Source organism: Streptomyces avidinii (genome assembly GCF_045161815.1).
GTDB classification, from domain to species: Bacteria; Actinomycetota; Actinomycetes; order Streptomycetales; family Streptomycetaceae; genus Streptomyces; species Streptomyces avidinii.
The window spans coordinates 3,442,712-3,499,399 of the sequence record NZ_CP108863.1 but is presented as its reverse complement, the minus strand read 5'-3'; the positions used below and the strand labels follow the sequence as shown (position 1 = coordinate 3,499,399).

General features: G+C 70.3%; 53 protein-coding genes (2 of these 53 only partly in view). 35 read left to right on the top strand and 18 right to left on the bottom strand.

The genetic code is table 11. The features are described 5' to 3' along the window. Positions 1 to 291, bottom strand: partial view of a class II fructose-bisphosphatase gene (gene glpX, locus OG373_RS15200; protein WP_030712049.1) — the beginning only. It extends 741 nt beyond the left edge of the window; only the first 291 of its 1,032 coding nucleotides appear in the window; its start codon is at positions 289 to 291; its stop codon lies beyond the left edge, outside the window. A 307-nt stretch (positions 292 to 598) separates the two neighbouring features. On the opposite strand from glpX, the gene OG373_RS15195 reads away from it, so the two are divergent. Further along, positions 599 to 1,117, top strand: coding sequence for a DUF4245 domain-containing protein (locus OG373_RS15195; protein ID WP_189972356.1), 519 nt, complete (start codon positions 599 to 601; stop codon positions 1,115 to 1,117). Between the two features lie 139 nt (positions 1,118 to 1,256). On the opposite strand, the gene OG373_RS15190 is transcribed toward OG373_RS15195, so the two are convergent. The 4 genes from OG373_RS15190 to OG373_RS15175 all read right to left on the bottom strand — a co-directional run bounded on the left by OG373_RS15190 (position 1,257) and on the right by OG373_RS15175 (position 4,942). After that, positions 1,257 to 1,850, bottom strand: coding sequence for a malonic semialdehyde reductase (locus tag OG373_RS15190; RefSeq protein WP_397729291.1), 594 nt, complete (start codon positions 1,848 to 1,850; stop codon positions 1,257 to 1,259). A 170-nt stretch (positions 1,851 to 2,020) separates the two neighbouring features. Beyond that, positions 2,021 to 2,239 carry an exodeoxyribonuclease VII small subunit gene (locus OG373_RS15185; protein WP_030385819.1) on the bottom strand — a complete coding sequence of 73 codons (219 nt, stop codon included), beginning with the start codon at positions 2,237 to 2,239 and terminating at the stop codon, positions 2,021 to 2,023. 54 nt (positions 2,240 to 2,293) lie between these two features. Beyond that, on the bottom strand, positions 2,294 to 3,526 hold the full coding sequence (gene xseA, locus OG373_RS15180; RefSeq protein ID WP_397729290.1) for an exodeoxyribonuclease VII large subunit: 1,233 nt from the start codon (positions 3,524 to 3,526) through the stop codon (positions 2,294 to 2,296). A gap of 33 nt (positions 3,527 to 3,559) precedes the next feature. Beyond that, positions 3,560 to 4,942: an APC family permease gene (locus OG373_RS15175; protein ID WP_405438819.1), complete on the bottom strand. Its 1,383-nt coding sequence runs from the start codon at positions 4,940 to 4,942 to the stop codon at positions 3,560 to 3,562. 98 nt (positions 4,943 to 5,040) lie between these two features. Here OG373_RS15175 and OG373_RS15170 point away from each other — a divergent pair, with 98 nt between their 5' ends. Both OG373_RS15170 and ppgK read left to right on the top strand, forming a co-directional pair. Beyond that, positions 5,041 to 6,045, top strand: coding sequence for a 4-hydroxy-3-methylbut-2-enyl diphosphate reductase (locus OG373_RS15170; RefSeq protein WP_373040864.1), 1,005 nt, complete (start codon positions 5,041 to 5,043; stop codon positions 6,043 to 6,045). A gap of 21 nt (positions 6,046 to 6,066) precedes the next feature. Continuing rightward, complete coding sequence (ppgK, locus tag OG373_RS15165; protein WP_405438817.1) at positions 6,067 to 6,831, top strand: polyphosphate--glucose phosphotransferase; 765 nt, start codon at positions 6,067 to 6,069, stop codon at positions 6,829 to 6,831. A 9-nt stretch (positions 6,832 to 6,840) separates the two neighbouring features. Here ppgK and OG373_RS15160 read toward each other — a convergent pair whose 3' ends face one another. After that, the gene (locus OG373_RS15160) at positions 6,841 to 7,365 is read right to left on the bottom strand and encodes a DUF6542 domain-containing protein (RefSeq protein ID WP_397729287.1); all 525 of its coding nucleotides are present in this window, start codon (positions 7,363 to 7,365) and stop codon (positions 6,841 to 6,843) included. A 135-nt stretch (positions 7,366 to 7,500) separates the two neighbouring features. On the opposite strand from OG373_RS15160, the gene ychF reads away from it, so the two are divergent. Next, complete coding sequence (ychF, locus tag OG373_RS15155) at positions 7,501 to 8,589, top strand: redox-regulated ATPase YchF (RefSeq protein WP_405438815.1); 1,089 nt, start codon at positions 7,501 to 7,503, stop codon at positions 8,587 to 8,589. Positions 8,590 to 8,700: 111 nt separating this feature from the next. Here ychF and OG373_RS15150 read toward each other — a convergent pair whose 3' ends face one another. Continuing rightward, positions 8,701 to 9,282 carry a Uma2 family endonuclease gene (locus OG373_RS15150; protein ID WP_405438814.1) on the bottom strand — a complete coding sequence of 194 codons (582 nt, stop codon included), beginning with the start codon at positions 9,280 to 9,282 and terminating at the stop codon, positions 8,701 to 8,703. Positions 9,283 to 9,420: 138 nt separating this feature from the next. Between OG373_RS15150 and OG373_RS15145 the strand changes: the two genes are divergently transcribed. The 6 genes from OG373_RS15145 to OG373_RS15120 all read left to right on the top strand — a co-directional run bounded on the left by OG373_RS15145 (position 9,421) and on the right by OG373_RS15120 (position 14,339). After that, positions 9,421 to 10,053: a hypothetical protein gene (locus OG373_RS15145; protein WP_405438812.1), complete on the top strand. Its 633-nt coding sequence runs from the start codon at positions 9,421 to 9,423 to the stop codon at positions 10,051 to 10,053. A gap of 310 nt (positions 10,054 to 10,363) precedes the next feature. Continuing rightward, a complete protein-coding gene (locus OG373_RS15140; RefSeq protein WP_405438810.1) occupies positions 10,364 to 10,645 on the top strand; it encodes a type II toxin-antitoxin system Phd/YefM family antitoxin in 282 nt (93 codons plus the stop codon). Next, positions 10,642 to 10,896 carry a Txe/YoeB family addiction module toxin gene (locus tag OG373_RS15135; RefSeq protein WP_382542228.1) on the top strand — a complete coding sequence of 85 codons (255 nt, stop codon included), beginning with the start codon at positions 10,642 to 10,644 and terminating at the stop codon, positions 10,894 to 10,896. The genes OG373_RS15140 and OG373_RS15135 overlap by 4 nt, the downstream gene beginning before the upstream one ends. Before the next feature lie 110 nt (positions 10,897 to 11,006). Beyond that, entirely contained in the window at positions 11,007 to 12,188 is a 1,182-nt protein-coding gene (locus tag OG373_RS15130) for a DUF262 domain-containing protein (RefSeq protein ID WP_405438808.1), read from the top strand. Next, complete coding sequence (locus tag OG373_RS15125) at positions 12,185 to 13,306, top strand: DUF3696 domain-containing protein (protein WP_405438806.1); 1,122 nt, start codon at positions 12,185 to 12,187, stop codon at positions 13,304 to 13,306. Before OG373_RS15130 ends, OG373_RS15125 begins: the two co-directional genes overlap by 4 nt. Next, entirely contained in the window at positions 13,287 to 14,339 is a 1,053-nt protein-coding gene (locus OG373_RS15120; RefSeq protein WP_405438805.1) for a hypothetical protein, read from the top strand. The genes OG373_RS15125 and OG373_RS15120 overlap by 20 nt, the downstream gene beginning before the upstream one ends. A gap of 124 nt (positions 14,340 to 14,463) precedes the next feature. Here OG373_RS15120 and OG373_RS15115 read toward each other — a convergent pair whose 3' ends face one another. Next, a complete protein-coding gene (locus OG373_RS15115; RefSeq protein WP_405438804.1) occupies positions 14,464 to 14,853 on the bottom strand; it encodes a CPCC family cysteine-rich protein in 390 nt (129 codons plus the stop codon). A 112-nt stretch (positions 14,854 to 14,965) separates the two neighbouring features. Between OG373_RS15115 and OG373_RS15110 the strand changes: the two genes are divergently transcribed. The 3 genes from OG373_RS15110 to OG373_RS15100 are packed head-to-tail and all read left to right on the top strand — an operon-like array spanning position 14,966 to position 18,159. Continuing rightward, the gene (locus OG373_RS15110; protein WP_405438802.1) at positions 14,966 to 17,158 is read left to right on the top strand and encodes a DEAD/DEAH box helicase; all 2,193 of its coding nucleotides are present in this window, start codon (positions 14,966 to 14,968) and stop codon (positions 17,156 to 17,158) included. 51 nt (positions 17,159 to 17,209) lie between these two features. Then, positions 17,210 to 17,590: a PadR family transcriptional regulator gene (locus OG373_RS15105; RefSeq protein WP_405438800.1), complete on the top strand. Its 381-nt coding sequence runs from the start codon at positions 17,210 to 17,212 to the stop codon at positions 17,588 to 17,590. After that, positions 17,587 to 18,159: a hypothetical protein gene (locus tag OG373_RS15100; RefSeq protein ID WP_405438798.1), complete on the top strand. Its 573-nt coding sequence runs from the start codon at positions 17,587 to 17,589 to the stop codon at positions 18,157 to 18,159. The genes OG373_RS15105 and OG373_RS15100 overlap by 4 nt, the downstream gene beginning before the upstream one ends. Here the strand turns inward: OG373_RS15100 and OG373_RS15095 are convergent. Continuing rightward, complete coding sequence (locus OG373_RS15095; RefSeq protein WP_405438797.1) at positions 18,131 to 19,174, bottom strand: SMP-30/gluconolactonase/LRE family protein; 1,044 nt, start codon at positions 19,172 to 19,174, stop codon at positions 18,131 to 18,133. The genes OG373_RS15100 and OG373_RS15095 overlap by 29 nt on opposite strands. Before the next feature lie 79 nt (positions 19,175 to 19,253). On the opposite strand from OG373_RS15095, the gene OG373_RS15090 reads away from it, so the two are divergent. The 4 genes from OG373_RS15090 to OG373_RS15075 all read left to right on the top strand — a co-directional run bounded on the left by OG373_RS15090 (position 19,254) and on the right by OG373_RS15075 (position 23,226). After that, positions 19,254 to 19,691, top strand: a complete 438-nt coding sequence (locus OG373_RS15090; protein WP_030385831.1) for a MarR family winged helix-turn-helix transcriptional regulator — start codon at positions 19,254 to 19,256, stop codon at positions 19,689 to 19,691. 137 nt (positions 19,692 to 19,828) lie between these two features. Continuing rightward, positions 19,829 to 21,142: an alpha/beta hydrolase gene (locus tag OG373_RS15085; protein WP_405438795.1), complete on the top strand. Its 1,314-nt coding sequence runs from the start codon at positions 19,829 to 19,831 to the stop codon at positions 21,140 to 21,142. A gap of 282 nt (positions 21,143 to 21,424) precedes the next feature. After that, positions 21,425 to 22,438, top strand: coding sequence for an alpha/beta hydrolase (locus OG373_RS15080; protein ID WP_397729268.1), 1,014 nt, complete (start codon positions 21,425 to 21,427; stop codon positions 22,436 to 22,438). Then, positions 22,435 to 23,226, top strand: a complete 792-nt coding sequence (locus OG373_RS15075; RefSeq protein ID WP_405438793.1) for a trypsin-like serine peptidase — start codon at positions 22,435 to 22,437, stop codon at positions 23,224 to 23,226. The genes OG373_RS15080 and OG373_RS15075 overlap by 4 nt, the downstream gene beginning before the upstream one ends. Positions 23,227 to 23,233: 7 nt before the next feature. Here OG373_RS15075 and OG373_RS15070 read toward each other — a convergent pair whose 3' ends face one another. From OG373_RS15070 to OG373_RS15060, 3 genes are all read right to left on the bottom strand, one after another. Further along, positions 23,234 to 24,181, bottom strand: a complete 948-nt coding sequence (locus OG373_RS15070) for an EamA family transporter (RefSeq protein ID WP_405438791.1) — start codon at positions 24,179 to 24,181, stop codon at positions 23,234 to 23,236. Between the two features lie 45 nt (positions 24,182 to 24,226). Further along, positions 24,227 to 25,045: an isocitrate lyase/phosphoenolpyruvate mutase family protein gene (locus OG373_RS15065; protein ID WP_405438789.1), complete on the bottom strand. Its 819-nt coding sequence runs from the start codon at positions 25,043 to 25,045 to the stop codon at positions 24,227 to 24,229. 268 nt (positions 25,046 to 25,313) lie between these two features. After that, positions 25,314 to 26,426: a threonine synthase gene (locus OG373_RS15060; RefSeq protein ID WP_397729264.1), complete on the bottom strand. Its 1,113-nt coding sequence runs from the start codon at positions 26,424 to 26,426 to the stop codon at positions 25,314 to 25,316. A 196-nt stretch (positions 26,427 to 26,622) separates the two neighbouring features. Here OG373_RS15060 and OG373_RS15055 point away from each other — a divergent pair, with 196 nt between their 5' ends. From OG373_RS15055 to OG373_RS15025, 7 genes are all read left to right on the top strand, one after another. Further along, a complete protein-coding gene (locus tag OG373_RS15055; RefSeq protein WP_405438787.1) occupies positions 26,623 to 28,194 on the top strand; it encodes a S8 family peptidase in 1,572 nt (523 codons plus the stop codon). Positions 28,195 to 28,338: 144 nt separating this feature from the next. Then, complete coding sequence (locus OG373_RS15050; RefSeq protein ID WP_405438785.1) at positions 28,339 to 29,508, top strand: DUF4190 domain-containing protein; 1,170 nt, start codon at positions 28,339 to 28,341, stop codon at positions 29,506 to 29,508. A gap of 137 nt (positions 29,509 to 29,645) precedes the next feature. Then, the gene (locus OG373_RS15045) at positions 29,646 to 30,398 is read left to right on the top strand and encodes a GntR family transcriptional regulator (RefSeq protein WP_397729261.1); all 753 of its coding nucleotides are present in this window, start codon (positions 29,646 to 29,648) and stop codon (positions 30,396 to 30,398) included. A 503-nt stretch (positions 30,399 to 30,901) separates the two neighbouring features. Further along, positions 30,902 to 31,087 carry an SPOR domain-containing protein gene (locus tag OG373_RS15040; protein WP_397729260.1) on the top strand — a complete coding sequence of 62 codons (186 nt, stop codon included), beginning with the start codon at positions 30,902 to 30,904 and terminating at the stop codon, positions 31,085 to 31,087. A gap of 39 nt (positions 31,088 to 31,126) precedes the next feature. Further along, positions 31,127 to 31,555, top strand: coding sequence for a (deoxy)nucleoside triphosphate pyrophosphohydrolase (locus tag OG373_RS15035; protein ID WP_405438783.1), 429 nt, complete (start codon positions 31,127 to 31,129; stop codon positions 31,553 to 31,555). A 169-nt stretch (positions 31,556 to 31,724) separates the two neighbouring features. Continuing rightward, a complete protein-coding gene (locus OG373_RS15030) occupies positions 31,725 to 32,153 on the top strand; it encodes an ATP-binding protein (RefSeq protein WP_397729258.1) in 429 nt (142 codons plus the stop codon). 209 nt (positions 32,154 to 32,362) lie between these two features. Continuing rightward, positions 32,363 to 34,972: a SpoIIE family protein phosphatase gene (locus OG373_RS15025; RefSeq protein ID WP_397729400.1), complete on the top strand. Its 2,610-nt coding sequence runs from the start codon at positions 32,363 to 32,365 to the stop codon at positions 34,970 to 34,972. A 70-nt stretch (positions 34,973 to 35,042) separates the two neighbouring features. Here OG373_RS15025 and OG373_RS15020 read toward each other — a convergent pair whose 3' ends face one another. Continuing rightward, positions 35,043 to 35,762, bottom strand: a complete 720-nt coding sequence (locus OG373_RS15020) for a PspA/IM30 family protein (RefSeq protein WP_405438781.1) — start codon at positions 35,760 to 35,762, stop codon at positions 35,043 to 35,045. 38 nt (positions 35,763 to 35,800) lie between these two features. Further along, positions 35,801 to 37,951, bottom strand: a complete 2,151-nt coding sequence (locus tag OG373_RS15015; protein WP_405438779.1) for a TPM domain-containing protein — start codon at positions 37,949 to 37,951, stop codon at positions 35,801 to 35,803. A gap of 84 nt (positions 37,952 to 38,035) precedes the next feature. Between OG373_RS15015 and OG373_RS15010 the strand changes: the two genes are divergently transcribed. Then, positions 38,036 to 38,275, top strand: a complete 240-nt coding sequence (locus tag OG373_RS15010) for a hypothetical protein (RefSeq protein ID WP_397729256.1) — start codon at positions 38,036 to 38,038, stop codon at positions 38,273 to 38,275. 42 nt (positions 38,276 to 38,317) lie between these two features. Here OG373_RS15010 and OG373_RS15005 read toward each other — a convergent pair whose 3' ends face one another. From OG373_RS15005 to OG373_RS14990, 4 genes are all read right to left on the bottom strand, one after another. Further along, positions 38,318 to 39,088, bottom strand: coding sequence for a succinate dehydrogenase/fumarate reductase iron-sulfur subunit (locus OG373_RS15005; protein ID WP_405438777.1), 771 nt, complete (start codon positions 39,086 to 39,088; stop codon positions 38,318 to 38,320). Further along, the gene (locus OG373_RS15000; protein ID WP_405438775.1) at positions 39,085 to 41,022 is read right to left on the bottom strand and encodes a fumarate reductase/succinate dehydrogenase flavoprotein subunit; all 1,938 of its coding nucleotides are present in this window, start codon (positions 41,020 to 41,022) and stop codon (positions 39,085 to 39,087) included. The genes OG373_RS15005 and OG373_RS15000 overlap by 4 nt, the downstream gene beginning before the upstream one ends. A gap of 1 nt (position 41,023) precedes the next feature. Continuing rightward, positions 41,024 to 41,848, bottom strand: coding sequence for a hypothetical protein (locus tag OG373_RS14995; RefSeq protein WP_405438773.1), 825 nt, complete (start codon positions 41,846 to 41,848; stop codon positions 41,024 to 41,026). Positions 41,849 to 41,989: 141 nt separating this feature from the next. Next, positions 41,990 to 42,214 carry a hypothetical protein gene (locus tag OG373_RS14990; RefSeq protein WP_398670099.1) on the bottom strand — a complete coding sequence of 75 codons (225 nt, stop codon included), beginning with the start codon at positions 42,212 to 42,214 and terminating at the stop codon, positions 41,990 to 41,992. A gap of 347 nt (positions 42,215 to 42,561) precedes the next feature. Here OG373_RS14990 and OG373_RS14985 point away from each other — a divergent pair, with 347 nt between their 5' ends. The 10 genes from OG373_RS14985 to OG373_RS14940 form a co-directional block, all read left to right on the top strand. Then, a complete protein-coding gene (locus tag OG373_RS14985; protein ID WP_405438771.1) occupies positions 42,562 to 44,877 on the top strand; it encodes an ABC transporter family substrate-binding protein in 2,316 nt (771 codons plus the stop codon). A 345-nt stretch (positions 44,878 to 45,222) separates the two neighbouring features. Further along, positions 45,223 to 47,127: a translational GTPase TypA gene (typA, locus tag OG373_RS14980; protein WP_405438770.1), complete on the top strand. Its 1,905-nt coding sequence runs from the start codon at positions 45,223 to 45,225 to the stop codon at positions 47,125 to 47,127. Positions 47,128 to 47,598: 471 nt separating this feature from the next. Further along, positions 47,599 to 49,254 (top strand): ABC transporter substrate-binding protein, encoded by a 1,656-nt coding sequence (locus OG373_RS14975; RefSeq protein WP_397729249.1) that lies wholly within the window; start codon positions 47,599 to 47,601, stop codon positions 49,252 to 49,254. 230 nt (positions 49,255 to 49,484) lie between these two features. Beyond that, positions 49,485 to 50,378, top strand: coding sequence for an ABC transporter permease (locus tag OG373_RS14970; RefSeq protein ID WP_397729248.1), 894 nt, complete (start codon positions 49,485 to 49,487; stop codon positions 50,376 to 50,378). A gap of 23 nt (positions 50,379 to 50,401) precedes the next feature. Next, the gene (locus OG373_RS14965; RefSeq protein WP_397729247.1) at positions 50,402 to 51,325 is read left to right on the top strand and encodes an ABC transporter permease; all 924 of its coding nucleotides are present in this window, start codon (positions 50,402 to 50,404) and stop codon (positions 51,323 to 51,325) included. Between the two features lie 9 nt (positions 51,326 to 51,334). Then, positions 51,335 to 52,426 (top strand): ABC transporter ATP-binding protein, encoded by a 1,092-nt coding sequence (locus tag OG373_RS14960; protein WP_405438768.1) that lies wholly within the window; start codon positions 51,335 to 51,337, stop codon positions 52,424 to 52,426. Then, a complete protein-coding gene (locus OG373_RS14955) occupies positions 52,419 to 53,471 on the top strand; it encodes an ABC transporter ATP-binding protein (RefSeq protein ID WP_405438766.1) in 1,053 nt (350 codons plus the stop codon). The genes OG373_RS14960 and OG373_RS14955 overlap by 8 nt, the downstream gene beginning before the upstream one ends. A 197-nt stretch (positions 53,472 to 53,668) precedes the next feature. Next, positions 53,669 to 54,595, top strand: coding sequence for a GNAT family N-acetyltransferase (locus OG373_RS14950; RefSeq protein ID WP_405438764.1), 927 nt, complete (start codon positions 53,669 to 53,671; stop codon positions 54,593 to 54,595). A 107-nt stretch (positions 54,596 to 54,702) separates the two neighbouring features. Further along, on the top strand, positions 54,703 to 56,334 hold the full coding sequence (locus OG373_RS14945; RefSeq protein ID WP_405438763.1) for an ABC transporter substrate-binding protein: 1,632 nt from the start codon (positions 54,703 to 54,705) through the stop codon (positions 56,332 to 56,334). Between the two features lie 31 nt (positions 56,335 to 56,365). Next, positions 56,366 to 56,688: the 5' portion of an ABC transporter permease gene (locus tag OG373_RS14940; protein ID WP_397729241.1), read on the top strand. Its footprint extends 601 nt past the window's final position; only the first 323 of its 924 coding nucleotides appear in the window; its start codon is at positions 56,366 to 56,368; the stop codon falls past the right edge of the window.

The following is a 56,688-nucleotide window of genomic DNA, read 5'->3' as shown; positions in this document are numbered from 1 at the left end:
GTCGACCTCGGCGCCCGTGCCGTCGCCGACGCGCTCGCCGTTGAACAGCATGGGGGCCTCGTCCTTCTCCCCCTCGCCGATGACGACGACGCCGTTCATCGAGACGGTGGAGATCAGGGTGCGCATCGCGTTCACCGCGGCACCGTCCGCGCCGATCTTGTCGCCGCGTCCGACCCACCGGCCCGCGGCCATGGCGGCGGCCTCGGTGACCCGTACGAGTTCCAGTGCGAGGTTGCGGTCAGGGGCCTCCGGGGAGACTTCGAGCTGGGGCGGCAGGTTGTGCTCGGTCATCGGAGCGCACCTTTCTGTACGGCGACGGCCGGGTAGTGAGGGTGCTGGAACTCTATCGGTACGTCGACATATTGAGCAGGGCGGGTCACGTATGAGCGGCATATCGGTCAGCCGATTGTCCTGAGCGGACGTCTTGCGGCACTGCGGGGCTCCCCGGGGCGGTCCGGGAGCGTCCGGGAGTCCCCGGGACGCTCCGGGGGTGTCCTGGGCGGCCCGGGAGTCTCCAGGGTCCGCCGACACGCGCCGCACCGCGACCCCGGCGGTGATCGCCGTCCCGCGATGCGGGACGATGGGGCGCGTGGCAGGTATGAAAGGCAAGCAGACGGTCTGGGACATGGTCCGGTCGCTGGGGGTGATCGGCATCGTCGTCGCCGGGATCTACCTCTTCGTCCCGCATGACGAGAAGGCCGATCCGACGCGCACGGTCGACTACCGGGTGGAAACCCTGACGGCCCGGCGCGCGGCCCCGTATCCGGTGGCGGCCCCCGTGGGGCTCCAGGAGCAGTGGCGGGCGACCTCGGTGACGTACGAGCGCAAGAACGCCAACGCCTGGCACCTGGGCTTCCTCGACCCGGAGCAGCAGTACGCGGCGGTGGAGCAGTCCACGGACACCTCGGCCAAGTACCTCGCCAAGGTCACCCAGCACGCGACGGCCACCGGGCAGACGCAGCAGGTCGGCGACCTGACCTGGGAGCGCTGGGACGGCGAGAAGTACGACGCCCTCGTGCGGCAGGAGCAGGGCTACGTCACGGTGGTGACCGGGACGGCCTCCTTCGAGCAGCTCGGCGCGCTCGCGGCGACGCTGGAGTTCAAGCAGGGCAAGTAGAGGCTGCCTCGACCCGCACGTCCTGGTGCCGGGTCGGGAAGCGGTCTCGGCGCGCCAGAACGCGGAAAGGGCCGTGGCCCCCGGATCCCGGGGGCCACGGCCCTTCTCACGTGCTGCGGCCGACGGGCCGCGGCTTTGCTCAGACGGTCGTGATGACCTCGTCGAAGGCCAGACGCGGGGAGCGGTCGAACCACGCGCCCTCGGTGGCCGGCCTGCCGATGTTGATGACCATGATCGGGGTGTGGTCGTCGTCCAGGAATTCCTTCTGGATGCCGGCGAAGTCGGCGCCGGTCATCGGGCCCGCGGCCAGGCCGGCGGCGCGGATGCCGATGATGAAGTACGCGGCCTGCAGCGCGGAGTTCAGCAGGGCGGACCGCTCGCGGACCGGGCGCTCGGAGAAGAACGCGTCCTTGGCCTGCGGGAAGTGCGGAAGCAGCTGCGGGAGCTCCTCGTGGAACTCGTTGTCCGCCGAGAGGATCGCGACCAGCGGGGCGGTGGCGGTCTTGGCGTCGTTGCCCTTGGCCATGTGCTTCACGAGGCGCTCGCGGGCCTCGGGGGAGCGGACCAGGGTGATGCGCAGCGGGGTCTGGTTGAAGGCGGTGGGGCCGAACTTCACCAGGTCGTATATCGCCTGGACCTGCTCCTCGGTGACCGGCTCGTCGGAGAACGCGTTGGCCGTGCGGGCCTCGCGGAACAGCAGGTCCTGAGCGGCGGAGTCAAGAACGAGAGACATCGGGAAAGCCTTCTTCCATGCGGAGGTGAAGCGATGGCACCGACTCTACGGCGGAGGTAGATGAATTTTCAACTAAATCCGTCTGCTGGTGACCGGTGTCACTCCCGGGCGCCCTCCCCGGGATGCCCCGCGCCGCTCCGGGCCGCTCCTTGCGGGTCACCTGCCCCCGGTCACTCCTCCTCGGCCGGCTCGCGCGCCGCCAGCGCCGAGTCCAGCCGGGCCCGGGCCCCCTCCAGCCAGTGCCGGCAGACCTTCGCCAGCTCCTCGCCGCGCTCCCAGAGCGCGAGGGAGTCCTCCAGCGAGGTCCCGCCGGCCTCCAGCTTGCGGACGACCTCGATGAGCTCGTCGCGCGCCTGCTCGTACCCCAGCGCCGTTCCGGCCTCTGTCATTCCCGTATCCATCCTCTGTGTGTCGTGCGACCACGTGATTGCGGCCGTGTGTCGCTATTGCGAAGCGACCGTTGCGTCCGCCGGGGAGACCTCCACGGAGAAGGTGCCCTCCGCCACCCGTGCGCGCAGCACCTCGTGCGGCGCCACCTCCTGCGGCGAGCGCACCACGTGGCCGTCGGCCCGCTGGAGTACGGCGTACCCCCGCTCCAGGGTCGCGGCCGGCGACAGCGCCACCACCCGGGCGAGCGTGTGGGCCAGTTCCGAGTCGGCCCGGTCCAGCAGGTGCCCCAGCGTGCGCCGGGACCGGGCCAGCAGCGCGTCCAGCTCGTCCTCGCGGATCTCCACCATCCGCTGGGGGTGGACGAAGACCGGCCGGGCCAGGGCGTGCGCGAGGCCCCGTTCCTCCCGGTCGAGCAGCCCCGTGACCGCGCGCAGCCCCCGCGCCTGCAGCTGGCGTACGCGCTCCAGCTCCTCGCCGACGTCCGGGACCACCTTCTTCGCCGCGTCGGTGGGCGTGGAGGCCCGGACGTCCGCGACCAGGTCCAGCAGCGGGGAGTCCGGCTCGTGGCCGATCGCCGAGACCACCGGCGTACGGGCCGCCGCGACCGTCCGGACGACCTCCTCGTCGGAGAAGGGCAGCAGGTCCTCCACGCTGCCGCCGCCGCGCGCCACGATGATCACGTCGACCTCGTCGATGGCGTCGAGCTCCTGGACCGCCCGGACCACCTGGGGCACCGCGTGCACCCCCTGGACGGCGACGTTGCGCACCTCGAAGCGGACCGCCGGCCAGCGGCGCCGGGCGTTCTCCAGGACATCGCGCTCGGCCGCCGAGGCCCGCCCGACCACCAGCCCGATCAGCTGCGGCAGGAAGGGCAGCGGCTTCTTGCGGTCCGGCGCGAAGAGCCCCTCGGAAGCCAGGGACCGCTTCAGCCGCTCCAGCCGGGCGAGCAGCTCCCCGATGCCGACCGGCCGTATCTCCGTGGCCCGCAGGGACAGCTGCCCGCGCGGGGCGTACCACTCGGGCTTGGCCAGCAGGACCACCCGGGCGCCCTCGGAGACCACGTCCGCGACCTCGTCGTAGACCTGGCGGAAGCAGGTCACGCTGACCGAGATGTCGTGCGAGGGGTCGCGCAGCGTCAGGAAGACCACCCCCGCTCCCGGCCGCCGCGAGAGCTGCGTGATCTGCCCTTCCACCCACACCTGGCCGAGGCGCTCGATCCAGCCCCCGATGAGCCGGGACACCTGGCCTACCGGCAGCGGCGCCTCGGCCGACGTATTCAGACCCATGCAGGCAGGCTATCCGGCGCCGCCGACACTGCGTCAGGCCGCGGTGCCGGTGTCGCCGGGCAGGTCCCGGTGTCCGCGCTGCGCGAGCAGTACCGCCAGACCCACCGCCAGCCACACCGCCCCCACCAGTTGCGCCGTCCAGGAGGCCTCGAAGATCACCGCGACGGTCACCGCCGCGCCCAGCACCGGCATCACCAGGTGCTTCCACCAGTTCGGCGGGCCCTCACGCCGCTTGACCACGAACCAGCCCACCACCGAGGCGTGCAGCAGGGTGAAGGCCACGAGCGCCCCGACGTCCACGACCGACACCAGGTGGTCGAGCCCGTCGCCGCGCCGGGCCGCCCACACGGCCGCGACCAGCGTGATGACGGCCGCCACCAGCAGGGCGGGCCGCGGGGTGCCGTGAGAGGTCCGGGCGAGCACCCGGGGCAGCCGCCGCTCCCGGGCCATCGCGAACACCAGCCGCCCGGCGGCCGCCTGCCCCGCCAGCGCCGCGAAGGCCGCCCCGATCGCCTTGCCGACCGCCACCAGGTCGTGCAGCCAGGAGCCGACCGCGGACTGCACCGCGTTGTAGAAGGCCGGGCCCTGCTGCGCCGGGTCCGCCGCCAGCTCCGCCGCGGACACGGGCATGAGCAGCGCGGCCAGGTAGCTCTGGGCGACGAACAGCACCCCGGCCAGCGCCAGGCAGCTCAGCACCGCCCGGGCCACGCGCTCCGATCCCCCCGTCACCTCCTCGGCGAAGGAGGCGATGGCGTCGAAGCCGAGGTAGGACAGGACCGCCACCGACACCGCGCCCAGGACGGCCGCCGTACTGAAGCCGAGCGAGCCGTCGCCGGTCAGCGGGGACAGCCAGCCGCGCCGTGCCCCGCCCTGGACCAGCACGGTCACCGCGGCGACCACGAAGACGAGCAGGACCACGATCTCCATGGCCAGTACGGCGAAACCCACGCGCGCGGCCGCCCGTACGCCCCACAGGTTCAGCAGGGTGGTGATCACGACGGCCAGGGCCGTCCACACCCACCGGGAGACCTCCGGGACCAGCGCGTTCATCGCGATCCCCGAGAAGAGGTACGCGACCGCCGGGATCAGCAGGTAGTCGAGCATCGCCATCCACCCGGCGATCAGCCCCGGGCCCTCGCCGAGACCCTTTCGGGCGTATGTGAAGACCGACCCGGCCTGGGGGGCGACCCGCACCATCTGCGCGTAGCTGAAGGCCGTGAAGGCCATCGCGACGGTCGCGCACAGGTAGACGAGGGCGACGGCGCCGTGCGACGTGGCGTCGAGCGTGCCGAATACCCCGACGGGGGCCATCGGGGCGATGAACAGCAGGCCGTAGACGACCAGGTCCCGGAAGCCGAGGCTCCGCCGCAGTGCCGCGGGCGCCGCCGCCGCACCGGGATCCGTAACGGAAGCCATCCGTCCTCCGAGGGTGTGGGCAGGTACCGGCGGGTACGGGCTTTCGGGCAAGTGTGTGCCGTACGGGCGATGCCCGGCCTCCTGGAGACCCCCGTACGATGGAGCACATGACTGCTCCCGCCCCCGCTCCTGCTTCCCGCCGTGTCCTGCTCGCCGCGCCCCGCGGCTACTGCGCGGGCGTGGACCGAGCCGTGATCGCCGTCGAGAAAGCCCTTGAGCAGTACGGTGCGCCGGTCTACGTCCGCCACGAGATCGTGCACAACAAGTACGTCGTCCAGACGCTGGAGAAGAAGGGCGCCATCTTCGTCGAGCGCACGGAGGAGGTCCCCGAGGGCTCCATCGTGATGTTCTCCGCGCACGGTGTGGCGCCGGTGGTGCACGAGGAGGCGGCCCGCGGCAAGCTCGCGACGATCGACGCGACCTGCCCGCTGGTCACCAAGGTGCACAAGGAAGCCATCCGGTACGCGAACGAGGACTTCGACATCCTCCTCATCGGCCACGAGGGCCACGAGGAGGTCATCGGCACCTCCGGCGAGGCCCCGGACCACATCACGATCGTCGACGGCCCGCACGACGTGGAGAAAGTCACCGTCCGTGACGAGTCCAAGGTCGTCTGGCTCTCCCAGACCACCCTCTCGGTCGACGAGACGATGGAGACGGTCGACGCGCTGAAGACGAAGTTCCCGCTGCTGGTCTCGCCGCCGAGCGACGACATCTGCTACGCCACCTCGAACCGGCAGGCGGCGGTCAAGGTGATGGGCGCCGACTCCGACCTGGTCATCGTGGTGGGTTCGAAGAACTCCTCGAACTCGATCCGGCTCGTCGAGGTCGCGCTCGACGCGGGCGCCGGCGCCGCGTACCTCGTCGACTTCGCGAGCGAGATCGACGAGGCCTGGCTCGAGGGCGTCACCACGGTCGGTCTCACCTCGGGCGCCTCGGTGCCGGAGGTGCTGGTCGAAGAGGTCCTGGAGTGGCTGACGGTGCGCGGCTACGCGGACGTGGAGATCGTCAAGACCGCCGAGGAGTCGATCGTCTTCTCGCTGCCGAAGGAACTCCGCCGCGACCTGCGGGCCGAGGCTGCCGAACTGGTCGCCGACAAGTAACTCGTTTCGTACGGTATGTCCATGCAGATCTTCGGCGTGGACATCGGCGGGTCCGGGATCAAGGGCGCTCCCGTGGACCTGGAACGTGGCGACCTGGCGCAGGAGCGCCACAAAGTACTGACACCGCAGCCGGCCGCCCCCGAGGGGGTGGCCGGCTGTGTCGTCGAAGTGGTGCGCAACTTCGACTGGGACGGACCGGTCGGGGTCACCTTCCCTGGCGTGGTCACCGGCGGCGTGACCCGTACGGCGGCCAACATGGACAAGTCCTGGATCGGCGTCGACTCGGCGGCGCTGCTCTCGCGCGAGCTGGGCGGCCTGCCCGTCACGGTCCTGAACGACGCGGACGCGGCGGGGATCGCGGAGATGACGTACGGGGCCGGGCGCGGGCGGGACGGCACCGTCCTGCTGCTCACCCTGGGGACGGGTATCGGCAGCGCCCTGTTCACGGACGGGCGGCTGGTCCCGAATTCGGAGCTCGGCCACCTGGAGCTGAGGGGCCACGACGCGGAGACGCGGGCCTCGGTGAAGGCCAAGGAGGACCACGACCTGACGTGGGAGCGCTGGGCGCACCGGGTGCAGCGCTACCTCCAGCACGTGGAGATGCTGTTCTCCCCGGACCTCTTCATCATCGGCGGTGGCGTCAGCCGCAAGCCGGAGAAGTTCCTGCCGCTGATCGAGGGCGTGCGGGCCGAGATCGTCCCGGCCAGGCTCCAGAACAACGCGGGCATCGTGGGAGCGGCGATGGCGGCGAAGGCGGGGCAGACGGCTGGGGCGGCCAAGAAATAGGGAGCGGTCTCACTGGGTGAGGCGGCGGGGCATCCGCCGCCTGCCGATGAGCACGGCCTTGCGGACGACGGCGATCAGCGCGGCGACGAGCGTCCCGGCGTAGAGCCAGCCCGCGTGCAGCGACAGCGCGGACACCAGGCCCATCAGCTGCCCGCCGAGGCCGCCGGAGCCGCCCGAGATGGGCCACACTCCGGCGGCGAAGGCGATGGGGACGCCGATCGGCGCGGTGATCAGGTCGGCGGGCCGCACCCAGAGCGCGGTGGCGGCCGCGACGGGCAGGAAGAGCAGCCCGTAGACGAAGAGCGAGGAGCCGAAGAGCAGCCAGCAGATCCCGGCCACCAGCACCATGGCGGCGCACGCGAACAGCCCGCCGCCGAGCCCGGTCAACCGGGGCCGGGGCATCCGCCGCGCGAGCGGCGACCGCCGGGGGCCGCCGGCGCCGCCCTGGGCGGGCACCGCGGTGGGCCGCGGCGCCCCGCGCTGGGCCGGGGGTCGCTGCGGGTGAGGGGCCGATCGCGTCCTGTGTTGCTCCACGTGACCAAGCTAGGCGGGGCGAGCCCGGTATCGGTGTGGGGACACGCGTACAACGAGTGCCACTCATCGGAAAGTAAACTGTCCGGTGGCCCACTCCCGGGCCGCCGCCCCCTCCAGCTACGGGAAGTCGCCAACGTGTCGCTCACGATCGGAATCGTCGGCCTGCCGAATGTCGGCAAGTCGACCCTGTTCAACGCCCTGACCAAGAACGACGTGCTGGCGGCCAACTACCCGTTCGCCACGATCGAGCCGAACGTCGGCGTCGTCGGCGTCCCGGACCCGCGCCTGGCCGTCCTCGCGGGCATCTTCGGATCGCAGCGGGTCCTCCCGGCCACCGTCGACTTCGTCGACATCGCGGGCATCGTGCGCGGCGCCTCGGAGGGCGAGGGCCTCGGCAACAAGTTCCTCGCGAACATCCGCGAGTCGGACGCCATCTGCCAGGTCATCCGCGCCTTCAAGGACGAGAACGTCGTCCACGTCGACGGCAAGGTCTCGCCGAAGGACGACATCGAGACGATCAACACCGAGCTGATCCTCGCCGACCTCCAGTCGATCGAGAAGGCCGAGCCGCGCCTGACGAAGGAGTCCCGCCTCCAGAAGGAGAAGGTCGCGGTCCTCGCGGCCGTCGTCGAGGCCAAGAAGATCCTCGAAGCGGGCGACACCCTCTTCTCCAAGGGCATCTCCAAGGGCACGGAGCTGGGCGACCTCCTCCACGAGCTCCACCTGCTCACCACGAAGCCCTTCCTCTACGTCTTCAACGTGGACGAGGACGAGCTGACGGACGACGCCTTCAAGGCCGAGCAGAGCGCGCTCGTCGCCCCGGCCGAGGCGATCTTCCTCAACGCCAAGCTGGAGCAGGACCTCTCCGAGCTGGACGACGAGGAGGCCCTCGAACTCCTCCAGTCGGTCGGCCAGGACGAGCCCGGCCTCGCCACCCTCGGCCGCGTCGGCTTCGCCACCCTGGGCCTGCAGACCTACCTGACGGCCGGCCCGAAGGAAACCCGCGCCTGGACCATCAAGCAGGGCGCGACGGCGCCCGAGGCGGCCGGCGTGATCCACACCGACTTCCAGCGCGGCTTCATCAAGGCCGAGGTCATCTCCTTCGCGGACCTGGTCGCCTGCGGCTCGGTCGCCGAGGCCCGCTCCAAGGGCAAGGCCCGCATGGAGGGCAAGGACTACGTCATGCAGGACGGCGACGTGGTGGAGTTCCGCTTCAACGTGTAATCGGCTCGTTACTGCATGTTAGATAGTTTCGTCAAGCGTGCAGGTCAGAAGGGGTCGGACTCTAGCGAGTCCGACCCCTTCTGCATTCCCGTGCTGACTTGGTGCTGACTTTCACCTGCTTCGGGGCGGCGTGAGCTTGTCGAGGTCCAGGCTGACTTCGAAGGGCACTGGGCGCTGGAGGGTGCCGCGGAAGATGCCGGCGGGGGCGTATGCGCCGGTGGGTACGTCGAGCTCATAGACGTGGACGACGGGTGCGCCGTCCTCGTCCTCGATGCACCAGTAGTGCGGGATGCCGGCCTCTGCGTACTTGCGGAGCTTTACTGTGCGATCGCGATGGGCGGACTCGGGTGACACCGCTTCCACGACGAGCTTCACGTCCTCCGGGGCGTACCAGGTGCGGTCGGGGTCGTACGGCAGGTCTGTCAGTAGGAGGTCCGGCTCGGGGCGGTTGCGGGCATCCAGGCGGATCGTCATTTCGCGCTCGACCTCGAAGCCGGCCGGCGCCTGCGCCATGAGCGTGGTGGTCAGGGCGGTGACGAGGCGGCCATGCCAGGACCGCTGGGGCGACATCATGAAGACGAGGGCTCCATCGATCAGCTCGGTGTGGCGGGGCGCCTCGGGGAGGCGGTCGAGGTCCTCCGCGAACCAGCCTTCCGCGCGCGGCGGGCGCATCCAGTCGGGCAGTGCGGTCATGGCTTCACGGTAGCGGTCCGCAGCTCAGGCTGGAGAGCCAACTATCCCGGTCCGGGGGTTTTCGGTAACATGCCGCGCCATGACCGGCCACACGCCTAACATCCGGCCATCGGTGACTCGTCGATCCAGGTCGCCACAGTGGTCATCTCCGTGGCGGCTTTCGTCTTCTCGACGACGGCCGCGTTCTGGGCCCTCGTCTACCACCGGAGTCAGGCGAGAGCAGTTGCCCAAGCCAACGCCCTCACGGAGAAGGCGCAACGCGAGCAGGCGGAGCCGTACGTCATCGTCGACATCAGGCCTCGTATCCCGGGGTCATCGCTGCTCGTGCTGTTGATCGAGAACATCGGTCAGACCTTGGCCCGCAATGTACGCATCTCGGTTAGCCCTCCGCTGCAGACCACTCTTGGGGCCGAGCGGGCCGCGACGCTCAATCGCGCTGTTAGCCGCCCCATCGCCACCCTGCCTCCGAAGCGCCGAATTCCCTTCGTCATGGACATGGGCCATCAGATGTTCTCCTCGGAGCTGCCCAAGATCTACGAGTTTCGGGTGGAGGAGGACGGACCGTTCGGCCGTGTGGACCCGCTCATCTACACGGTCGATCTCGAAGCCCTCCGGGACAGCGCCCTAGAGACCGACTCGGTGGAGTGGAGTACCCATCAGATCGCGAAGCATCTCAAGAGGAGCGCAGACGCGCAGGAGGAGCAGTCCCGCTCCGTTGAAGCGCTGAGCGGCGAGGTCCGGAAGCGGCTTGGACGGCAGGGGCCGGAGTAGACCTCCGGTGTGGAGGAACCGTAATCCCGTGCTGATTCTGTGCCGACTTGAGCCCCTGTCGGCACGTTTCCGCAGGTGAGGGCGTCGTTACGTACGTTCCGCTTCAGCGTGTGAGCGGATGAAATAACGCCACGTCTTGACCTGGCAAACATGCAGGTCAGAAGGGCTCACCTCTTCGGAGGTGGGCCCTTGGCTTTTTCCCGTGCCGGGATGGTGCTGGGATAGCTGACCGCGCATCAGCCGTCTCCCCTCCCGAGCGGCGCCGAGAGTGGTACGTTATTAGGTACCACTTGATGGAAGGGGTCAGGTCATGTCCATAACTGCGAGCGAAGCCCGCAAGGAACTCTTTCCGCTGATCAAGAAGGTCAACGAGAACCACGAGGCCATCGAGATCGTCTCGAAGCACGGCAACGCCGTGCTTGTCTCGGCCGAGGACTACGCAGCGCTGCGCGAGGGCTCGTACCTGCTGCGCTCACCGGTGAACGCCCGTCGGCTGCTCAAGGCGTACGAGAACGCCCTGGCCAACATCAACGTGTCGGAGCGTGAGCTGATCGATCCGGACTCGGCGGACGCTGGTGCGGGTGCCGCGTGAGGCTTGTCTTCGAGGATCAGGGCTGGGAGGACTACACGTCCTGGCTCAAGAACGACCGCAAGATGCTCGCCCGGATCAACAAGCTCATCGAGGACGTCAGGCGTGACCCCTTCTCGGGGATCGGTAAGCCCGAACCTTTGAAGTACCACCTGCCTGGCGTGTGGTCGCGGCGGATCGACGACGAGCACCGCCTCGTCTACCTGGTGACGGACAAGGAGATCGTCATCCTCGCCGCTCGCTATCACTACTGAAGAGTTTGGCCAGGAGAGCGGCTCGTCGGCCAGCGCGACACTGTCGCGGGTCCAGAGGGAGATCGCCGCAACACCTCCGCACCGTGAGCCCTCTCTCTAGGATGGCCTGCATGGTTATGGACGGTGCGCAGACGGTTCCGGTGGCTCCGGACATTGTGGAGGACGTGTTCGACGGACACGCCACGGACATTGAAGTGGAGGACGCCGGCGAGGACACCACCCGCATTCACCGGCCGTGGAACCCAGACCAGATCCGGGTGAACACCAGCCAGTTCTCCCTGCGTAACATTCTCGACCAGATCGATGAGGGTTCGATCGAACTGGCTCCGGACTTTCAGCGGTTGCGGGTCTGGCGGGCCGACCAGAAGTCCTTGCTGGTGGAGTCCTTGCTGCTGCAGATTCCGCTGCCCGCGTTCTACTTCGCCGAGGACGTGGACGGATCGTTCCGTGTCGTCGACGGCCTGCAGCGACTGTCCACGCTCCACGCCTTCGTCCGGGGCGGGGCGGCCGAGGGTTTCACCCTGGGGAAGTTGGAGCATCTGGACGACCTGAAAAACCTGCGCTTTGGAGACCTCCCGGTGCCGTTCCAGCGCCGGATCAACAACACTCAGCTGATCGTCAACGTGATCGACCCGACCACGCCCCGTGGAGTCACGTACGAAATTTTCAAGCGGATCAACACCGGCGGCACCCCACTCAACGGCCAGGAGATCAGACACTGCATGAGTAGTCCGCGCAGCCGGGACATCCTGCACCGGATGACCCACACGGACGCCTTTGCCAAGGCCACCGGAGGCCGTCTGACCGACCACATCAGGATGAACGACCGGGAGATGGCCCTGAGGTTCACCGCATTCTGGCTGAAGGGGTTGGGGGCCTACCAGGAGCGGCCGGTGATGGAAACGTTCCTGATGGACGCCACTGAGATGTTGGACGATCCCAAGCAGGTCCCGGACGAGCAGGTGACGGAACTGGAGGCTGCCTTCGAGCGGGCGATGTCCCACGCGTACCTCGTCTTCGGCGATCACGCCTTCCGTAAGTGGCCCACGGGCGAAAACTGGCGGCGACCGATCAACCGCGCCATGTTTGAGAGCTGGTCGCTGGCCCTGGCCGATCCCGATCACATGTGGGACGACCTGCGCGCACGCCGTATGGCCATCGTGGAGGCCGCTCGCCAGCGGATGACGTCCGATGTCGGCTACCTCAACGCCATTACTTCCTCCACCGCTGACCGGGGCCGGGTCGACTACCGTTTCAAAGCCGCCGTCGCGGACGCCGGAGCCGGCCGGTGATCACCTCCCTGGAAATCCGGGGCTTCAAGCGCTTCGAGGCGGAATCGTTCGACCTACGTCCCCTGACCGTCCTGACCGGCGTCAACGGCGGTGGCAAGAGCACGGTGATCCAGTCCTTGCTGCTGGCGCGGCTGGCCGAGGCGGCCCGCGGCACGGCAAGTGGCGCCGTCCGGTTGAACGGCCCACTGGGGCTGGCCCTCGGCGAGGCCAAGGACGTGCTGAACTGGACGATCGACACTCGGGAGATCACCGTACGGGTGGGTGGTCCCAACGGTGAGACGTGGGTGTACGTCCTGGGCTTGCCCGACTCCGAGCAGGCACTGCATCTTCAGACGTTGCGGTTGCCGGTCCAGTCGGCGCCCGGCATCGGGCGGGATGTAAAAGACCCCGCGTTCACCTATCTGAGCGCTGAGCGACTCGGCCCTCGTGACACCCTGGCGGTGTCCGCCGAGGAGCCCGACCGGATCGGGGTCGGTGTTCGGGGCGAGTACACCGCACAGGTCCTCGCCCTGCGAGACACTCGCGCGGTGACCAGCCGCAGGGCGGTCCGCGGACCACTGCGGAACCCCGAGGCCGCTGGACCGCAGCTCAGGCTCCAAACTGAGGCATGGGCCTCGGAGATCATCCGTCCGCTGCGGATCACCGCGCGGGTGGCTGTGGGCATCATGGCCGGAACGATCCGGTTTGGCGAGCCGGGCCTGAGCGGCGAGGAGATCCGTCCCGTCAACACGGGCTTCGGTGTCTCATACGCCCTGCCGGTCATCGTTGCGGGCTTGCTCACCGAGCCGGGCGACCTGCTGATCGTGGAGAATCCGGAGGCACATCTGCACCCTGCGGGACAGTCCCGCCTGGGCCGGTTCCTCGCCCAGGTAGCGGGCAGCGGGGTGCAGGTCGTCGTGGAGACACACAGTGACCACGTCCTCAACGGCGCCCGGCTCGCAGTGGCACAGGACCGTGCCCTCCCGGCGGAGGACATGGTTACTCACTACTTCGACCACGATCAGGTGCTCCCCATCACCATCAATGACAAGGGCGAGCTGAGTCACTGGCCCAGCGGCTTCTTCGACCAGATCGAGACCGACCTCGGGAGGCTGGCTCGTGCCCGACGCGGCAAATGAGACCGGTGGGAGCGAGCGGAACGCGCGAGGCGGCCTCACGTCCGTACCGGACGACCAAACAGCCGACGACGACTACCGTGTGGTCATTGGCGAAGAGTGTTTCGACTGGCGGGAGCTAAGGGATCCCGGTTCGCTGCGAGACGCCCTCGGTACGTTGGCCGAGTCCCTTCAACCACTGGCCGACGGACGCACCGCCGCGTTTGTCGATGCCGCGTATGACTCTGAATGTCTGCCCTCTACGAAGTTGATCGACGCCCTGTACTCACCGGGCGGAGGACTGTCCCACGACGACCGGATCCGACTGCAGAAGCTGTTGGACAAGTGCCGAGTTGTGCAGCCCGCCGAGTCGGATCTGCCCCTGCCGGTTCGCGTGGCTGACGGCCCCGAGCGGGAGCCCTCCTGGGGCGTCGCCCATGCTCTGGCGCGGGCCGCCGACGGGCGTGCCATGTCCGTCCTGCTCACGCCTTACGTCTCACAGCCCGACTGGCCGTCCGGATGGCTCACTGTGACGCGGCTGATGGAGGAGGGCTACGACGAGGTACGGGCGCATGTCCTGCGGTACCCGGAGGACGCGCCCGGTTTCTGGCGTGGCTTGTATACCCACGAGCGCGTTCCGGCCGAGCGCTTCTTCACCTTCGCCCAGGACGCCTTTCCTCGACTGCTGTTCGCCGCATCCCTGCGCCTGAACCACTTCAAGGGCTCATACGCCGAGGTGCTGCCTTGGCTGGTGCGGCTACTGGGGGCCCTCGATGACCATTTTGCCCGGACCCTGGCCGAGTGCGGTGGGGATCAGAACCAGGTCATGCGCCGATTCAAAGCCCTGGACCTGGAGATCTCCCCCGAGAGCCCGAATACGAAGAAGAACGCGAGTGCCTGGGAACAGCGCAATGTCGGCCACGAAGGCGCCACCTATCGTTGCGAATGGCACGGCAAGCGACTGTGGGACCGTGATCGAGTGCACTTCTCTTTGCCGATTCCCGAGCACGACGACCGGGTCCTGGTTGGGATCTTCGCAGGGCATCTTGGGACCTGAAGGCGGACGAGTGGCCTCCGCCAAGGAGGCAGCTCACAGGTATCGCCTGACGTGACGTCGATCAGGCCTGGGGTCCGGTAAGCCCGGTGGTCCGAAGCCGTCCGCGCCACTGCGGTGCGGGGCGTCATGAGGTGGCGGGGTCGCTGCGGCGCCAGAAGGTGGGGAGCCACCAGCAGAGCACCGAGCGGTCCTCGGGCCACGGGGAGTGCTCGTCCGCGTCCCAGTCCTCGAAGGAGCCGCGCGTCAGGTCGACGGGGCGCCAGGCGGGGTCGAGCGGCTCGTCCTCGGCCGGCGGGCGGACGTACTGACGGCCGTGCTCGTCGCAGGCGCCGAAGCTCCGGTAGTTGCGCTGGGCCTCCACGAGGGAGACCCGGTTGGCCCCGACGGACACGGTGGGCCGGCGGAACTGGAACTCGTCGTCCTCCCAGAAGCAGACGCGGCAGATCGAGTACGAGCCCGGCATGGTGTCGAGCACGCGGTGTCCGCAGCAGGGGCAGGGGAAGCGGGGGCTCATCCGCGCAGTCTCGTCGATGGGCCGGTCGCGGTGCCATGCGTTTGCGGGCCGGCGTCGGGGGCGTGCGGGCGGTGGCAGGATGCGGGGACACAGCGAGAGGGGCCGGGCCGGGATGGGGCGCAGTGAGCGGGAGGCGGTTGCCGGGGGAGGACGGCTGTACGAGGCGGCACAGGCGGTGGTCGGCGACCACGGGCGAGCCGTCGACGCGGTGCGGGCGGCTCTGGAGCCGATCCACGACGCGGAGGCGGAGCGGGCTCTGGACGCCATCCCCGTGGCCCGGCTGAAGGAGGTCACCGAGGGCCGGCTGAGGCTCGGGGAGGTCGAGAAGAGCGGGCTGCGGTCGGTCCGGCAGGTGCTCGACGCCGGGTCCTACCGGCTGCGGCAGATTCCCGGCGTCGGGCAGCGCACCGCCGAGCAGGTCGTCGCGGCGGCACGCCAGATCAACGATGCGGTGCGGGAGACCATCGCCGTCCACATCGACGTGGACCGTCCGGAGCCCCGGACCGCGGCGCTCGTCATGGCCCTGCACGTGCTGGTGGAGGCGGGCCCCGACGCGCAACGCGCCGTCGATGCGGCCTCCGTGCTCGCCGAGCGGCTCGGTCCGCTGCTGAGCGATGCCAGGCCGGCCGCCGGGCGGATGCGGCTGCTGCTGGCCGGGCGGGCCAAGCGGGACCGGGCGCTCGAGGCCGTCGCCGAGGTGCGCAGGCTGACCGAGGAGGCCGTGCAGGGCGGCCTACCGGGACTGCTCGCGCAGGCCTCCGTGGATCTGCTGCGCGGCCCCTCGACCGAGGTGGCGGCCTGGGTCGACTTCGAGCTGCGTTCCGCCGAGTACTACAGCCTCCTCGCCGAAATCGCCGGCCGCAGACCGGACGCGGCCGCCGCCGAGGGATTCCTGCCCGACGAGGTGGCCGAGCGGGTCCGCGGCCAGCAGCTCGACGACACGCACCGCAGGGTGTCGCTGCGCGGCTACCAGGCCTTCGGGGCGCGCTTCGCGCTCGCGCAGCGCAAGGTGATCCTCGGGGACGAGATGGGGCTCGGCAAGACCATCCAGGCCATCGCAGTCCTCGCCCACCTCGCCGCCGAGGGGCAGAGCCACTTCATGGTCGTCTGTCCGGCCAGCGTCCTGATCAACTGGACGCGGGAGATCGAGGCGCGCAGCAGGCTGCGCGTGATGTGCCTGCACGGCCCCGACCGGCAGGAGGCGTTCGCCGACTGGAAGGGCCGCGGCGGCGTCGCGGTGACCACCTTCGACGCCTTGCGCGGATTCCCGACCCCGGGAGGCGGTGAGCTCGGGATGCTGGTCGTGGACGAGGCGCACTACGTGAAGAATCCGAAGACCCGTCGAGCCCACTCCGTCACCGAATGGGCAGGGCGCTGTGAACGCGTGCTGTTCATGACGGGAACACCCATGGAGAACCGCGTCGCCGAGTTCCGGAGCCTGGTGCAGATCCTCCAGCCCGACGTGGCCGAGGCTGTCGGTGACCGTGACGGCGTGGCCGGCTCCACGGCCTTCCGGAAGGCCGTCGCCCCGGTCTACCTGCGGCGCAACCAGCAGGACGTCCTGACCGAACTGCCCGCGCTCCAGCACACGGACGAGTGGGAGGAGCTGAGCGCCTCCGACGAAGCCGCCTACCGCGCGGCCGTGTACTCCGGCAACTTCATGGCGATGCGCAGGGCCGCGTACGCCCGGCCCGAAAGGTCGGCGAAGCTGCACCGGCTGCGCGAGATCGTCGAGGACGCCGCCGAGAACGGGCTGAAGGTGGTCGTGTTCTCGAACTTCAGGAGCGTCCTCGGGGTGGTGAAGGACGCGCTGGAGAGCGAGGGCACACCGGGTCCGGGCGGCGGCGGTCAGGTGTTCGGTCCGATCTCGGGGAGCGTGCCGCCCACCCGCCGTCAGCAGACGGTGGACGAGTTCGCGGCCGCGCCGGGCCATGCGGTGCTGGTGGCACAGATCGAGGCGGCCGGAGTGGGGCTCAACATGCAGGCCGCTTCGGTCGTGATCATCTGTGAGCCCCAGGTCAAGCCGACCATCGAGAACCAGGCAGTGGCGCGGGCCCATCGGATGGGGCAGGTGCGTCCGGTCCGGGTGCACCGGCTGCTCGCCACGCGCGGAGTGGACGAGCGGATGGTGGAGATGCTCAAGAACAAGAGCCGCCTGTTCGACGCGTACGCACGTCGCAGCGCTGTCGCCGAGTCCACGCCGGACGCCGTCGACGTCTCGGACACCGCGATGGCCCGCCGGATCGTCGAGGAGGAACAGGCGCGCCTGGGAACGGTCGGGGAGCAGGACGCCGTACCGTCGTGAGCCGGGCAATTGCCTTGCGGCGCAAGGTAGTCGGTGACTATCTTGTACCGCATGACAAAGGAGCCGACCGCGACCGGTGACCAACGGCGCAGTCAGCTCCTGCGCGGAGTACTCGATCTCTGTCTGCTGTCCCTCATCGCCGAACGGCCGCGCTACGGCTTCGAGTTCGCGCAGGCGCTCGCCGACGGCGGGCTCGACCTCGTCAGCGACGGCAGTATCTATCCGCTGCTCGCACGGATGGAGCGGGCGGGTCTCGTCTCCTCGTACCGCGCCCCGTCGCCCAGCGGCGGCGCCCCGCGCAAGTACTACCGCCTGACCGAGGCGGGACACGCCGAGCTGGGCGGGGGCCGGGCCGACTGGCGGGCCTTCGCCGGGCCGGTGGGTCGGATCCTGGACGCCGGTACGCACTCCACGGGGGAACGCACACCATGACCAACGAGCAGATACTCGCCGCCTGCCGCAGCAACTGGGAGTACCGCGGGGTCGGCGACGCGGCGATGCGGGAGATGCTCGACGAGCTCTCCGCGCACCTGGAGGACGCGCAGGCCGCCGGGCGCACCGGGCACGACGTCGTCGGCCCGGACGTACGGGCCTTCGCCGCGGCCTGGGCGCGCGAGCGCGCCCCCTTCGCCCGGCGTGCGCTGCGCACGCTGGCCATGGCCTGTTACGCGCTCGGCTGGCTGTTGCTCTTCGCCTACCTGGTGCGGTGGACCACGCGCCTGGACATGACCCCCGGGCACGTCGCCATGGTGGTGACCCTCGGTGCGGCGACGGTCGCCTGGGAGCTGCGCCGCGGAGAAATGCGGCTCTACCAGCGGTGGCTGCTCGCGCTCGCCGTCGGCCTGCCCGTGGCGATCCTCACCGGGTGGCTGGCCGGCGACGGCGTGGTCCTGACCCTCCCGCTGTGGGCCGCGCCGATTCTGCTGCTGCCGATGGTGCCCTACGCGGTCACCGACGTACGGGCCCGTCGGGTCACAGGCCGCGGACCGCGGCGACCGTGAAGGTGGTGGGGGTGCCCGAGCCGGGGGACATGGGGCCGCCCTTGTCGAACTGGGAGCGGACCACCAGCGTGCGGCCGGGGGTGTGCGCCAGGGTGGTGGGGATCTGCAGGGACGGGTCCGTGATCGTACGGGTCAGCCGCGCGCGGGTGCCGTTCGCGCCGACCTGCCAGCGCGTCAGCGTGTTGGTGGTGTTGTGCGCGACGCGCAGGGTGCCGTCGGGGGAGAGGTCGAGGCCGTCGGCGGCCTTCAGGTCGCCGCCGGTGAGGGCGACGCGGCGGACCGCGCCCGTGCGCAGGTCGACGCGGTAGAGGTCGCCCATCGGCATGTCCACGGTGAGGAGGTAGCGGCCCGCCGGGTCGGAGACGATGCCGTTGAGGCTGAAGCCGCCCGCCGGCCGGGGGCGCAGGGCCGGGGCGAGGTCGTAGGCCTCGGTCAGGACGCCGCTGCCGGTGGCCAGCTGTTGCGGGGTCACGCGGTAGATCACGCCGCGGACGCTGTCCGTGAGGTACGCGGTCCCGTCCGGGGCGATCGTCAGGTCGTTGATGAAGTGGGCCGGAGCTCCGGCGCCCTGCGCCACCTCGAAGTGGGCCAGGCGGGACCCGTCGGCGGTGTCGTAGACCGCCACGCCGGCGGTGGAGTCGGTGACCCACAGGCGGCCGCGGGCATCGACCCGCAGGCCGTTCGCCGTGTGGCGGCCGTCGGTCCCGGAAGGCAGGAACACCTCCGCCTCGGGGCGGCCGGGGCGGGCCCGGTAGACGGTGCCGTCCGCGTACGAGCCGACGTAGACCGTGCGGGTGCGGGGGTCGGTGGCGATGCCCTCCGGGTAGACCTTCGCGCCGGGTATCGAGAAGGCCGTGGATATCCGGGGGCCACCGCCCGCCGGGTGCGGAGCCTGTGTCTGTGCCCGTGCCTGCGCCTCTGCCTGTGGCTCTGTCTGTGCCTGCGCCGGGGCCGCTCCGAGGGTGAGGGCCGCGGCCAGGGTCAGGACGGCAGGCAGGAATGACTTCGTCTTCATCGGTGTCCTCTACTGAGTAGGTGAAGGCGAATCTATGTTAGAGCTCTAATGCATGCAAGGGTGGCCGTAGGATGCGGGCATGACCTCCATGGCCCCCGAGGAGCGCATCGGCTCTCACCTCAAGCGTGCTGAGCAGGCGCTTCTCGCGGCGAAGAACGCGGCGTGCAAGCCGGCCGCAGTAACGGTTCCGCAGTACGCCGCGCTGCTCTGGCTCGCCGAGAAGCCCGGCATCTCGGCCGCCGCGCTCGCGCGCCTGTGCGGGGTGACGCCACCGACCATGAACACGGTGCTGAAGAACCTCCAGGAGCGCGGGCTCATCGAGCGGACCCCGCACGAATGGCACCGCAACGTCCTGGAGACCCGGCTCACGGACGAGGGCCGTACGGTGATGGAGCTGGCGGACTCCGGCGCGGTACGGGTGGAGCGGGCGCTCGCCGCCGCGTTCACCGGCGAGGAGCGGGAGTTGCTCATCGAGCTGCTCGGGCGGTGTGCGGAGGTGCTCGACGCCCAGCGATGAGACCGGCGGGCCCGCCGGGTTCCCTGGCATGATTTTGCTCTGTTTTGGAACTGTGCGGGGGTTTCGCACATCAGAACTAGGGGATGCCCAGCCGTTCTGCCCTTGGGGGGCAGTCATGACCGTTCGGAGCGAAGTCCGTGCACCAGAACCCGCAGCGCCCGCGGCCCGATGACCAGCCGTCGTACCCGGAGTACCCGCCCCCCGGGCAGGAACAGGGCCGGGGCCGGCCTCAGGGCCCCTACCGGGGCCAACCCCAGGCTCACCCCCAGGACTTCCCCGGATACCCGGGCCCGCCGCCGCAGCAGCAGCAGCCGCCGCGCCCGTACGGGTACCAGCAGCCGGAGCCCGAGCGCGAGCCGGAGCGGGGGCCCGGGCACGAGCCGCAGCCGCGCCGCTCCCGGCGCCGAATATGGATCAGCGCGACGGTCGCCCTCGCGCTCCTGCTCGGCGGCGGTGGCTTCGCCGCCTGGAAGCTCGAATGGTTCTCCGGCAACGGCGAGGCCGTGAGCTTCGGGAAGAACGCCCCGCCCGCGGCCGCGGGCAAGGCGGACCCGAGCGCACCCGCGCCCGCCGCCAAACCCAGCGGCGACCCGGACGTGCTCATGCCGACCGGCCCGAAGTCCGACTTCAAGCAGACCGCCAAGCTCGAAGACGGCACGATCATCGCCAAGACCCGCCTCTCGGGCGCGAAGTCCGGCTTCGAGGGCAACGTCTGGGTGTGGGCGCCCAAGGAGTACGACGACCCGAAGTACGCCAAGAGCGCCTTCCCGGTCCTCATCTCGCTCCCCGGCGGCAACGGCTTCCCCGACAACTACTGGGCCGACCGCAGCCTCGGCCTCCAGAAGGCCATCGCCGACGGGGTCAAGGCAGGCACCAGCCTCCCGTACGTCGTGATCATGCCGCAGCTCAATCCGGACGCCAAGTACTACTACGACGGCTCCGACATCCCCGGCCAGGCCAAGATGGGCACGTGGATCGCCGAGGACATTCCGGACTTCGCCAAGGCCAACTTCCGTACGTACAAGTCCCGTGACGGCTGGGCCTTCATGGGCTCCTCCTCCGGCGCCTTCGTCGGCATGAAGACCGTCCTGCAGCACCCGGACCGGTTCAAGGCCGTGATCGCCAGCGGCGGCGAGATCGTCCCCGACTCCCCGCTGTGGAAGGGCCACCAGGCGGAGATGGACGCGAACAACCCGGAGAAGCTCGCCCAGAAGCTGATCGACACCAAGGGCCCCGAGGTCTACATCAACTTCCAGATCGGCACCAAGGAGAGCGGGAAGGAGCGGATGACGAAGTTCCAGCAGCAGTACGGCAAGGGACCCGTCAAGATGACCATCCGCGACATCCAGAACGGGGAGCACAACGGCTGGCACTACGTCCGGGGCATGAAGGAAGGCTCCCTGGAGTGGGTCAGCAAGGTCCTCAAGGGACCCAAGCCCGAAGCCGGCTGACCGGAGCGGTCGGCAGACCGGATCGGCAGACCGGATCGGCAGGCGGGGTCGGCCGGATCCGGCCGGCTCCGGCCGACCGCGTGGTGCTCGCCACGTCACGCCCGTCCCAGGCAACCCATCCCGTCGTTCATACCTCTGTAAAGGGTGTAAGGGGGACCGATCGGTCCGACCCGCGCTCCTGGGTGAGCGCCGGAGAAGGAACGGGACAAAACCGTGCAGCATGACCAGCAAGGCGACGGCAGCCCCATGACCGAGGGCGGCCGTCGCCCCCACCGCCTGCGCATGACTCTCATCAGCGGCGGCCTCGCGCTCACCCTCGCCGGGGGCGGAGCGGTAGCGTACAAATACGGCCTCTTCTCGGACATAGGGGATCCGGTCTCCTTCGGGAAGGTCCAGGAGAAGGCCGTCGCCGCCGCCGACGTGCCGCCCGAGGTGCAGATGCCGACCGGGCCGAAGGCCTCGTTCGTCCGTACCTTCCGGATGCCGGACGGCACCCAGATCGGCCGGACCACCCTCACCGGCAAGAAGTCCGGCTTCACGGGCGACGTGTGGGTGTGGGTACCCAAGGAGTACGACGACCCGAAGTACGCCAGGAGCGGCTTCCCGGTGCTGATCTCCCTGCCCGGCGGCCGCGGCTACCCCACCAACTACTGGGGTACGGGTCCCGGCCTCGGCCTCCAGCAGGCCGTGAGCGACGGGGTCAAGGCCGGCACGAGCCTGCCCTTCATCCTGATCATGCCGGTGCACAACGCCGACACCAAGCACCACTTCGACGCCTCGGACATCCCCGGCCAGCCCAGGATGGGCACCTGGATGGTCGAAGACATCCCGGATTTCACGAAGGCCAATTTCCGGACCTTCACCTCCCGTGACGGGTGGGCCTTCATGGGCTCCTCGGCGGGCGGATTCGGCGCCTTCAAGCACGTCCTGAAGCACCCCGACCGGTTCAAGGCCGCCATCGCCAGCGGGGTCGACATCGTCCCCGACTCCCCGCTGTGGCAGGGAAACACGCAGGCCATGGACGCGGACAACCCGGAGAAGCTGGCCGCGAAGCTGATCGCGGCGGGCGGTCCCGACGTCTACGTCAACTTCCAGATCGGTACGGCGGAGAGCGGCCGCGACAAGGCCGAGAAGTTCATGAACGACTTCGGGAAGGGCCCCGTGCACACCTCGCTGCAGGTGATCCAGGATGGTGAGCACAACGGAAAGTCGTACGTGCGCGGTATGAGGGAGGGCTCCCTGGAGTGGATCAGCAAGGTGATGAAGGGACCGACACCCGACCCCGCCGTGCGATGAGCGTGGTGGTGAAGGGGGCATCGGCGGCCGCCGCTGCCGGGATCGCGATGGTGTGCGCCGTCGCGTTCATCGAGGCGCCCGGCGAGCGGCCGGTGCTCCCCTTCCCCACCGTCGGAGTACTCATGGCGGGCGGCGAGCACTGGTGCACGGCGAGCGTCGTCGACAGCCCCAGGGGCAATGTCGTCGCCACCGCCGCGCACTGCGTGGCCCCCGCGGGCGAGGACGGCCGGCCGGGCGAAGTGGCCCACGACGGCCTGGCCATCGGCGAGCTCTCCTTCGCCCCGGCCTTCTCCGGCGAGGGCGCCGGCAGCCAGCCGCTGGGGGTGTGGAAGGTCCGTTCGATCCACGTCGACGACCGCTGGACGAAATGGGGAGAGGACACCGCCGACTTCGCCTTCCTCACCATCGAGCCGGACGAGGACGGGCGCAGCGTCCAGGAGGCGGTCGGCGGCGGCGCCGAGGCCCCGAAGCCCGAATGGACCTCCGGGTACGAGCGCGACGTGACCGTCGTCGGCTACCCGGAGTCCGAGCACAATCCGCAGAACAAGCCCGTCTCCTGCACGACGCAGACCCGCCACGACGAGGACGACCCCGACATGCTCTACATGAGCTGCGCCGGGTTCTGGACCGGGACCAGCGGCAGTCCCTGGATCGCCGACCGGGGCGGGCCGGACCGGGCCGGGCGGCTGATCGGGGTGCTGAGCGGCGGGGACACGGACGTGGACTCCACGGCCGCGCTGTTCGACGAGCACGCGAAGGCCCTGTACGAGCGGGCCGCGGGCGGCTGAGCGCGCCCTACTTCTTTCCGCGCTCCGTACCGACGATCACGACCACCGCCGCCACGACGATCCCGCCACCGACCAGGATCGGCCAGGTCAGGGCCTCGTCGAGGATCAGCGCGCCGAGCGCGACGGCCACGACCGGATTGACGTACGCGTACGTGGACACCAGCGACAGCGGCGCTGCCCGGAGCAGCCACACGTACGCCGTGAACCCGACGAGCGAGCCGATCAGGACCAGGTAGCCCAGGGCCAGCCAGGAGGCGGTGGAGAACGTCGCCGGGTCCAGGCCGCGGTGTTCGCCGCGCAGCAGGCCGACGACCACGTCGGCGATCCCGCCCGCGAGCATCTGGTAGGCGCTGCCCGTGAACGGATTGGCCGGCAGCTCCAGCCTCGCCGCCGAGAACGAGCCCAGCGACCACAGGACCGAAGCCGCCAGTACCAGCAGCACCCCCGAAAGCCGCACCGCCCCACTGAGCCCGGGGCTGGTCAGCACCGCGAGCCCGGCCAGGCCCACCAGCACCCCGGCCAGGGTGCGCCGCGGGGGCCGGTCCCCGGTGCCGGCCCGGAGCACCACCACCCACATCGGCACCGCCGCCACCAGCAGCGCGGCGAGGCCGGACGGTACCGAGGTCTCGGCGAGGGCGACCAGGCCGTTCCCGCCGAGGACCAGCATCAGGCCGACCAGGGCCGCCGAGCCGAGCTGCGCACGGGTGGCGCGCAGCGCGGACGGACCGTACCGCCAGGCGACGACGGCGGCCAGCAGCAGGCCGGCGGTGATGAAGCGGGCTCCGGCGGAGAGCAGGGGCGGCATGGTCTCGACGACGACGCGGATGCCGAGGTAGGTCGAGCCCCAGACCACGTAGACGACGGCGAGGGCGGCCCAGACCGCGCCGGATGTCCTGCCGCGCGCGGCGGCGGTGGCCGCGGCGGCCTTGCCGTCCACCGGAGTCGGGGTTTTCATGTCCGGATCCTAGGGTCGCCGGGCTCCGCGGGGCCCGCGGGTATCTCAGCCCTTGAGCAGGCTGTTCAGCTCGCTGTACGGGAGGGAGTGCGCGAGCGCCCCGTACGTCCCGTCGGAGATCAGCTCCTCGGCGGCGCGGCGGACCAGGGCGTACGCGGCTTCGGCGACCCAGGAGCCGAGGCTCACCCGGGACACGCCGAGGGCGCCGAGGGCGGCGACGGCCGGGGCGTCGGGGCCGAGCAGGAGGTTGAGGGGCGCGTCGATGCCCTTGGCCAGCTCGGCGACGGTGTCCGGGTCGAGGACGCCGGGCACGAAGATGCCGGTGGCGCCCGCGCGGAGGTAGGCGGAGGCCCGGGCGAGGGTGTCGTCCAGGCGGGTGGCGCTCTCGCCGAAGCCGCGGAGGTAGGTGTCGACGCGGGCGTTGATGTAGAGCGGGACCCCGGCGGCGTCGGCCGCGGCGCGGGCCGCGGCCAGGCGCTCGATCTGCTCGGCGGGGTCGCGGTGGCCGTCCTCGATGTTGATGCCGACCGCCCCGGCGGCGATGACCCCGGTGACGGTCTCGCCCACTGCGGCCGGGTCGGCGCCGAAGCCGCCCTCGATGTCGGCGGTGACGGGGACGGAGACGGCGGAGACCACGCGCGCGACGAGGTCGAGGGCTCGGTCGCGGGCGAGCGCGTCGCCGTCGGGGGACCCGAGGGACCAGGCGACGCCGGCGCTGGTGGTGGCCACGGCGGGGGCGCCGGTGGCCTCGACGATGCGGGCGCTGGCGACGTCCCACGCGTTGGCGAGGGCGAGGGGGGCGGTGGGGGTGTGCAGGGCCGCGAACGCGGTGGCCTTGGCGGCGAGATCAACGTTGGTGGTCATGGGGCCAGTTCACCAGACGTGGTCTTCCCGGGCTCGCGGATTTCCGACATGTAGGTGCGGTGCGGTGCGGTGCGATGGCGTGCGGGCGCGGGGCGGGTCCGGCGCCGTTGCCGGGGCGCTGCCCCGGACCCCGCGCCTCAAACGCCGGCGAGGCTGGGAGAGTAGCGGCGGGGCTGGGAGGGTAGCGGCGGGGCTGGGAGGGTAGCGGCGGGGCTGGGAGGGTAGCGGCGGGGCTGGGAGGGTAGCGGCGGGGCTGGAAAGGGGGCGGTCAGGGGGCCAGGCCGGTTTTTGCGCCCGCGCCGCAGAGGGGGAGGACTGCGGTGCGGCCCTGGAGGGGGTCGCCGGGGGCCGAGGGGCCCACCGCGGCCCAGCAGGCCGCCGCCGTCGGCTCGACGAAGAGGCCGCGGCCGGCCAGGTCCCGCTGGGCCTCGCGAAGACGGGAGTCGGGGACGGTCAGGAAGGTGCCTCCGGACTTGCGGACCGCGGCCAGGATCTGGCGGGCGCGGGGCGGTGCCGGGATGGCGATGCCCTCGGCCAGGGTCGGCCGTTGCTCCACCGGATCGGCGTCCTCCGCGCCCGCCGCGAACGCCTGGGCCAGCGGGGCCACCGCCTCCGCCTGCACCGCGATCAGGGCCGGCGGCCTGACCCCGCGCCGGGCCAGTTCCTCCACGGCCAGCGCCGCCCCGAGCAGCAGGGTGCCGTTGCCGACGGGGAGCACCAGCGCCTCCGGGAGCCGGCCGCCCAGTTCCTCCCACACCTCGTACACGTAGGTCTTGGTCCCGTGCAGGAAGTACGGGTTGAACACATGGCTCGCGTAGAAGACCCCGGGCGCGTCCGCCGCCGTACGGGCTGCCTGCGCCGCGGCCTCACGACCGCCGGGGATCACGCGGACCACCGCCCCGTGCGCCCGCATCTGTGCCGTTTTCTTCTCCGACGTGCCCTCGGGCACGAAGACTTCGCACTCCAGCCCGGCCCGTGCGCAGTACGCGGCCACCGACGTCCCGGCGTTGCCGCTGCTGTCCGCGACGACCCGCGCCGGGGCGAGCCGCCGGGCGAGTTCCACGAGCATCACCGCGCCGCGGTCCTTGAAGGACAGGGTGGGCATCAGGAAGTCGAGTTTGGCGTGAATCCGCTCCGCCAGCGGAACCAGCGGAGTGTGTCCCTCCGCCAGCGAGACGGCGAACGCCCCCGGCAGGGGCAGTACGGACCCGTACCGCCACAGCGAATTCGGCCCCGCGGCCGGGTCCAGCACCGCGGCCGGGTCCGGCGTGAAATCGAGGTCCCAGGGTCCGCCGCAGACGGGGCACCCCCAAGGAGCAGTCCGGACGTCCGCGCGTGTACCGTCCTCTGAGCAGACGTAACCGGGGGGTGCGTGCGTCATGTGTGGAGCACCTTCGCTCGATCATGGCCGGTGTATGGCACGGATGTTACGCGGCCGTTCTTCCCTTCTGGACGCTCCCGGCGTGGGTCAACCGTTCGGAGTCGGCAGCCCGTTGGGCCGTCCGGGTTGTCATGGCCACGCTTTCGCGGCGCCGCCGCGCCCCTCGCATTGCACCACTTAGGAGGAGGACCGTCACATGCCCGTGATGCGTCACACACGCCGGAGATTCGCCGGCATCAGCGCGACCGCGGTCGTGGCCCTCGCGCTCGGATCGGCTTCCGCGCTTCCCGCGTCGGCGGTCGGCATCGGTGCACCGGGTGTCATCCAGAACGCCGGAGCCCCGGGGTCCATACCCGGCAGCTACATCGTGACCCTGAAGGACTCCGCGGCCCGCTCCACCGCCCCGAGCGGACGGGCCGTCGCGAAGCGCTACGGCGCGAAGATCGACAAGACCTACAGTGCCGCCCTCAACGGATACGCCGTCAAGGTCTCCGAGGCGCAGGCCGAGAAGCTCGCCGCCGACCCGGCGGTCAAGTCGGTCGTTCAGAACCGCACCTTCACCGTCAACACCACCCAGCCGTACCCGCCGTCCTGGGGCCTGGACCGTGTCGACCAGGGCGCGCTGCCGCTGAACCAGAGCTACACCTACCCGGACAAGGCCGGTGAGGGCGTCACCGCCTACATCATCGACACCGGTGTCCGCATCACCCACCAGGACTTCGGCGGCCGCGCCTCCTACGGCTACGACGCCATCGACAACGACAACACCGCCCAGGACGGCCACGGCCACGGCACGCACGTCGCCGGCACCGTCGGGGGCGGCGCGTACGGCGTGGCCAAGAAGGCGAAGATCGTCGGCGTCCGCGTCCTCGACAACAGCGGCTACGGCACCACGGCCCAGGTCGTCGCGGGCATCGACTGGGTGACGCGCAACGCCGTCAAGCCCGCCGTGGCCAACATGTCGCTCGGCGGCGGCGCGGACTCCGCGCTCGACGCCGCGGTGCGCAACTCCATCGCCTCCGGCATCACCTACGCGGTGGCCGCGGGCAACGAGTCCACCGACGCCTCCAAGAAGTCCCCGGCGCGCGTCACCGAGGCCATCACGGTCGGCGCCACCACCAGCACCGACGCCCGGGCGAGCTACTCCAACTACGGCTCCGTCCTGGACATCTTCGCGCCGGGCTCCGCCATCACCTCGGCGTGGGGCACCGGGGACACCGCGACCAACACGATCAACGGCACCTCGATGGCCACGCCGCACGTCGCGGGCGCGGCCGCCGTGTTCCTCTCGCAGAACCCGGCCAGCACCCCGACGCAGGTGGCCACGGCCCTGGTGGGCTCGTCCACCCCGAACGTGGTGAGCGGCGGCGGTACGGGCTCCCCCAACCGCCTGCTCCGCGTCGTCGCCCAGGGCCCCGTCCCGCCGGGCAAGCGCTTCGAGAACACCGCCGACCAGCCGGTGAACGACAACGCGACCGCCGAGTCGTCGATCACCGTCAGCGGTGTCGTCGGCAACGCCCCGTCGGCGCTCCAGGTCCCGATCGACATCAAGCACACGTACATCGGTGACCTCAAGGTGGACCTGGTCGCGCCCGACGGCAGCGTCTACACGCTGCACAACCGTGCCAACGGCGGCGACGACAACATCATCAGGACCTTCACCGTGAACGCCTCCGCGGAGACGGCCAACGGCATCTGGAAGCTGCGCGTGAACGACAACTCGGTCGGCGACACCGGGAAGATCGACTCCTGGGCGCTGCAGTTCTGAGCTGACGGGTTCCGAGCGACGGGCCTTGGGCAACAGCGGGGGTGACCGACCGGTCGGTCACCCCCGCTGCGTACTATTTCGCGCATTCGTTCGCGCCCCCGCGGGGCGCGCCCCGCGATGCCCCCTGCGATGGAGTCCACACCCGTGAGCACCCCGCCGACCCCTCCTCCCGGACCGGGCCACTCCTGGCCCCCGCCGTCCCCGCAGCAGGGCTGGGGTCCGCCGCCCGGCTACGGACAGCATCCGCCCGCGCTCAACGGCTTCGCGCTCGCCTCGCTCCTGTCCGGGCTGCTCTGCTTCCCGCCGCTCGGCATAGCCTTCGGCATCGCGGCCCTCGTGCAGATCGCGAAGAGGGGGGACCGGGGCAAGGCCATGGCGATCACCGGCCTGGTGGTCTCGGTACTGATGACCGGCGCCCTGGCCCTCACCGCGGAGCGGGTCCTCGCGGCCGTCGACGAACGGGTGGACCCGCTGAGCGAGTACGCCGACGTCGAGGGCGACCTCACGGACCTGAGCGACCTGCGGGCGGGCGACTGCTTCAACGTCCCCGGCGGGGACCTGATCGACGAGCGGCCGGTGACGTACCGGATTGACTGCGCGCAGGTGCACCACGGGGAGGTCACCGCGACGAAGGTCCTGGAGACGGCGGACGGACCCGAGACGGGCGTGTCCGACCGGGACTCCGAGGACGCGTGCTGGAAGGCCCAGGACGAGTACGCGATGGACACGTGGGCGCTGCCCGAGTACGCGGAGATGTTCTACTACGCGCCCTCGCGGCAGTCCTGGCGCCAGGGGGACCGGGCACTGCTCTGCGTGATCGGTACCACCGACGAGGAGTGGCGGGGCAGCCTGCGCCGGGACGCCGGGATGCTGAAGCCCGAGCAGTCGGCCTTCCTGCGGGCCGCCAACGCCGTCGAGTTCGTCATGAGCCGGCCCCCCGAGGACGACGTGGAGGACGCGCTGCCCCAGTACCAGACGTGGGCGCGCACGGTGAACTCGGCGCTGGGCACCGAGGCGAAGCTGTTGCAGGGGGACGTGACGCGGCCGGGGCTGGAGAAGGCGGCTCCGGCACAGCTCAAGGAGATCGAGGCGGCGCGCGCCCAGTGGCAGCGGGCCGCGCAGGCGAAGACGGCGCAGGAGTTCGACCGGCAGTGGGACCGGGCGCTCGCCGCGATGTCGGTGGAGACGGAGAAGGAACTGCGTGGCGCGTACGGGCTTTCGACGGCGATCCCGCAGTGGCTGCAGGACGGTCAGGACGACCTGGAGGAACGGGACGACGGATCGCTCGACGGCCCCTCGTCCGGGGCGGCGTGACATCGCGCGGGTAACGCACGGTAGCGGGTTTGAGTGACCTGGCTTCATCACTTCGAGTGAAACTCTGGCCCTTGCTTGCGGTATTCAACCGTCGGTTGCCAGGGTGTAGCTGTCTGTCAACCTGATGGGAGTGGCCAGTGACTTTCGGTGAGCAGCCGGCCTATCTGCGCGTGGCCGGGGACCTGCGACGGAAGATCGTCGACGGTTCTCTGCCCCCGCACGCCCGGCTCCCCTCTCAGGCCCGCATCCGTGAGGAGTACGGGGTCTCCGACACCGTGGCCCTGGAGGCGCGCAAGGTCCTCATGGCGGAGGGACTGGTCGAGGGCCGGTCCGGATCCGGCACATACGTACGGGAACAGCCGGTGCCGCGGCGGGTCGCCCGCGCCGGGTACCGCACGGGCGGCGCCTCGACGCCGTTCCGGCAGGAGCAGGCCGACGCGGGCGCGCGCGGCACCTGGGAGTCGAGCAGCGAGCAGGCGGGTGCGCCGGCGGAGATCGCCAAGCGGCTCGGCATCGAACCGGGCGAGCGGGTCATGCGCACGCGGTACGTCTTCCGCGATGCAGGGGAGGCCATGATGCTCTCGACCTCCTGGGAGCCGCTCGCCGTGACCGGCCGGACCCCCGTGATGCTGCCGGAGGAAGGGCCGCTGGGCGGCTCCGGGGTGGTCGACCGGATGGCCGCGATCGACGTCGTCGTGGACAACGTGGTGGAGGAGGTCGGCGCGCGGCCCGGACTGGCCGAGGAGAACATGCTCCTCGGTGGGGTCCCCGGGCATGTGGTGCTGGTGATCGGCCGCACCTACTACGCGTCCGGCCGGGCCGTGGAGACGGCCGACGTGGTGGTCCCGGCGGACCGCTACCGCCTGGCGTACCACCTTCCGGTGCGCTAGTCCGTCTCTGCCGTCTCTGCCGTCTCTGCCGTCTCTGCCGTCTCTTTCGGATCCCGCCGGGCCCGAGGCGCCCGGCACGTGAACCCCCGGGCGCCGTCCGGGGGTTCACGTGCGCCCGGCGCGCCGCCGTCCACCCGGCGGGTTTCGGCGCGATGGTGATCGGCTCCAGCGCCCCGGTCCCCGCGTCCCCGGACCGTTCGGTCCGCATGCCGGGACCCGCGCCCCTCTCGTCACGGCGGGGCCCGCCCCGCTCGCCCCGCCGCCTCCTCGGCGCCACCTGCGCGGACGCCCCCGGTCGGGCGGCGCGGTGGCCCCGTCCGGGCCCTCGGTGCGCCCCGTTCGGACCGGCGCGCACGGCCCGCTCGTACGCATGGCCGGATGCGTACGCCTGTGAGGTACCTCTTCGTGAAAAACCGTATCCGCTCCGTAAAGGTCGGGCGTAAGCTCGGGCATATGCGCAATGCGGTTTCCCGGGCAGATACGTCGGCGGAGGGTGAAACGCGATGAACGACAGCGGTGCCCTGCTCCCGTGGCTGGTCATACGTGAGGACGACAACGGCAACCGCTACCGGGTGGGTCGGTACGCCACCCGGGCCGAGGCCCAGAAGGTCGCCGACAGCCTCGAAGACCGAGGACACAAGCAGCTCTACTGGGTCGAGCGGATGGGTCAGACCGCCACGATGAACTGAGCGTCGCAGCACCTGACGACGCTGACATAGGCTCCGCCCATGACGGTACGAGTGGTCGTGGGCGGAGCCCTTTGTCATGAGGGGCGCCTGCTGGCCGCCCGCCGCAGCGCACCGCCGGAGCTCGCCGGACGCTGGGAACTGCCGGGCGGCAAGGCCGAACCGGGCGAGTCCGTCCCCGAGGCGCTGGTGCGCGAACTGCGCGAGGAGCTCGGCGTCGAGACCGAGCCGCTGGAGCGGATCCCGGGGGAGTGGCCGCTGCGGCCCGGCCTCGTCCTGCACGTGTGGACCGCCCGGCTGCTCTCGGGGGTACCCGCGCCGCTGGAGGACCACGACGAGCTGCGCTGGCTCGGGCCGGAGGAGCTGGAATCGGTGGACTGGCTCGACCAGGACCGGCCCGCCGTCGCCGAGGCCGGCCGCCGGCTGCGCAGGGGCGACGGCACGAGGAACGCCGGCAGCGGTAGCCGGTAGCGGCGGGGGCGCGTGACGCTCGCGGTCTAGGCCGTCTGCGCCACAGTGCGCCGGTGGGCGGCGATCGAGTGGTACGACGCCCCGAATATCGGGTATGTCGCTATTAATCCCTATCTCGTCCCCCTTTCGTCCTCGACGAACCGGATTGGGGTCGCTGCCGACCCGGGAAGTGATCGGCGTGATCGACACAGACGGTGAGTGCGCCGAGTGGGCTTTCCCCGCCGAGCCCGGTGCCGTCCGCACCGCCCGCCACGCCGTGCGCGGAACCCTGCACGCCTGGGGCCTGGAAGCCGTCGGCGATGTGACCGTCCTGCTGGTCAGCGAGCTCGTCACCAACTCCCTGCGGTACGCCTCCGGCCCCATCGGGGTCCGTCTGGAACGGCGCAATCCGGCCGTCGACAGCCCTGCGGCCGGCCCCGCCCTGCTTGTGGAGGTTTCCGATCCGCTCCCGGATCCGCCCCGCGAACGAGTCGCCGACCACGACGACGAGGGGGGGCGTGGCCTGCACCTGGTCGCCGTCTCCTCGCAGCGCTGGGGGACCCGGCACGGGAAGTCGGGCAAGACTGTGTGGTTCGAGTTGGCTCTTCCTGGTGAGTAACAAGGTGAACGGTGGTGTGTGACCTTCCGGAAACACTTCCCGGCGGCAGTCGGGGGGAGGAGCCCGGAGGAGAACGCACGACATGGCTCGAAATCATCGAGACCGTGCTGTGATCGTGAACGCCGTGCCGTCCGGGGCCGTGGTGCTGAATACTTCGGTCATGGCCGGTCCGGTTGCGGTGAGCTGGAGGGGACGGTCGCGTGAGCGAAATACCTGCGCAGGCACATCAGACCGACGTGCCGCGAGAGACATGGCACGACGCCCTGTGGCACAGCAGTCCGCCTGGCTCGATATATGACTACATAAAGGTCGCTTCCTTCTCGATCGGACCCGACGGGTTCATCGACCAATGGAGCCTGCGCGCCGAGGAACTGTTCGGGCTGACGGCCTCCCAGGCCGTGGGGCGCGACCCGGTCGACGCCTTCATGCCGCCCGAGCTGCGTCCCGACGCGCACCGCAAGGTCGCCGAGATCCTCGACGGCAAGGAATGGACGGGCCTGATCCCCTTCCGGATCCCGGGCGGGAACGGCGCGCACGGCGTGGCCGAGATCTATGTGATGCCCACTCAGACCGCGACCGCCGAGCGAGCCGCTCTGTGTGTCGTCGTGGACGTACGCGCACTGCGGCGGATCGAATCCGATCTGGCGGCCTCACAGGCGATATTCGGCCAATCCCCCTTCGGATTCCTGCTCTTCGGTACCGACCTCACCGTCCAGCGGGCCAACCGCCGGTTCGCCACCGTCTTCGGGGGCGCCGCCGAGGAGCACCGCGGCCGGACCGTGCACGACTACCTGCCCGCGCACGAGGCCGACCGGATGTCCGAGGCCCTGCGTCGGGTGCTCGACACCGGGGAGTCGGTGACCGATCTGCGGATCACCGGCGCCGCCCCCGGCAGCCGGGAGAACCGCCACTGGTCCATCAACCTCTACCGCGTGCACGGCGGCAGCGGCCGCCCCATCGGCGTGGCCGGGATCGGCACCGACGTCACCCGCCGCCACCTCGCCGCCCGCGAGGCCGCCGGAGTACGGCGCAACCTCGCCCTGCTCAACGAGGCCGGGCACCGCATCGGGAACTCCCTCGACCTGGAGACCACCGCCCGCGAACTCCTCGACGTCACCGTCCCCGGCTTCTGCGACCTCGCCGCCGTCGACCTCTACCAGGGCCTGCTGCTCGGCGACGACGACCGGCCCGCCCGGCCGCAGGGCCCGGGCGTGCCCAGCCTGCCCGGTCAGGGCCCGGCGCGGACGCCCTCGGCCGCCCTGCGCCGGGTGGCCTTCGCCTCCGCCGTCTCCGACGCCCCGCTGTCCGGTCCGGGGGCACCGGTTTCCGTCGGCGACATCCACCGCTACCCGGCCGCGTCACCGGGCGCGCTGGCCCTGCGTACGGCGCGGCCGCGGCTGATCGAGGGCGGCGGACCGGAGGACCTCGTCCAGTCCACGCTGGTCGTGCCGATGGTCGCCCACGACACGGTGGTCGGGCTCGCGCAGTTCTCCCGTACCAAGGGCAGCGAACCCTTCGGCGAACGCGACCGGGCGGTGGCCGTGGAACTGGCCGCACGGGCCGCCGTATGCATAGACAACGCACGCCTGTACCGGCGCGAGCACGAGCGGGCGCTGATCCTGCAGCGCAGCCTGCTGCCCCCCGGCGACCCGGAGGCGGCCGGCCTGGACATCGCCTGCCGGTACCTGCCGGGCAACGCCGCCACCGAGGTCGGCGGTGACTGGTTCGACGTCATCGAGCTGCCCGGGCACCGTACGGCGCTGGTCGTCGGCGACGTCATGGGCCGAGGACTGCGGGCCGCCGTCGCCATGGGCGAACTGCGGACCGCCGTACGGACCCTCGCGCTGCTGGACCTCGAACCGGCGGAGGTACTGACCGCCCTCGACGAGATCGCACGCGGGCTCGGCGCCCCCGGCGGCTCCCAGCAGGCCTCCCGGGCGGCCCTGCACTCGCGGGACGCGGACCGCTCCGAGGTCTACCTCGCCACCTGCGTGTACGCGGTCTACGACCCGGTGACGCGGCGCTGCACGATCGCCAACGCGGGCCACATGCCGCCCGTTCTGGTCGAACCCCCGGACGAGGCCGGCGTGCCGCGGCCCGCACTGCTCCTGGAGGTACCGCCCGGGATGCCGCTGGGCGTCGGCGGCGAACCCTTCGAGGAGGTCGAGGTCGACCTGCCGGAGGGCGCCCTGCTGGCCCTCTACACGGACGGGCTCGTGGAGTCCCGCGACCATCCCCTGGAGGAGGGCCTGCGCGGGCTGCGCGAGGCCCTCGCGGATCCGGTCCGCCCGCTGGAGGACGTCTGCGACCACGTGCTGAACACCCTCGACACCCGGCACGGCGAGGACGACATCGCCCTGCTCATGGCGCGGGTGCAGGGGCTGCCGGTGGACGCGGTCGGCGACTGGCAACTGCCGCGCGAGGCGCGCTCGGTGGGACGGGCCAGGGAACTGGCCCGGGCGAAGCTCCCGGCCTGGGGCCTGGAAGGCCTGCTGGACACGACCGAGCTGCTGGTCAGCGAACTGGTCACCAACGCCCTGCGGTACGGCGAGGGCGAGATCCGGCTGCGGTTGCTGCTGGACCGCACCCTGGTCTGCGAGGTCTGGGACGCGAACCTGGTCCAGCCCCGCCGCCGGCGCGCCCGGGACACGGACGAGGGCGGCCGCGGCCTCCAGCTGGTCGGCCTGCTCTCGGCGGGCTGGGGCACGCGCCGCACCCACCGCGGCAAGACGGTCTGGTTCGAACTGCCGCTGCCCGGCGCGGCGGCGGAGGCCGTCGCCGAACTCTCGGCGGAGCAACTGCTGAGCATGTACGGCTGAGCGCGGGGCCGAGGGTGCCTGCCCCGCCCCGGACCCGACGGGTCCGAGGGGCGGGCGCCCGAGGTGACCGTCAGGCGGCGCGCTTCTGCTTGAGCGCGGCGAGCCTGGACTCGACCTCCAGGGACTTCCCGAGGTCGTCCAGGGCCTCGAACTGGGCGTCCAGGGAGGAGGCGGCCAGTTCCTGCTTGCCGAGCGCCATCGCCTCCTCGCGCCGCACCTTCTCCTCGAAGCGGTTCAGGTCGCTGGTCGGGTCCATGACGTCGATGTTCTTCACCGCGTCCAGCATCGTGTTCTGCGCCTGCGCCGTCTTCGCCCGGGCCACCAGCTCGTCGCGCTTCGCCTGGAGCTCGGTCAGCTTGTTCCGCATCGAGTCCAGGCCCGACTTGAGCTTCTCCACGACCGAGGTCTGGGCGGCGATCGTCGGCTCGGCCACGGCCGCCTCCTTCTCCGACTGGATCTGCCGGCCCAGCGCCACCTTCGCGAGGTTGTCGAACTTGTCGGCGTCCCCCGCCGACCCCGCCGCCCGCAGCTCGTCGGCCTTCCTGCTCGCCGCGAGGGCCTTGCCGCCCCACTCGGAGGCCGCCTCCACGTCCTCCTTGTGGTCCGCCTCCAGCATCCGCAGGTTGCCGATCGTCGTCGCGACGGCCTGTTCCGCCTCGGAGATGTTGTTCGTGTAATCGCGGATCAGCTGGTCCAGCATCTTCTGCGGGTCCTCCGCCTGGTCCAGCAGCGCGTTGATGTTGGCCTTGGCGAGCTGGGTGACGCGGCCGAGGATGGTCTGCTTGCTCATGGTGGGTCTCTCCTGGTCAGGGCCGATGGTTGTGCAGTTCAGAAGCGGCCGCCGCCGCCCATACGGCCGCGGGTTCCGCCGCCCCCGAAGGAGCCGGGGCCGCTGCCGCCCCCGCCGCCCCCGAAACCGCCGCCTCCGCCTCCGCCGAACCCTCCGCCGAAGCCCCCACCGCCCCGGCCGCCCCGCAGGATCTCGCCGAGGATGATCCCGCCGAGCACGGCGCCGCCCGTGCCGCCGCCGGCCCGCCGGCCCGCGTACGGGTCCTGGTACGCGCCGACGTCCTGCTCCGCCAGCTGCTGCGCCTGCCGCGCCAGCGCGTCCGCCTGCTGCGCCTCCGCCAGCGCCCCCGCCGGGTCGGTCCGCGCCACCGACACCGCCCGCTCCAGGTGCCGGCCCGCCTCCGCCAGCCGGGTGCGGGCCCGGCTGCCCACCGCGCCCCGGGTGGTGGTGATGTAGTCCGTGGCCGCGCCGATCGTGCTGCGCGCCGCGAGCATGGCCTGGTCGAGCAGCGCCACCGCCCGCTGCCGCCCCGACTCCCGCTCCCGCGCCCCGGCCAGGGCCTCGTCGAGGGCCGCGTCCGCCTCCTCGACCCGGCGCAGGGCGTCGATCGGGTCGTACCGGCCGGCCGCCTCCTCCTGCCGCACGTCGGCCAGTACGGCCTCCGCCCGGCCGATCCGCCCGCGCAGGTCGGCCGTGGAGGTGCCCTCCGCGGTGCCGGCGAGCAGCCCGCGGGCGTCGGCGAGGTCGGTGTCCGTCTCGGTCAGCGCGCCCGGCAGTTTCCCGGCCGCCTCCGCCAGTTCCTGCGCCCGCCGCTCGACCGCGTCCACCAGGGTCGCCGCCTGGTCCACCGCACCCTCGGCCGCCCGTACGTGCACGGCCGCCGTACCGTTCTCGCCGGCGTCGAGGGCGGCGCGGCCCTGGCTCAGGTTGGTCGTCGCGAACAGCAGCCGGTCCTCGGCCTGTTCGGCGTTGGACCGGACGGGTGCGGACGCGGAGTCCGCGTACCGCCCGGCCAGAGCGGTCAGGGTGGCCCGCGCGGTGGCGGTGCGCCCGGTCAGGTCGCGGACGTGCGTCTCCACGGTGGCGAGGGCCTGCGGGGCGTTCTTCTCCAGGTCCCGCAGCCGGTCGAAGTCCGCCGACTCGGCGTCGAGCCGCCGGTTCGCCTCGGTGCAGCGGGCCACGATCTCGTCGAGCATCCGGCGCCGGGTCGCGTCGTCCTCCGGATAGGCGTCGTCGAGCTGCTGGCGCAGCCGGAAGGCGTGCGTCAGCTCGTCCTTGGCGTACTCCACCGCCGCGACGAAGGGGCGGGTCGGCTCCTCGCCGAACTGCGCGGTGGCGAAACCGAGTTCCTCCGTGCTGGTGCGGACCGCGTCGTCGGTCTCCACCAGCAGGGCCTTGGCCCTGGTGTCCAGCTCCGGCAGCGGGAGCCGGTCCGGCGCCCCTTCCGGCCAGCCCGGCCCGGTGGTCGTACCGCGCCCGCCCCCGGCCGCGTCCTTCCGCTTGCGGCGGGTGTACGTGTACGCCGCGAGCGCCCCGGCCGCGCCGACGGCGACCACCGGGAGCACGAAGTCACCGGCCCCGCTCTCGCCCCCGGACTTGCCGCCGGGATCCGCAGGGCCGGGGGTGATGGTCGGTACGGGTACGGGCTGCCCGCCCAGTACGGCGTTGTAGCCGTTGGCCGCGCCGATGGCGGCGCCCGCCCAGTCGTTCTGCTTCAGGGCGGGTTCGATGGCGGTCCGCGCGACGGTGGCCAGCTGCTGCTCGGTGAAACCGGAGTCGACGTCGGCCGAATAGGAGTACTGGCGGGCCCCGGTCGCCACGGCCAGCAGGACGTCGTTCTGGCCGAGGCCGTTGCGCTGCGCGGTGGCGTCGGCCCAGCTCTGGGGGGAGCGCCCGGAGAAGTCCTGTACGTAGGCGACGAACAGCTGGATCCGCCGGTCCGCGTACAGCTTGTCGAGCGCGGCGGTGACGGCGCCCTGCCGGTCGCCGAGCGCCCCGACGCGGTCGGTGATCTGCCCCTGCCGGGACAGGGTGACGGGATCCTCGGCCCACGCGGCCGGCGCCCCGGCAGCGCCCACGCCGCCGAGCACCAGCAGCGCGGCCGCGAGGCCGGTGGCAGGCGCGAGCGCGGCCCGTACGGATAGCGCGGTGGCGGTGCGTCCCTGCGTCCTGCTCCTCGGCGGCGTCACATTTGGGAGGGTATTTCCAGCTTTACCCTCCCGCATCCGGAGTCATCATCCGTGACCGGCCCGCGGCCGGCTCGTTGGCAGCGCATGAAGAAGATCATTTCCGCCGCCGCAATCACCGTGGCCGCTCTCGCCCTCGCCACCCCCGCCCACGCCGACAACGACAGCAACTTCGGCGGCGGGGTCAACGCGGCCAACAACTGGAACTTCACCGCGGCCGCCGTCTGTCTCCAGGAAGTGGCCGTGGTCCCCGTCCTCGGCGACTGGGTGGGGGACCACGCCAACAACTGCTCCAACGGCAACGTCATCGACCACTCCGGAGCCTGACGGGCCCGGGCCCGGGCGCTCTCAGGGGCCCGGGCCCGGCCGTCAGTTCCGCCGACGGCCGATCTTGTTCCCCAGCCAGACCAGTGGGTCGTACTTGCGGTCCACCGCCCGCTCCTTCAGCGGGATGAGGGCGTTGTCGGTGATCCTGATGCCCTCGGGGCAGACCTCCGTACAGCACTTGGTGATGTTGCAGTAACCCAGGCCGTGCTCCTCCTGCGCCGTGCGCTTGCGGTCCAGGCCCGCCTCCGCCGCCGCGTCCAGCGGGTGCATGTCCAGCTCCGCCACCCGCATCAGGAAGCGCGGACCGGCGAAGGCTCCCTTGTTCTCCTCGTGGTCACGCACCACGTGACAGGTGTCCTGGCACAGGAAGCACTCGATGCACTTGCGGAACTCCTGCGAGCGCTCCACATCGATCTGCTGCATCCGGTACGCGCCCGGAGCCACCCCCTCCGGCGGTACGAAGGCCGGGACCTCCCGTGCCTTCTGATAGTTGAACGACACGTCCGTCACCAGGTCGCGGACGACCGGAAAGGCGCGCAGCGGGGTGACCGTGATCGTCTCGGACCGCTCGAAGGTGGACATGCGCGTCATGCACATCAGCCGCGGCCGGCCGTTGACCTCCGCACTGCACGAGCCGCACTTGCCCGCCTTGCAGTTCCAGCGCACCGCCAGGTCCGAGGCCTGGGTGGCCTGGAGCCGGTGCACGATGTCCAGGACCACCTCCCCGTCGTGCACCTCGACGGTGAAGTCCCGCAGCTCTCCGCCCTCCGCGTCGCCCCGCCAGATCCGGAAGCTCGCGTCGTACGTACTCATTCGTAGAGCTCCTCTTCGGCGAGGTACTTGACCAGCTCTTCCTTCTCGAAGAGCGCGAGCAGGTCCGGACGGATGGGGTCGGTGCGGGTGCGGACCAGGGCGATCCGGTCGGCCGAGGGATCCGCCGGAGGCGGGTCGACCGGCCGGCACAGCAGGTTCACCGGCCGCCAGGCGCGCTCCATCGACGGGCAGTCCTCGCGGGTGTGCCCGCCCCGGCTCTCGGTGCGCTCCAGGGCCGCGCGGGCCACGCACTCGCTGACCAGCAGCATGTTCCGCAGGTCCAGGGCCAGGTGCCAGCCCGGGTTGAACTGCCGGTGCCCCTCGACCCCGGCCCGGGAGGCCCGTAGGCGCAGGGCCGCGAGCCTCTCCAGGGCCTCGGCCATCTCGCCCTCGCGCCGGATGATGCCGACGAGGTCGTTCATGGTCGTCTGGAGTTCCTGGTGGAGCGTGTACGGGTTCTCCGCGCCCTCCACGGCGTGGAAGGGGGCCAGCGCCTCCGTCGCCGCCGCGTCGATCTCCGCCTGGGAGACCGCCGGGCGCTCACCGCCGGCCGCGGCGTGCGCCGCGGCGTGCTCCGCCGCGTGCAGTCCGGCCCGCCGCCCGAAGACCAGCAGGTCGGACAGGGAGTTTCCGCCCAGCCGGTTCGAGCCGTGCATGCCGCCCGCGACCTCGCCCGCCGCGAACAGCCCCGGGACCCCGACGGTGGCGGCGGACTCCGAGTCGACCGCGATGCCGCCCATCACGTAGTGGCAGGTCGGGCCCACCTCCATCGGCTCGGCCGTGATGTCCACGTCCGCCAGCTCCTTGAACTGGTGGTACATGGAGGGCAGCCGCCGCTTGATCCTCTCGGCCGGCATGCGCGTGGACACGTCGAGGAAGACGCCGCCGTGCGGGGAGCCGCGGCCCGCCTTCACCTCGGAGTTGATCGCCCGCGCGACCTCGTCGCGCGGCAGCAGTTCGGGCGGGCGCCGGTTGTGGTCCGGGTCCTCGTACCAGCGGTCGCCCTCCGCCTCCGACTCGGCGTACTTCTCCTTGAAGACGTCGGGGACGTAGTCGAACATGAACCGCTTGCCCTCGGAGTTGCGCAGCACACCTCCGTCACCGCGCACGGACTCGGTGACGAGGATCCCCTTGACCGACGGGGGCCAGACCATGCCGGTCGGGTGGAACTGCACGAACTCCATGTTCAGCAGGGGCGCGCCCGCGAGCAGGGCCAGCGCGTGGCCGTCGCCGGTGTACTCCCAGGAGTTGGACGTCGTCTTGAAGGACTTGCCTATCCCGCCGGTGGCCAGCACCACGGCCGGGGCCTCCAGGACGAAGAACCGGCCGGACTCGCGCTCGTAGCAGAAGGTGCCCGAGACCCGCTGTTCCGCGGCGGAGCCGCTACGGGACTCGGTCTTCAGGACCCTGGTGACCGTGCACTCCTGGAAGACCTTGAGCCGGGCCTCGTAGTCCCCGTACTCCTTGAAGTCCTCCTGCTGGAGCTGGACGATCTTCTGCTGGAGCGTGCGGATCAGCTCCAGGCCGGTGCGGTCGCCCACGTGCGCGAGGCGGGGGTACTCGTGCCCGCCGAAGTTGCGCTGGGAGATCCTCCCGTCGGGCGTCCGGTCGAAGAGCGCGCCCCAGGTCTCCAGCTCCCAGACCCGGTCCGGCGCCTCCTTCGCGTGGAGTTCCGCCATCCGCCACTGGTTGAGGAACTTGCCCCCGCGCATGGTGTCGCGGAAGTGCACCTGCCAGTTGTCGCCCTCGTTGACGTTGCCCATGGAGGCGGCGATCCCGCCCTCAGCCATCACCGTGTGGGCCTTGCCGAACAGGGACTTGCAGATCACGGCCGTACGGGCGCCCCGCTCACGGGCCTCGATCGCGGCACGCAGCCCGGCGCCTCCCGCGCCGACCACGACCACGTCCCACTGCTGCCGTTCCACTTGAGCCATCTCAAAAGATCCTCGGGTCGGTGAAGGCGCCGCTCGCCAGCAGGTACACGTAGAAGTCGCACAGCGCCACGCTGATCAGGGAGGCCCAGGCCAGCTGCATGTGGCGGGTGTTGAGCCGGCCGATCCAGCCCCAGAGCCGGTAGCGCACCGGGTGTTCGGAGAAGTGCTTGAGGCGGCCGCCCATGACGTGGCGGCAGGAATGGCAGGACAGGGTGTAGGCCCAGATCAGCGTGATGTTGACCAGGAACAGCACCGTGCCGAGGCCCATGTGGCCCCAGGCGTAGTGCTCGTCGCGGAAGGTCAGCACGGTGTCGTAGGTGAGGATGCCCGCGACCGGGATCGCCGCGTAGAAGAAGTACCGGTGCGCGTTCTGGAGGATCAGCGGGAAACGGGTCTCGCCGGTGTACCTCGTGTGCGGTTCGGCGACGGCGCAGGCGGGCGGTGAGGCCCAGAAGCCCCGGTAGTAGGCCTTGCGGTAGTAGTAGCAGGTCAGCCGGAAGCCGAGCGGGAAGATCAGGATCAGCAGGGCGGGGGAGAGGCCCCACCAGCTGCCGAAGATCTCCCAGTTGGGTCCGCCCTTCATCGGGACGCAGTTCTCCGCCAGACACGGGGAGTAGAAGGGGGAGACGTACGGGGCGGCGTAGTAGTCGGCGTTCGCGAAGGCCCGCCAGGTCGAGTAGACGATGAAGGCGAGCAGCCCGGCCGCGGTGCCGGCCGGGGCCAGCCACCACCGGTCGGTCCGCAGGTGCCGGGCCGCGATCGCGGCCCGTGAGGCGTCGTGGACGCCGCCGGGCCGCTGCTGGGGTCGTTCCGTGCCTGTGGCCAAAGAAGACTCCGGGAGGAGTGATGAGGGGTGCCCCGGTCGGCCCGGCCGAGGACGGCCGGGCCGGTCGGGGCGTGGGTGGATACGCGTCCGGGACGGACGGTGCCGGGCGTCGCGGGCCCGGCAGGATCCGGAAGGGACGGCCTAGGGGGCGCGGCGGTCGCGGGCGCCCAGGCCCTCGTCGTCGGAGTCCGTCCACAGGGAGCTGTCGTACGGAGTGTCCGGGACCGTCACCATCCGGGACGGCTCCGGACCGGCCGCCGTCGTCGACGGCTTCTGCCGCGCGGCCTGCTGCTCCAGCCGCTCGACCTTGCGTGTCAGCTCGTCCAGGTTGCGCCGGACGGCACTCAGATCGTCTTGCAGGGACATGATCTGCCCTCACTTCCGCCAGGGTGCGGTGGCAACGCTCATGTGCGCCTGCGAGTGTCGCGCTTCCTGTCCCCCGTTGTGAAGGGACGTGCAGCGATTGCGGGCGCGCAGGCGTGAATCGTGCGCCCCTCCCTGCCCCCCATTCTCATCCCTCTCCCGGGGGAACGCCTCCTGCCGCGCAAGCGGGATTGGTCCGCACGGGTGGGGTTCGCGGCGTGGCGAGAGTCGGGTGCGAGGGGTGCGGCGGACCGTCTATTTCAGTGGGTTCCGGCAACCGGTGTGATCAGCTCCATATACCGCCGAACGTGATCATGCTTCCCCCACGCCCCGCCCCGGAGGTACCACCCATGTCCCAGAGAAGGCGCAGGTCCTTGGCGCTCCTGACCTCGGGAGTCCTCGCACTGCCGCTGCTCACGGGCTGCGGCGCGGGTGATGACGAGGGCGGTCCGGCCGCCGCAGGGCAGGACATCGCCACGACCACCCGTGACAAGGTCGCGGACGGGGGTGTGCTGCGCTGGGCGGTGGACACGCTCCCCGACACCCTCAACACCTTCCAGGCCGACGCGGATGCCACCACCAACAGGATCGCGGGCGCCGTGCTGCCGCAGCTGTTCGTACTGGACGCCAAGGGGCGACCGGTGGCCAATCCCGATTACCTGGAAAAGGCCGAGGTCATCGAGCGGGAGCCGAAGCAGGTTGTCCTGTACAAGCTCAACCAGCAGGCGGTGTGGAGCGACGGCCGGGAGATCGGCGCCGCCGACTTCGTGGCGCAGTGGCGGGCCCTGAACGGGAAGGACTCGGCGTACTGGACGGCGCGCAACGCCGGCTACGACCGGATCGAGAAGATCGAGAAGGGCAAGACCGACCTGGAGGTCAGGGTCACCTTCAACAAGCCGTACGCCGACTGGCGCTCGCTCTTCACCCCGCTCTACCCCAAGCAGGTCACCGGCACCCCCGACGCCTTCAACGAGGGCGCCCGCGGCACGCTGAAGATCACCGCCGGTCCCTTCGCCCTCGGCGCGATCGACAAGAAGACCGGCACCGCCGCCCTGACCCGCAACGCACGCTGGTGGGGCCGCCCGGCGAAGCTGGACACGCTGGTCCTGACGGCGGTCCCGCGGGCCGAGCGCCCGGCGGCACTGGCCGCCGGGAAGCTCGACCTGGCGGAGATCGACCGGGCCGGGGCCGACCGGATCGCCCTCGCCCACCGCGACGCCGCCGCCAAGAACGGCCCGGGCGCGGGCGGCGCCCCCGCCCACGGCCCGGGGGCCACGCTGACCCCGGCACAGGCCACGCTGTCCTGGGCCGTCGCCTTCGGGGCGGACGAGGACAAGGCATTGGCGGAGACGGAGAGCCGCCAGAAGCGCCTCGCCTCGGTCGAGCGGTACGCCGACGAGCAGAAGGCCCTGCGGGCCTTCACCGTGCGCAAGTCCCTGGAGCCGGCCTACACGCAGCTCGCGATGAACGGCTCCACCGGCCCGCTGGCGGACGAGCGGGTGCGCCGGGCGGTGGCCCGGGCCCTGGACCGCCGGGCGCTGGCCGAGGCGGTACTGAAGCCGCTCGGCCTGCCCGCGAAGCCGGTCGGCAGCCACCTGGCCCTGGCCGGGCAGCGGGCGTACGCCGACAACAGCGACGCGCTCGGCGGCCAGGACACCCAGGCGGCCCAGGCACTGCTCGCGGACGCGGGCTGGCGCAAGGGCGGCAAGATCACCGAGCCGGCGGGTGCCAAGGCCGCGGGCCCGGAGAGCGCGCAGGACGATTCGAAGACCCCGTCCGGCCCGGGCACCGGGAACGACGGGCTCTACATCGTGGGACAGGACGACGGGACCAATGGCGATCCGCGGTCGGCGGCCGGGGCCCGCCCGGGGGCCGGCGCCGCCCCGGCGGGCGGCCAGGACGGGCCGTCCCCCGTGCTCGCCCCGGGTCCTTTCGGGGCCCAGCAGCGGGTGTCCCTGCTCGCCCAGGCCGTCCGGGCCGCTGCCGCGCGGCCCGAGGTGGTCGACGACGGCAAGGGCGCCCCGGCCCGTGACGACGCGGCCGACCCGGACAAGGCCTCCCCGGCTCCGGCCCCGGCCAAGCAGCCCGTCCGCACCTCCGGCAACATGCTCGCCAAGGACGGCAAGGCGCTCACCCTGCGCTTCGTCCTCCCGGCGGGTCCCGGTTCGGAGTCGCTGCGCACGGTCGGCGAGCGGATCGCCACCACGCTCCGCAAGATCGGCGTGAACACCGAGATGGTCAAGGTGTCCGACGACAGCTTCTTCAAGGACCACGTCGCCTCGGGCCAGTACGACCTGGCCCTGTACTCGTGGCCCGCGACGGCCTACCCGGCCACCGATGCCCGGCCCATCTTCGCCAAGCCGGAGCCAGCCGCGGACGGCTCCCTGCTCGTCGAACAGAACTACACACGGGTCGGCACCGACCACATCGACCAGCTCTTCGACCAGGCGGTCGGCGAGCTGGACGAGGAGCAGTCCCGTGAGCTGATGCGCAAGGCGGACGCGCGGATCTGGGCCGCCGCCGGCTCCATCCCCCTCTACCAGCGCCCCGAGCTGGTGGCGGTCAAGCCCGGTCTGGTCAACGCGGGCGCCTTCGGCCTCGGTGCCCCCCGCTACCAGGACATCGGCTGGAAGAAGCCGCCCACCGCGAAGGACAAGAAGAAGTAGCGCGGGAGAAGAAGTGGTGACAAAGCGGTGCCTGTCAGGTTGACCGCCGGCGCACAAGCTCAGATGTGACTCAAGTCCCTTGCCCGCCGGATCCCCCGGCGGGCAAGGTCGTGCGTACCACTGACCACGCCCGTTGACCCGCATGAATACCGGTAGAACAGCCGCCGAGGCACCCCACGCAGAACTCGGCCGCGCTCATTCGTCCGGCCTCTTGACAGCCCCCCGGCAGGCGGTTCCCGCCACGCGACGTACCATGGGGTAAGGCCGTGGCAGGTTTTCGCCCGGCCGAGGCGCGCGTGCCGGACCGTACGCGACGCCATCCACGATCCCGGGAGAAGCGCCGAAGTGCCCACGCGCCACGACATCCGTAACGTCGCCATCGTCGCCCACGTCGACCATGGCAAGACGACCATCGTCGATGCCATGCTCAAGCAGGCCGGTGCCTTCGCCGCCCACCAGCACCTCGACGACCGCATGATGGACTCGAACGACCTGGAGCGTGAGAAGGGCATCACGATCCTCGCCAAGAACACGGCGGTGAAGTATCACCCCAAGGACGGCGGGGCCCCGATCACGATCAACATCATCGACACGCCCGGCCACGCCGACTTCGGTGGTGAGGTCGAGCGCGGTCTGTCGATGGTGGACGCCGTCGTTCTGCTGGTGGACGCCTCCGAGGGTCCGCTGCCCCAGACCCGCTTCGTCCTGCGCAAGGCCCTGCAGGCGAAGATGCCGGTCATCCTCTGCATCAACAAGACCGACCGCCCGGACTCGCGGATCGACGAGGTCGTCAACGAGACGTACGACCTCTTCCTCGACCTGGACGCGGACGAGGACCAGATCGAGTTCCCGATCGTCTACGCCTGCGGCCGTGACGGCGTGGCCTCGCTGACCAAGCCCGAGGACGGCACCGTCCCGGCGGACAGCACCAACCTGGAGCCGTTCTTCTCCACCATCCTGGAGCACGTCCCGGCCCCGGTGTACGACGAGGAGGCCCCCCTCCAGGCGCACGTCACCAACCTGGACGCCGACAACTTCCTCGGCCGCATCGCGCTCGTTCGCGTCGAGCAGGGCGAGCTGCGCAAGGGCCAGACCGTCGCGTGGATCAAGCGTGACGGCTCCATCTCCAACGTCCGCATCACCGAGCTGATGATGACCGAGGCGCTCACCCGCAAGCCGGCCGAGGTGGCGGGCCCGGGTGACATCTGCGCGGTCGCCGGTTTCCCCGAGATCATGATCGGCGAGACCCTGGCCGACCCGGAGAACCCGATCGCGCTTCCGCTGATCTCGGTCGACGAGCCGGCGATCTCCATGACCATCGGTACGAACACCTCCCCGATGGTCGGCCGCGGCGGCAGCGGCAAGGGCGCGGACGCCAAGTCCGCGGTCAAGGACCGCAAGGTCACCGCCCGCCAGGTCAAGGACCGTCTGGACCGCGAGCTGGTCGGTAACGTCTCGCTCCGCGTCCTCGACACCGAGCGCCCGGACGCCTGGGAGGTCCAGGGCCGTGGTGAGCTCGCGCTCGCCATCCTGGTCGAGCAGATGCGCCGCGAGGGCTTCGAGCTGACCATCGGCAAGCCGCAGGTGGTCACGCAGGAGGTCGACGGCAAGGTGCACGAGCCGGTCGAGCGCATGACGATCGACGTCCCCGAGGAGCACATGGGTGCGGTCACGCAGCTCATGGGCGTCCGCAAGGGCCGCATGGACAACATGTCGAACCACGGCTCCGGCTGGGTCCGCATGGAGTTCGTCGTCCCGTCGCGCGGTCTCATCGGCTTCCGTACCGAGTTCCTGACCGGTACGCGCGGCACCGGCATCGCCCACTCGATCCACGAGGGCCACGAGCCGTGGTTCGGCCCGCTGGTGACCCGTAACAACGGCTCCCTGGTCGCCGACCGCGCCGGCTCGGTCACGCCGTTCGCGATGATCAACCTGCAGGAGCGCGGCGTCCTGTTCACCGACCCCGGCACCGAGGTGTACGAGGGCATGATCGTCGGCGAGAACTCGCGCTCCGACGACATGGACGTGAACATCACCAAGGAGAAGAAGCTCACCAACATGCGTGCGGCTTCCGCGGACAACACGGAGAACGTGATTCCGCCCCGCAAGCTCTCCCTGGAGCAGTCCCTGGAGTTCTGCCGCGACGACGAGTGCGTCGAGGTGACCCCGGAGGCCGTCCGCATCCGCAAGGTCGTGCTGGACCAGAAGGACCGCTCGCGCACCGCGTCGCGCGCCAAGTCCGGCAAGTAGTAAGAGCCGTACGGTCGTTCGCCCGGGTTTGCTCGGGCGGCGGCCGTGGTGGCCGCAGGCGGCCGCAGTGCCTTGATAACGCAGCAGCCCCTCCCCTCACGGAGCCCGTGAGAGGAGGGGCTGTTCGCTTGTGTCAAGCGGATTTTTGCGTTCAGGTGTCCGCATACCGACCGTGACACTCCGGAAGATGAGCTAACCGTCCGTTTCGCACGTGTCTGTCTCCTATCCGTTTGTCCGGATTTCGGGTTTCTGACGCGGATCGATGTTGTGAAAACGAGACCACTTAAGTGTGGTTTACGGCCTGGCAGTCCCTGAGGATGGCTCCATTGAGCTCGGGTCAATGGGTCACGCGATGTGGGGATCGCGCCGACTCACGAGCACACTATGGGCAGGAAAATGCTCGCCGTCAGGGGTGTCGGCGAGGTTTTTTTGCCCCTCAAGTCGATCAGTGGACTCATGAGGAGGAAACCCATGCGCGGTGCCAAGAGCGCCAAGTGGGTCGTGGGCGCGGTTGTCGTCGCCCTGGCCGCTACCGCCTGTGGCGGCGGTGACGGTGACAGCAAGGACAAGGGCAGCGCTGCCAACGGTGGCGTGTTCCGGATGGGCAGCACGGAGCCGGACACCATCGACCCGGGGCGTGCCCACGAGTCCACCGGCATCCTGCTGGCCAACGCCCTGTTCACCGGCCTGTACTCGAACACGCCGGACGGCCTGGCCGAGCCCGCGCTCGCCGAGTCGGCCACGTCGGACGAGGGTTGCACCTCCTGGACCTTCAAGGTCAAGCCCGACACCAAGTTCTCCAACGGCGAGGCCGTCGACGCCGAGGCGTTCGCCCGTGGTTGGGCCCGTGCCGCGCACAAGGCCGCCGCGTCCGACGTGGCGTACCACTTCGCCGGCATCAAGGGTTACGCCGAGCTGCAGGACGGCTCCGCCAAGACCTTCTCCGGTGTCACCACGCCGGACCCGACCACCATCAAGGTCGACCTGTCGAAGGCGGACTGCGAGTTCGTCCTGAAGACGGCGCACAACGCCTACAGCCCGGTTCCGAAGGTCGCCAAGGTCGGCGAAGAGGACAAGGCGTTCGGCGAGGCCCCCGTCGGTAACGGTCCGTTCAAGATGGACGGTTCGTGGGAGCACAACAAGGCGATCAACCTCGTCCGCAACGACGACTACTCGCTGCAGAAGGCCTCCCTCGAGAAGGTCCAGGTCACGCTGCTCAACGACAAGACCGCGCAGCAGCTCGAGTACGACGGCTTCCAGGCCGGCACGTTCGACTACGCGCACATCCCGACGCCGATGCTGAAGACGGCCGAGGCGAAGTACAAGCCGCAGAACAAGTGGTTCGCCAAGGACACCAACGGCATGAACTTCGTTCTGCCGATCGGTGACAACGGTCCGACCAACAACAAGGACGCCCGTCTGGCGATCTCCTACGCGATCGACCGTCAGGCCATCGCCAAGGGTGTCTTCCAGGGCTACCAGACCCCGTCGACGACCATCGTGCCGCCGGCGTTCCCGAAGGCGTACCAGAAGGACCTCTGCGTCTCCTGCGTCAAGCAGGACGTCGCCAAGGCCAAGGAGCACGCCGAGAAGGGCGGCCTGAAGCCGGGTACCGAGATCAAGTTCAGCTTCAACACCGGTGCGGGCCACGAAGAGTGGGTCCAGGCCATCGCGAAGCAGCTCGAGGAGGTCCTCGGGGTCAAGGTCAAGCTGGACGGCAAGGACTTCCCGGGCATGCTCAAGGAGCAGCAGGGTTCCGCCGCCACCGGTGTCTACCGCTTCGCGTGGGGCGCGGACTACCCGACCCCGGAGAACTTCCTGTTCCCGCTGCTGCACTCCTCCTCGATGTCGAAGGACGCCGAGGGCAACGTGACCGGTGACAACCGCGTCCGTTACAACAACCCGGAGTTCGACAAGCTGATCGACACGGCTCGCGCCACCAAGGACGAGGCCGCTCGCATCACGATGTACAAGCAGGCCGAGAAGATGGCCATGGACGACATGGCGCTCATCCCGACCTTCAACCGTTCCCAGTTCCGCCTGATGGCGACCGACAAGTTCAACGGTCTGGACGACATCAACTTCAACGAGGACCCGATCCTCGAGAAGATCTCGATCAAGAAGTAATCGGTTCGGACGGTATATCCGTCAGGAGCGAAAGTGCCGCGGCCCCCGGGTGACCGGTGGGCCGCGGCCCCGCTCGGCAGGCCGTTTTTACTTCGGCACCCCTCACATCCGCGGGCAACCCCCGCAGGCCGAGAGCCGGCCCGTTCCTTGGGCCGGAGGCCGCTGCTCCCAGAAGCGGCCAGGTAGAGAGGCAAAACATGGGAAGGTACGTCGCCCGTCGCCTCGGGCAGATGGTCATAGTCCTCATCGGCGCGACCATGGTTCTGTTCGCGTGTCTGTTCGTTCTCCCCGGCGATCCCGTGGGTTCGATTGCGGGCAGTGACAAGGCCCGTGACCCAGCAGTGGTCGCGGAGCTCAAGGCGCGTTACGGGCTCGACAAGTCGCTGCCCGAGCAGTATGTGAACTACGTGGCCAAGGTTGCGACCGGAGACCTCGGCGAGGACTTCGTCCAGCGCCGCGAGGTGTCCGAGATCCTCGCCCCCAAGCTGCAGAACACCGCGAAGCTGGCCCTGCTGGCCATCGCTCTCGTCACGGTGTTCGGTATGGGAGTCGGCATCATCGCCGCCCTGTACAGATACAGCATCTTGGACATGGCCACGACATTCTTTACGACCATGGCCGTCGGATTCCCGACGTTCGTGATCGGCATGCTGCTCATGAAGTACTTCGCCGTGGAACTCCAGTGGTTCCCACAACTCGGCGGCGACAAGCTCGAAGGCATGGTTCTTCCCGCGATCACCCTCGCCGTCACCGACATCGCCTTCGTCGCCCGCCTCACCCGCGGCACGATGCTCGAGGTGCTGCGCGCGGACTACGTGAAGACGGCCGTGGCCAAGGGACTGCCGCGTCGCCGCGTGCTGTTCAAGCACGTGCTGCGCAACTCGTCCATTCCCGTGGTCACCTACCTGGGCATCTCCTTCGGCGCCCTCCTCGGTGGTGCGCTCATCACTGAGGCGATCTTCAACTGGGACGGTGTCGGTCTGGCACTGGTTCAGGCGATTCAGCAGCAGAACAACCCGATCGTGATCGGCGTAGTGACGTACAGCGTCGCCATCTTCGTCGTCCTCAGTCTCATCGTGGACCTGCTGTACGCGGCCCTCGACCCGCGTATCCGCCTCAGCTGACCGCCCCCAAGGAGGATTTCCTCATGTCTGAGCTCGCAACGAGCCCGGCGATCGGGGACGAGAACCCCGTGTCGTCCGCTTCGGCCCCGGCCGAACCCCGACCCAAGCAACTGAGCCAGTGGGGCGAGATCCGCCACCGGTTCGTCCAGAACAAGCTGGCCGTCGTCGGCCTCGTGATCATCACGCTGCTGTTCCTGACGGCCGCGTTCGGCGAGATGCTCGCCCCGTACGACCCCACCGCGCAGGACCTCGAGAACACCCTCGCGTCGCCCAACGGCACCCACTGGATGGGTACCGACGCCCTGGGCCGCGACATGTTCTCGCGCCTCATAGCCGGCACCCGCGTGGCCATGTTCGTCGGCCTCGCCTCGATCTTCTTCGCGGTGCTGATCGGTGTCGCCCTCGGCGCCATCGCCGGCTACTTCGCCGGCTTCGCCGACACCCTGGTCATGCGCATCGCGGACGTGTTCCTCGCGTTCCCGCTGATGATCGGTGCCGTCGTCATCATCCTGGTCACCGGCCGCGGCATCACCCCGGTGATCATCTCGCTCGCGATCTTCTCGTGGGCCACCGTGTCCAGGCTGCTGCGCAGCTCGATCCTGTCGGTGCGCGAAATGGACTACGTCCACGCGGCCAAGGCACTCGGCGCGAGCGGCTGGCGGATCGTGCGCACGCACATCCTCCCCAACTCGATGACCGCGGTGCTGGTCTACGCGACCTTCAACGTCGGCACCACCATCGTCGGTGTGGCAGCGCTCTCCTTCCTCGGCGCCGGCGTCCCCGTCGACGTGCCGGAGTGGGGCAACATGCTGGCTGCCGGCCAGGGCTTCATCGGCGTCAATGACTACCTGTGGGTGTTCCCGAGCCTGTTCGTCGTCGTCACCGTGCTCGGCTTCGCCTTCGTCGGCGACGGCCTGCGTGACGCGCTCGACCCGAAGCTCCGGTAGGGCCGCCCGATGCCCCGAGACAACATCAGCAAGCAGGACGAAGGTGGCGGCGTGACCACGTCGGAGATTCTCAGCGTTGCGGAGACGGGCGGCGGATCCGCCGTGCCGCTGCTGGAGGTGGACAACCTCCAGGTCGAGTTCAAGACCCGTGACGGGGTCGCCAAGGCAGTCAACGGCGTGAGCTACAGCGTCAGCGCCGGCGAGACCCTCGCCGTGCTCGGCGAGTCCGGCTCCGGCAAGTCCGTGACCGCACAGGCGATCATGGGCATCCTCGACAGCCCGCCCGGACGGGTCTCCGGCGGCGAGGTGCGCTTCCACGGCAAGGACATCCTCAAGATGTCCGACGAGGAGCGCCGCAAGCTCCGTGGCAACAAGATGGCGATGATCTTCCAGGACGCGCTGTCCTCCCTGAACCCGGTCTACTCGGTGGGCGACCAGCTCGGCGAGATGTTCCGGGTCCACCGGGGCGCGTCCAAGAAGGACGCGAAGCGCAAGGCCATCGAGCTCATGGACCGCGTGAAGATCCCCGCCGCCAAGGCGCGCGTGGGTGACTACCCGCACCAGTTCTCCGGCGGTATGCGCCAGCGCATCATGATCGCCATGGCGCTGGCCCTGGAGCCGGACCTGATCATCGCCGACGAGCCGACCACGGCTCTCGACGTGACGGTCCAGGCCCAGGTCATGGACCTGCTCGCGGAGCTCCAGCGCGAGATGAACATGGGCCTGATCCTGATCACCCACGACCTCGGCGTCGTCGCCGACGTCGCGGACAAGATCGCGGTCATGTACGCGGGCCGGATCGTCGAGACCGCTCCGGTCCACGAGATCTACAAGCGTCCGTCCCACCCGTACACCCGTGGCCTGCTCGACTCGATCCCGCGCCTGGACCAGAAGGGCCAGGAGCTCTACGCGATCAAGGGTCTGCCGCCCAACCTGCTCCGCATCCCCGCGGGCTGCGCCTTCAGCCCCCGCTGCCCCAAGGCGCAGGACATCTGCCGCACCGAGATCCCGGCGCTGCACCCGGTCACCGAGCAGGACGGCACCGAACTGCCCGGCCGCGGCAGCGCGTGCCACTTCTGGAAGGAGCAGATCCATGGCTGAGCTCACCAAGAACGCCACCGAGCGCGAGCCGATCCTCCAGGTCCGTAACCTGGTCAAGCACTTCCCGCTGACCCAGGGAGTCCTGTTCAAGAAGCAGGTCGGCGCGGTCAAGGCGGTCGACGGGATCTCCTTCGACCTCTACCAGGGCGAGACGCTGGGTATCGTCGGCGAGTCCGGCTGTGGCAAGTCCACGGTCGCCAAGCTCCTGATGAACCTGGAGCGGGCCACCGCGGGCGAGGTCTTCTACAAGGGCCAGGACATCAGCAAGCTGTCCGGCCGCGCGCTGAAGGCCGTGCGCCGCAACATCCAGATGGTCTTCCAGGACCCGTACACGTCGCTGAACCCGCGTATGACGGTCGGCGACATCATCGGGGAGCCCTACGAGATCCACCCCGAGGTGGCTCCCAAGGGCTCGCGCCGGCAGAAGGTCCAGGAGCTCCTGGACGTCGTCGGTCTGAACCCGGAGTACATCAACCGGTACCCGCACCAGTTCTCCGGCGGTCAGCGCCAGCGCATCGGCATCGCCCGCGGCCTGGCCCTGCAGCCCGAGATCATCATCTGCGACGAGCCGGTCTCCGCGCTCGACGTGTCGGTGCAGGCCCAGGTCATCAACCTGATGGAGAAGCTGCAGGACGAGTTCAACCTCTCCTACCTCTTCATCGCGCACGACCTCTCGATCGTCCGGCACATCTCGGACCGCGTGGGCGTCATGTACCTGGGCAAGATGGCGGAGATCGGCACCGACGCCGAGATCTACGAGCACCCGACCCACCCGTACACGCAGGCGCTGCTCTCCGCCGTCCCGGTCCCGGACCCGGCCGCGCGCGAGGGCCGTGAGCGGATCATCCTCACCGGTGACGTCCCGTCGCCGGCCAACCCGCCGTCGGGCTGCCGCTTCCGCACCCGCTGCTGGAAGGCCGAGGAGAAGTGCTCCGTCGAGGAGCCGCTGCTGGCGATTCCCGAGCGCTTCAAGGGTCTGCAGACCCTGGCCGCGCACGAGTCGGCGTGTCACTTCGCGGAGGAGAAGGCCATCCTGGCCGTCTGACCGACGCGTTCCTTCCCGACGGCCGGCCCCCGGCGCCTCACGGCGCCGGGGGCCGGCCGCTTTCCGCCGTGGGCCGGGGGCGCGCCCTGCGGGGCCCGCGGACGGCGGCATCCGGGCGCTCACCCCTGGGGGCGGTTCCTGCCCGGCGCCGCGCAAACCGGTTGCGGCCCCGGGAGCCGGGGACGGAGAGTGACGGCATGACCCTCACCGTACGGCCCGCCGGGCCCGGGGACGCGTCCGACATCTGCGCCCTGCTCAATGCCGTCGACATGCTCGAGATCGGCCGCCCGGAGACCGATCTCGCCGCCGTCGAGTCAGATCTCAACGCCCCCGACGTGGACCTGGCCACCGATTCCTGGCTCGCCCTCCAGGACGGCCGGCTCGTGGCCTACGCCCTCGTCTGGGCGGACTCCGGCCCGGGCCGCGTCGACGGGGACCACTACGTACTGCCCGGCCACCCCGAGGCCGCCGTCCTGCTGCTGGAGCGCATGGAGGCCCGGGCCCGGGAACTGACCGCCGGTCAGGGGGTCCTGAGGCTCCAGCTGAACGTGAAGCCCACCCTCGACCTGTCCCTCCTCACCGGGCGCGGCTACCGCACCATCCGCCGCTACCAGGTCATGACCCGCTCGCTGGCTCCGGACGCCGACCCGGCGCCGATCCTTCCGACCGGGCTCGCCCTGCGCCACTGCGGCGACGACGAGGCCGACCGCCGCCGGGCCCACGCCCTGGTCGAGCGGACCTTCGCCGCGCACTTCGGCCATGTGGACCGCCCGTACGAGAACTGGCTCGACCACATGGACGGCCGCAAGCTCGACTGGTCGCTGGTGTGGATCGCGAGCCTGCCCGGCCACGGCGACGCGGCCGTGCTGCTGACCCGGGACGACCGCACGAGCATGGCCTGGATCAGCCACATCGGCGTGGCCGAGGAGGCGCGCGGCCGCGGCATCGGCGGTTTCCTGCTGCGGCACGGCTTCGCCGTGTACGCGGGGCGCGGCCGGGACACCGTGGGCCTCGGTGTGGACACGCACAACGCGACCGGCGCGCTCGCGCTGTACGAGGCGCACGGCATGGGCCTGCACTACGCGGTCGACTCCTGGGAGCTGGCTTTGCACCCCCAGGGGTGACAGGGGCGTGACGCGCGGGTGCAATCGGTCCAACCATGAGTGCACGGGATCCCACATAGGGTGACATTGGCCCCTAAGCGAGTTTTGGGATCCATAGGAGGCACTCCATGCGCGGAGCCACCCACGCCAAGTGGGCCGCATGTGCGGTGGCCGTCGCCCTCGCGGCGACGGCCTGCGGCGGCGGAAGCGACAGCGGCGGGGGCGGTGGCGAGGCGGGCATCGTCAGCTCTTCGTGGGGTGACCCGCAGAACCCGCTGGAGCCGGCCAACACCAACGAGGTGCAGGGCGGCAAGGTCCTCGACATGCTTTTCAGGGGTCTCAAGCGCTACGACCCGAAGACCGGCGAGGCCCTCGACATGGTCGCCGAGAAGATCGATACGACGGACAGTCAGAACTTCACCATCACCCTCAAGGACGGCTGGAAGTTCAGCAACGACGAGCCGGTCACCGCGCAGTCCTTCGTGGACGCCTGGAACTACGGCGCGGACGTGCGCAACAAGCAGAACAACTCGCCGTTCTTCTCCGACATCGTCGGCTACGCGGACGTCCACCCCGCCTCGGGTGAGCCCAAGGCCAAGACGATGTCCGGCCTGGTCGTCAAGGACGCGAAGACCTTCACCGTCGCCCTGAAGAACAAGTTCTCCACCTGGCCCGAGACCCTCGGCTACCAGGCCTTCTCCCCGCTGCCCAAGGCCTTCTTCACGGACCACGCCGGCTGGTTGAACAAGCCGATCGGCAACGGCCCGTACACGGTGGACTCGTACACCAAGGGCACCGGCATGAAGCTGCGCAAGTGGGACACCTACCCCGGTCCGGACAAGGCGCAGAACGGCGGTGTGGACCTGAAGGTCTACACCGACAACAACACCGCCTACACCGACCTGATCTCCGGAAACCTCGACCTCGTCGACGACATCCCGGCGCAGCAGCTGAAGAACGTCAAGAACGACCTCGGCGACCGGTACATCAACCAGCCCGCCCTCATCATCCAGACCCTCACCTTCCCCCTGTACGACCCGCAGTGGAGCAAGGAGGGCATGGAGAACGTCCGCCGCGGGATCTCGATGGCCATCAACCGCGACGAGATCACCAAGCAGATCTTCCGTGAGACCCGCACCCCGGCCAAGGACTGGACCTCCCCGGCCCTCGGCGAGGCGGGCGGCTTCTCCTCCACGGTCTGCGGCGACGCCTGCGTCTACGACCCGGTGGCGGCCAAGAAGCTCATCACGGACGCCGGCGGGCTGCCGGGCGGCAAGGTCACGCTGACCTCCAACGTGGACACCGGCTCGCACCGCGACTGGATGGACGCCGTCTGCAACAGCATCAACAACGCGCTGGGCGAGGGTCCGGTCTGCACGGTCAACCCGATCGGCACCTTCGCGGACTTCCGCAACCAGCAGAGCAGCTTCAAGCTGACCGGCCCCTTCCGCTCCGGCTGGCAGGCCGACTACCCGCTGATCCAGAACTTCCTCCAGCCCCTCTACTACACCGGGGCCTCCTCCAACTACGGGAAGTTCAGCAACGCGGACTTCGACAAGCTCGTCGACGAGGCCAACCAGGAGAGCGACCAGGCCAAGGCCGTCGCCAAGTTCCAGGACTCCGAGAAGATCCTCGCCGCGCAGATGCCGGCCATCCCGCTCTGGTACCAGAACGGCAGCGCGGGCTACGCCGAGCGGCTCTCGGACGTGGCGCTCAATCAGTTCAGCGTCCCCGTCTACGACCAGATCAAGGTCGGCTGACCCACGTTTCGGATCGATCCTGGAGCAGTCCATGGGACGTTATGTGATCCGGCGGCTGCTCCAGATGATCCCGGTGTTCATCGGCAGCACGTTCCTGATCTTCTTCATGGTGTACGCGCTGGGTGACCCGGTCGCCGCCCTCTTCGGCGACAAGGCGCCCGACCCCGCCACCGCCGCCCGCATCCGCAAGGACCTGTACCTCGACCAGCCGCTGTGGAAGCAGTACCTCCACTACATGGGGCAGATCTTCCAGGGCGACTTCGGCACCGCCTTCAACGGCCAGCCGGTCACCGAGCTGATGGCCAGCGCCTTCCCCGTCACCCTGCGCCTGACCATGGTCGCGATCTTCTTCGA

Coding starts and splice junctions, on each gene's coding strand:
- OG373_RS15195 (WP_189972356.1), top strand. CDS start 599: ATGAAAGGCAAGCAGACGGTCTGGGACATGGTCCGGTCGCTGGGGGTG.
- OG373_RS15190 (WP_397729291.1), bottom strand. CDS start 1,850: ATGTCTCTCGTTCTTGACTCCGCCGCTCAGGACCTGCTGTTCCGCGAG.
- OG373_RS15185 (WP_030385819.1), bottom strand. CDS start 2,239: ATGACAGAGGCCGGAACGGCGCTGGGGTACGAGCAGGCGCGCGACGAG.
- xseA (WP_397729290.1), bottom strand. CDS start 3,526: ATGGGTCTGAATACGTCGGCCGAGGCGCCGCTGCCGGTAGGCCAGGTG.
- OG373_RS15175 (WP_405438819.1), bottom strand. CDS start 4,942: ATGGCTTCCGTTACGGATCCCGGTGCGGCGGCGGCGCCCGCGGCACTG.
- OG373_RS15170 (WP_373040864.1), top strand. CDS start 5,041: ATGGAGCACATGACTGCTCCCGCCCCCGCTCCTGCTTCCCGCCGTGTC.
- ppgK (WP_405438817.1), top strand. CDS start 6,067: ATGCAGATCTTCGGCGTGGACATCGGCGGGTCCGGGATCAAGGGCGCT.
- OG373_RS15150 (WP_405438814.1), bottom strand. CDS start 9,282: ATGACCGCACTGCCCGACTGGATGCGCCCGCCGCGCGCGGAAGGCTGG.
- OG373_RS15140 (WP_405438810.1), top strand. CDS start 10,364: ATGTCCATAACTGCGAGCGAAGCCCGCAAGGAACTCTTTCCGCTGATC.
- OG373_RS15130 (WP_405438808.1), top strand. CDS start 11,007: ATGGTTATGGACGGTGCGCAGACGGTTCCGGTGGCTCCGGACATTGTG.
- OG373_RS15115 (WP_405438804.1), bottom strand. CDS start 14,853: ATGAGCCCCCGCTTCCCCTGCCCCTGCTGCGGACACCGCGTGCTCGAC.
- OG373_RS15110 (WP_405438802.1), top strand. CDS start 14,966: ATGGGGCGCAGTGAGCGGGAGGCGGTTGCCGGGGGAGGACGGCTGTAC.
- OG373_RS15105 (WP_405438800.1), top strand. CDS start 17,210: ATGACAAAGGAGCCGACCGCGACCGGTGACCAACGGCGCAGTCAGCTC.
- OG373_RS15100 (WP_405438798.1), top strand. CDS start 17,587: ATGACCAACGAGCAGATACTCGCCGCCTGCCGCAGCAACTGGGAGTAC.
- OG373_RS15095 (WP_405438797.1), bottom strand. CDS start 19,174: ATGAAGACGAAGTCATTCCTGCCTGCCGTCCTGACCCTGGCCGCGGCC.
- OG373_RS15090 (WP_030385831.1), top strand. CDS start 19,254: ATGACCTCCATGGCCCCCGAGGAGCGCATCGGCTCTCACCTCAAGCGT.
- OG373_RS15080 (WP_397729268.1), top strand. CDS start 21,425: ATGACTCTCATCAGCGGCGGCCTCGCGCTCACCCTCGCCGGGGGCGGA.
- OG373_RS15075 (WP_405438793.1), top strand. CDS start 22,435: ATGAGCGTGGTGGTGAAGGGGGCATCGGCGGCCGCCGCTGCCGGGATC.
- OG373_RS15070 (WP_405438791.1), bottom strand. CDS start 24,181: ATGAAAACCCCGACTCCGGTGGACGGCAAGGCCGCCGCGGCCACCGCC.
- OG373_RS15065 (WP_405438789.1), bottom strand. CDS start 25,045: ATGACCACCAACGTTGATCTCGCCGCCAAGGCCACCGCGTTCGCGGCC.
- OG373_RS15060 (WP_397729264.1), bottom strand. CDS start 26,426: ATGACGCACGCACCCCCCGGTTACGTCTGCTCAGAGGACGGTACACGC.
- OG373_RS15055 (WP_405438787.1), top strand. CDS start 26,623: ATGCCCGTGATGCGTCACACACGCCGGAGATTCGCCGGCATCAGCGCG.
- OG373_RS15040 (WP_397729260.1), top strand. CDS start 30,902: ATGAACGACAGCGGTGCCCTGCTCCCGTGGCTGGTCATACGTGAGGAC.
- OG373_RS15035 (WP_405438783.1), top strand. CDS start 31,127: ATGACGGTACGAGTGGTCGTGGGCGGAGCCCTTTGTCATGAGGGGCGC.
- OG373_RS15020 (WP_405438781.1), bottom strand. CDS start 35,762: ATGAGCAAGCAGACCATCCTCGGCCGCGTCACCCAGCTCGCCAAGGCC.
- OG373_RS15010 (WP_397729256.1), top strand. CDS start 38,036: ATGAAGAAGATCATTTCCGCCGCCGCAATCACCGTGGCCGCTCTCGCC.
- OG373_RS15005 (WP_405438777.1), bottom strand. CDS start 39,088: ATGAGTACGTACGACGCGAGCTTCCGGATCTGGCGGGGCGACGCGGAG.
- OG373_RS15000 (WP_405438775.1), bottom strand. CDS start 41,022: ATGGCTCAAGTGGAACGGCAGCAGTGGGACGTGGTCGTGGTCGGCGCG.
- OG373_RS14990 (WP_398670099.1), bottom strand. CDS start 42,214: ATGTCCCTGCAAGACGATCTGAGTGCCGTCCGGCGCAACCTGGACGAG.
- OG373_RS14985 (WP_405438771.1), top strand. CDS start 42,562: ATGTCCCAGAGAAGGCGCAGGTCCTTGGCGCTCCTGACCTCGGGAGTC.
- OG373_RS14975 (WP_397729249.1), top strand. CDS start 47,599: ATGCGCGGTGCCAAGAGCGCCAAGTGGGTCGTGGGCGCGGTTGTCGTC.
- OG373_RS14970 (WP_397729248.1), top strand. CDS start 49,485: ATGGTCATAGTCCTCATCGGCGCGACCATGGTTCTGTTCGCGTGTCTG.
- OG373_RS14965 (WP_397729247.1), top strand. CDS start 50,402: ATGTCTGAGCTCGCAACGAGCCCGGCGATCGGGGACGAGAACCCCGTG.
- OG373_RS14960 (WP_405438768.1), top strand. CDS start 51,335: ATGCCCCGAGACAACATCAGCAAGCAGGACGAAGGTGGCGGCGTGACC.
- OG373_RS14955 (WP_405438766.1), top strand. CDS start 52,419: ATGGCTGAGCTCACCAAGAACGCCACCGAGCGCGAGCCGATCCTCCAG.
- OG373_RS14950 (WP_405438764.1), top strand. CDS start 53,669: ATGACCCTCACCGTACGGCCCGCCGGGCCCGGGGACGCGTCCGACATC.
- OG373_RS14945 (WP_405438763.1), top strand. CDS start 54,703: ATGCGCGGAGCCACCCACGCCAAGTGGGCCGCATGTGCGGTGGCCGTC.